Raw genomic sequence first — 57671 nt, forward strand, 5'->3', positions numbered from 1 at the left:
AGNGCCAGAGCCAGAGCCAGAGCCAGAGCCAGAGCCAGAGCCAGAGCCAGAGCCAGAGCCAGAGCCAGAGCCAGAGCCAGAGCCAGAGCCAGAGCCAGAGCCAGAGCCAGAGCCAGAGCCAGAGCCAGAGCCAGAGCCCGGATTTACTCCGAACAATCCGGGGCGCTTCGTACCCCTGCCTGAGTTGAAGGCACGTTCGGCATGGACCATACAGTTGGTGGCCGGGAACCTTGAGCAAACAGCTCTGAATGTCCTGCGGCAGTACCCGCAACTGGGTGATGCTGTCTACACCAAGGGTGAGCGGCAGGGTGAGCCGTGGTTTATGGTATTCTATGGCGAGTACGCGACTAAAGCTGCGGCGAAAGAAGCGGTAGCGAGCCTTCCAGAATCGTTGCGGAAACGGTCGCCGTGGGTCAGGACGACTGACGGGCTGTAGCAGCGCCTGGCACTGCGTCTACGGGCGGTCATAAGAACCCGTGAACTGGGAAAGCCGGCCATTGTTCCCCAAAATAACTCCGCTCTCATTTGAGTACGTATTTCTACGTGTGTAAAATGATCAGCCCCCATTTTCAGTGTCGAAGGGTGGTTGTTTAGCTGTGCGCTGACTAACTCTTTGATTGAAAAGCATTTCTACGCGAGAGAACGCTTATGATGACAGGTTTGTATCATCCCGACGAATTCAGGGACAACTGTGGCTTCGGTCTGATTGCCCACATGAAAGGCGAGACCAGTCACAAGTTGTTGCAAACTGCCATCGAGTCGCTGACCTGCATGACCCACCGAGGTGGTATCGCTGCAGACGGAAAAACCGGCGATGGTTGTGGCCTACTGATCCAGAGCCCGGACACCTTCCTGAAAAAGGCCGCCAAGGCTGCCTTCGGCAAAGAGCCCGGCGATTTGTTTGCCGTTGGTCAGGTATTTCTTAACCCGGATGAAGCCAAGGCCGCTGCCGGCCGGGCCGCCATTGAAAAGCGCCTGACCGAGCAGGGACTGGAAATCATGGGTTGGCGTGAGGTGCCGGTTGATGACAGCTGTCTCGGCCCCATGGCGCTCGATTGCCTGCCGCGCATTGAACAGGTGTTTGTGGTTCCTGGTGGCAAGGCAGAGAAAGAATTTGCCATCAGCCTGTTCGTGGGTCGTCGTCACGCCGAGCGCGACATGGTCGATGATTCCGAGTTCTACATCTGCAGCCTCTCGCACCGGACACTGGCCTACAAGGGCCTGATGATGCCGGCGGACCTGGCGAATTTTTACAAGGACCTGGGCGATCCGGATCTGGAAACCGCCATCTGCGTCTTCCATCAGCGTTTTTCCACCAACACCATGCCGCGTTGGCCGCTGGCACAGCCTTTCCGTTACCTGGCTCACAATGGTGAGATCAATACCATTGACGGCAACCGTAACTGGGCCATCGCCCGCGCCGCCAAATTCAGCTCGCCGGACCTGCCGGATCTCCAGACACTGCAGCCTCTGGTCAATCTGACCGGTTCTGACTCCTCCAGCATGGATAACATGCTCGAGGTGCTGCTGGCCGGTGGTGTCGATCTGTTCCGGGCCGTGCGGATGATGATCCCGCCCGCGTGGCAGAACGTTGATAGCATGGATTCCGAGCTCCGTGCCTTCTACGAATACAACTCTATGCACATGGAGCCGTGGGACGGCCCCGCCGGGCTCGTAATGTCCGATGGCCGTTATGCGGTCTGTATGCTGGACCGAAATGGTCTGCGCCCGGCACGGTGGGTTATCACCAAGGATGATTTCATCACCTTGGCCTCCGAGATCGGCACCTATGACTACCAGCCCGACGACGTCGTGGCCAAGGGCCGGGTCGGTCCAGGTCAGATGCTGGCAATCGATACCGAATCTGGCGAAGTTCTGCACACCAAGGACATTGACCAGCGTCTGAAGTCCGCCCAGCCCTACAAGCGCTGGTTGCGTGAGAAGGCCCTGCGGGTAGAAACCACCCTGAATCAGGACACGCCCGAATTTAAACTGATGGACGCCGATGAACTTCTGGTGCATCAGAAGATGTTTATGGTGTCGTTCGAGGAGCGTGACCAGGTTTTGCGGCCATTGGCCGAAAACGCTCAGGAAGCCGTAGGCTCCATGGGTGACGATACTCCGATGGCGGTGCTTTCCAGCAAAGTTCGACACGTTGCCGATTACTTCCGCCAGAAGTTCGCTCAGGTCACCAACCCCGCGATTGACCCGCTGCGCGAGTCCATCGTTATGTCTCTGGAAACCTGCATTGGCGCCGAGCGGAACGTGTTCGAGGAATCCGCTGAACATGCCGACCGGATTATCCTGACCACGCCGGTGCTGTCGCCAGCGAAGTTCCTCAAGATCACCAATAACGATCGCCCCGGTTTCGAAGTTGCCCGGATCTCCATGAGCTACCGCCCCGAGCAGGGCCTGGAACAGGCGATTCGTCAGGTGTGCGATGAAGCCGAGCAGGCAGTGCGCGATGGCAAGGTAATCCTGGTCCTGTCCGACAAAGACCTGAAAGAAGGGGAGCTGCCAGTTAGCGCCCTGATGGCCACCGGCGCCGTACACCACCATCTGGTGGCAAAAGGTCTGCGTTGTGATTCCAACATCCTGGTGGAAACTGGCTGGGCCCGTGACCCGCACCACTTCGCCGTACTGTTTGGCTTCGGCGCGACCGCGGTCTATCCGTACCTGGCCTACCAGGTGCTGAACGACCTGATTCGTACTGGTGAAGTTCTGATGGACCCCATCGAGGCCAAGAACAACTACCGGAAGGGCATCAACAAGGGGCTGCTGAAAATCCTCTCGAAGATGGGCATTTCAACCATGACCTCCTACCGGGGCGCCCAGTTGTTTGAGGCGATCGGGCTGGCGGATGATGTGGTTGATCTGTGCTTCAAGGGCGTGCCCAGTCGGATTCAGGGCGCAAGCTTCTTTGATTTCCAGCAGGATCAGGAGCAGCTGGCGGGAATCGCCTGGAAGCCGCGTAAGCCGATCTCCCAGGGCGGTTTGCTGAAGTACGTGCACGGCCAGGAATACCATGCCTTCAATCCGGATGTGGTAGGTAAGCTCCAGGAAGCGGTCATCAGTGGCGATTACGGTCACTACAAGGAATACGCCGGTCTGGTCAACGAGCGCCCGGTGTCGACGCTTCGGGACCTGCTGGGCTTCCGTAAGGATATTCAGGCCATCGATCTGTCAGAAGTCGAGCCGGTTGATAATATCTTCCCGCGCTTCGATTCAGCGGCCATGTCACTGGGTGCCTTGTCGCCCGAGGCGCACGAAGCGCTGGCCGTTGCCATGAACACTCTGGGTGGTCGTTCCAACTCCGGTGAGGGTGGTGAGGATCCCGCGCGCTACGGCACCAACAAACGCTCGAAAATCAAGCAGGTTGCGTCCGGTCGCTTTGGCGTGACTGCGGAATACCTGCGCAGTGCTGATGTCATGCAGATCAAGGTGGCCCAGGGTGCCAAGCCCGGTGAGGGCGGTCAGTTGCCCGGCGGTAAGGTCAATGACCTGATTGCCCGTCTGCGTTACTCGGTACCCGGCGTGACCCTGATTTCACCGCCGCCACACCACGATATCTACTCTATCGAGGATCTGGCCCAGCTGATTTTCGACCTCAAGCAGGTTAATCCGCAGGCGCTGGTGTCGGTCAAACTGGTCTCTGAGCCGGGTGTCGGCACCATCGCAGCCGGAGTGGCCAAAGCTTATGCCGACCTGATCACCGTGTCTGGTTACGATGGTGGCACCGCGGCCAGTCCGTTGACGTCTATCCGCTATGCCGGGTCCCCCTGGGAGCTTGGTCTGACCGAGACTCAGCAGGCCCTGCGTGCCAACGATCTGCGCGGCAAAATTCGCCTGCAAACCGATGGTGGCATCAAGACGGGTCTGGACGTAGTGAAAGGCGCCATTCTGGGTGCGGAAAGCTTCGGCTTCGGCACCACGCCGATGGTTGCCCTGGGCTGTAAATATCTGCGGATCTGCCACCTGAACAACTGCGCGACCGGTGTCGCCACCCAGAACGATCATCTGCGCGAGGAGCACTTCAAGGGCACCGTGGAGATGGCCATGAATTTCTTCCGCTTTGTCGCCGAAGAAACCCGCGAATGGATGGCCAAGCTGGGTGTTCGCAGTCTGGAAGAGCTGGTGGGTCGGGTCGATCTGCTGGAGCGTCTGCCGGGTAATACCGAGCGCCAGAAAAAGCTCGACCTGACGCGTCTGCTATCCAACGACCACATTCCTGCCGACAAGCCGCAAACCTGTCAGGTCGAGCGCAACCACCCGTTCGATCAGGGTACCCTGGCTGAGCAGATGGTTCAGGACATTGCCTCGTCCATCGCCAACAAGTCCGGCGGTGCCTGGTCCTACCGGGTGACCAACTGCGATCGCTCCATTGGTGCTCGCCTGTCCGGTGAAATTGCCGGTCAGCACGGCAACCAGGGTATGGTCGATGCGCCCATTACGCTGGACCTGACCGGTACTGCTGGCCAGAGCTTTGGTGTCTGGAACGTCGGTGGTCTGAACCTGATCCTCGAAGGCGATGCCAACGACTACGTGGGCAAGGGCATGACCGGCGGCAAACTGGTCGTGAAGCCGCCCCGGGGCAGCACCTTCAAGACCCAGGAAACGTCCATCGTTGGTAACACCTGCCTGTATGGCGCGACCGGAGGCAAGTTGTTTGCCGCTGGCACCGCCGGTGAGCGATTTGCGGTCCGGAACTCCGGTGCCCACGCCGTGGTAGAAGGCGCAGGCGACCACTGCTGTGAATACATGACTGGCGGTCTGGTCACCGTGCTGGGCGGAACTGGCCATAACTTTGGCGCCGGTATGACCGGTGGTTTCGCCTACGTGCTGGATCAGAACAACACCTTCGTGGATAAGTACAATCATGAACTCGTCGAGATCCAGCGGATTTCGAGTGAAGACATGGAGTCTTACCGCAACCACTTGCGTGGCGTGATCCGGGAGCACATCTCGGAGACCGGCAGCGTGTGGGCGGAGCACATTCTTGAGAATTTCGACGACTACATCGGCCGATTCTGGCTGGTTAAGCCCAAGGCTGCCAACCTCCGTAGCCTGCTGGCCAGCACCCGGGCACGTCCGGAATAAACCGACCGGGTCGAAGAGGGTTATGGGGCTGCCATCGCCGGCGCCCCAGTCGAAATTGAGCTGATGAGAGCACCATGATGAAAGAAAGACTGAGTAACGACTTCCAGTTTGTCGAAGTAGGGCGGATTGACCCGAAGAAGGTACCGGCCAAAAAGCGAAAGAAAGAATTTGGCGAAATTTACCACCCGTTCACCGCAGACAATGCTTCCAACCAGGCGCATCGCTGCCTGGAGTGTGGCAACCCCTACTGCGAGTGGAAGTGCCCAGTTCACAACTACATTCCGAACTGGCTGAAGCTGGTGTCCGAAGGCAACATCATGCGCGCAGTGGAGTTGTGTCACCACACCAACTCCCTGCCCGAAGTCTGTGGCCGGGTTTGCCCGCAGGACCGTCTGTGCGAGGGCGCCTGCACCCTGAACGATGGCTACGGCGCGGTTACCATCGGTTCGGTTGAGAAGTACATTACCGACACCGCTTTTGCCCTGGGCTGGAAGCCGGACATGTCGGCGGTCAAATGGACGGATAAGAAAGTGGCAGTTATTGGTGCCGGCCCTGCCGGGCTGGGCTGTGCCGACGTACTGGTGCGCAATGGCGTGAAGCCGGTGGTTTTCGACATCTACCCGGAAATCGGTGGCCTGCTGACCTTCGGGATTCCCGAGTTCAAGCTGGAAAAGTCGGTCATGACCCGTCGCCGCAAGGTCTTTGAGGAAATGGGCGTCGAGTTTCGTCTGTCTACCGAAGTGGGCAAGGACGTCATGCTGCAGGACATCATCGATGAGTACGACGCCGTGTTCATGGGCATGGGCACCTACACCTACATGAAAGGCGGCTTCCCCGGTGAGAACCTGCCGGGCGTTTACGATGCGCTGCCGTTCCTGGTTTCAAACGTTAATCGCCGCCTTGGTTTTGAGAAGGACGCTTCTGAATTCATTGATATGAAGGGCAAGCGTGTTGTGGTTCTGGGTGGTGGTGACACTGCGATGGACTGTAACCGTACCTCCATTCGCCAGCAGGCCGAGAGCGTGACCTGTGCCTACCGTCGGGACGAGGCCAACATGCCGGGCTCACGGCGTGAGGTGGCGAACGCGAAGGAAGAGGGTGTGAAGTTCCTGTTCAACCGTCAGCCGATAGCCATCATTGGTGAAGATCAGGTTGAAGGCGTGAAGGTCGTTTCCACCCAACTGGGCGAGCCCGATGAAAACGGACGTCGTCGTCCGGAAGTGGTGCCTGGCAGTGAGGAAGTGATCCCTGCGGACGCGGTTCTGGTTGCCTTTGGTTTCCGGCCGAGCCCGGCTGACTGGTTTGATGAGCTGAAGGTAAACACTGATGACTCCGGTCGCGTTTCTGCGCCTGAGCAATCCGAGTTTGCTTTCCAGACCAGCAACGAAAAGATCTTTGCCGGGGGCGATATGGTCCGGGGTTCTGATCTGGTCGTAACGGCTATCTGGGAAGGCCGTCAGGCGGCGGAAGGTATCATGGATTACCTGGATATCTGAGTGTCGGCTTGATCCCGATCGGAAGGGCGGCTTACTAAGGGTATGCCGCCCTTTTTTATTGTGGCGAACTGGGTATCATTGCTCCCCATTCGATACGACCATTTACAGACTGAGAATGCTGGATAATCTATGACCGAGCTGAAAAATGATCGCTTCCTGCGCGCCCTCATGCGCCAGCCAGTTGACCGCACCCCTGTATGGATGATGCGCCAGGCCGGGCGTTACCTGCCGGAGTATCGGGCCACCCGTGCCAAGGCCGGCGACTTTCTCAGTCTGTGCAAGAATACGCCGCTTGCCTGTGAGGTAACCCTGCAACCGCTGGAGCGTTTCCCGCTCGATGCGGCGATTCTGTTCTCCGACATCCTCACCATTCCCGATGCACTGGGGCTGGGGCTCTACTTCGAGACCGGTGAAGGGCCGAAATTCAAGCACACCATTCGCTCCGAGGCCGATGTCGCCGCGCTGCCAACGTTGAAGGCGGAAGTGGATCTGGACTATGTCATGAACGCTGTGTCCACAATTCGAAGCGCGCTCAATGGCGGTGTGCCGCTGATCGGTTTCTCAGGCAGCCCGTGGACTCTGGCCACCTACATGATTGAGGGCAGCTCCTCCAAGGATTTCCGGGAAGCCAAGAAGCTGATGTACGGTCAGCCCGAGGTGATGCACCGTCTGCTGGATCATCTGGCCAACTCGGTCATTGATTACCTCAATGGCCAGATTCGCGCCGGTGCGCAGGTCGTGCAAATCTTTGATACCTGGGGCGGTGTGCTCAGCAGCTGGGCGTACGAGGAATTCTCGTTGCGCTACATGCGGAAAATCGTCGACGGCCTGATTCGTGAGCAGGAGGGGCGTCATGTTCCGGTGATTCTGTTCACCAAGAACGGCGGCCAGTGGCTTGAATCCATAGCGGATACCGGCGCCGATGCCGTTGGCCTGGACTGGACCACGGATATTGGTAACGCCCGTGCTCGCATTGGCGATCGGGTAACACTGCAGGGCAATATGGACCCAGCCATGCTCTACGCGCCGCCGGCCCGTATCCGCGAGGAAGTGGCGGACATTCTGCGTCGCTTCGGCACTGGCACCGGCCACGTGTTCAACCTTGGCCATGGCATTACCCCAGATGTGGATCCTGAGAACGCCAAGGCATTCATTGAGGCAGTTGTTGAGCTCAGCCCTGAGTACCATCGTTGATCACCTAGCCTTCGAGGATAGGTGTAAAAGCCGTTGAGGCGTCGGTTCCAAAAACCGCTACGAGCACGTCCATGTGCGCTTGTTTCCGGCCATCCTTGGCCTCCAACATTTTTGGAACCGACGCCTCAACGGCTTCCCCAAACTATCAGCTAGCGCCCCCCAAAAGCCCCGGAATAGTTGGATGGGGTCCCCTTCCAGGTCTATAGTCAGATGAAACAAGACCAACGGAAGGAGCCTATCTTGGCCACGCAAGCCCCCGAAAAGCGTCGATTTCACCGCATAGAGTTTGACGCTCCTTGTGAGCTACATTGCCTGGACAGCAATTGGCCGACAGAGGTCTTGGATGTCTGTCTAAAAGGTGTGTTGGTAAAGCGGCCGGAGGGGTGGGATGTGCCGCTTAGGCAGCCGTGCGAAGTAACCATCCACCTGAACGATCACGAGGTGGCCATTGTCATGGCGGTTGAGTTGCGGCATACGGAGGAGCACCGTTTAGGCTTCAAGTGCCAATACATCGATCTGGACAGCGCTGCCCATCTAAAGCGTCTGGTTGAGCTTAATCTGGGTGATCAGGCGTTGCTTGAGCGAGAGTTCGCCCACCTAATTGATTAATCCGAAAGGATAGGTTGAGGGCTCTTTCGAGCTAGGCAGGAACGGGTGGCTTCTCTATTTCCAAAAATGTTGTAGGCCAGGGATGGCCGGAAACAAGCGCACATGGATGTGCTCGTAGCGGTTTTTGGAAATAGAGAAGCCGCTCGGTCCGTTAACTCAAAAGCCTAGAGGTCTTCCAGAGCAGACAAAGCATCACTAAGCTTGGTAACCGGAATAACCTTCATGCCCTCAATGTCCTTGCGAGGTGCATTGGCCTTCGGAACCAGTGCTCGGGTAAAGCCGTGTTTGGCCGCTTCGTAAATCCGCTCTTGGCCGCTGGGTACTGGCCGAATCTCACCAGATAGCCCCACCTCTCCGAAGATCACTAGATCCTGGGGCAGTGCGCGGTCCCGGAAAGAGGACACGATAGCGGCTAGCAATGCCAAGTCGGCACTGGTCTCGGCCACCTTGACGCCGCCAACCACATTCACGAAGACATCCTGATCCGACACATGCATGCCGCCGTGGCGATGCAGAACCGCCAGCAGCATCGCCAGCCGGTTCTGGTCAAGGCCTACCGCAACCCGGCGCGGGTAGCCACCCTGAGCCATATCAACCAGGGCCTGGATTTCCACCAGCATCGGGCGGGTGCCTTCCCAGACCACCATCACCACACTGCCGGGCGCTGCTTCCTCACCGCGGTTCAGGAAAATGGCGCTGGGATTCTTCACTTCCTTGAGGCCCTGTTCCAGCATCGCGAAGACGCCCAGCTCATTAACCGCGCCAAAGCGGTTCTTGATACCCCGCAGGGTGCGGTAACGGCTGTCGCTGGAGCCTTCCAGCAGGATGGAGCAGTCAATCATGTGCTCAAGAACTTTCGGCCCCGCAAGGCTGCCGTCCTTGGTCACGTGGCCAACCAGAAACAGGATGGTGCCGGTTTGCTTGGCGAACCGGGTCAGGTAGGCGGCGCTTTCCCGAACCTGAGATACCGAGCCCGGCGCGGACTCAATATCCGCCATGTGCATAACCTGAATACTGTCGACCACCAGAATTCTGGGCTTCTCGGATTCGGCGACCTGCATGAGTCGCTCGACGCTGGTCTCGGAGAGCATCTTCAGGTCTTTGGTGGGCAGCCCCAGGCGTTTGGCACGCATGGCAACCTGTTGCAGGGATTCCTCGCCGGTCACATACAGCGCTGAGACGCTGGCCGCGAGATGGCAGACCGCCTGTAAAAGCAGGGTGCTTTTTCCGGCGCCAGGATGCCCGCCCATCAACACCGCAGAGCCCTCAACCAGCCCGCCTCCGAGTACACGGTCGAACTCCTGCATGCCGGTGCTGATCCGGGGTTGCTCGGCCAGGCTGACGTCGTCGAGGCTTTGGATTTCCGACAGGCTGCCGGCAAACCCTTCGAAGCGGGCACCGCGTGCGCCACTTTTGCTGGCGCTAACGCCGCGAACTTCACTGACGGTGTTCCAAGCCTGGCAGGCCGTGCACTGGCCCTGCCATTTGGAATAGTCTGCACCGCACTCGGTGCAGACATAGGCGGTCTTCGTCTTTGCCATCAGGCCAGCTTCTTGTATTTCATACGCTGGGGCACCATGGCTGAGTCGCCCTTGCGCTTCTTGTGGTCCTCATCGTACTCGCTGAAGTTACCTTCGAAGTACACCACCTCGCCATCGTCCTCGAATGCCAGGATGTGTGTGGCTACCCGGTCAAGGAACCAGCGGTCGTGCGAGATAACCAGTGCGGCACCCGGGAAATTCAGCAGAGCCTCTTCCAGCGCCCGCAGGGTTTCCACGTCCAGGTCGTTGGTCGGTTCGTCCAGCATCAGGACGTTGCCGCCCTGTTTCAGCAGCTTGGCCAGGTGCAGTCGGTTACGTTCACCACCGGACAAGTCGGCAACGCGCTTCTGCTGGTCGCTGCCCTTAAAGTTGAAGCGGCCCACGTAAGCGCGGGACGGTGTTTCGTAGTTGCCCACCTTGATGATGTCGTTACCATCGGAGAGCTCTTCCCACACGGTTTTGCTGCCGTCCAGGTCGCGCATCTGGTCGACGTACGCCAGTTCCACGGTTTCACCCACCACGATGTCACCGGCATCGGGCTTGTCGTAGCCGCCGATCATCTTGAACAGGGTGGATTTACCAGCACCGTTGCCACCGATGATGCCAACAATGGCGCCCGGCGGTACGCTGAAGGACACGTCTTCGTACAGCAGGCGATCATCGAAGGACTTGCTGATGCCGTCTACCTCGATCACCTTGTTGCCCAGGCGTGGTCCGGGCGGGATGTAAAGCTCGTTGGTTTCGTTACGCTTCTGGAATTCCTGGGAGCTCATCTCCTCAAAGCGGGCCAGACGGGCCTTGCTCTTGGACTGACGGCCCTTGGCATTGCTGCGAACCCATTCCAGTTCCTGCTTGACCGCTTTCTGGTGCGAAGCTTCCTGCTTGGATTCCATCTCCAGGCGCTTCTCCTTGTTCTCCAGCCATTGGCTGTAGTTGCCTTCAAACGGAATACCTTGGCCACGGTCCAGTTCCAAGATCCAGCCGGCAACGTTGTCCAGGAAGTAACGGTCGTGGGTAATGGCAACCACGGTGCCTTCGTAGTCATGCAGGAAGCGTTCAAGCCAGGCTACCGACTCGGCGTCCAGGTGGTTGGTGGGCTCGTCCAGTAGCAGCATGTCCGGGCCGGACAGCAGCAAGCGGCAAAGTGCGACACGGCGGCGCTCACCACCGGAAAGCAGTTTTACTTTCTGATCCCAGGCTGGCAGGCGCAGGGCGTCAGCTGCCACTTCCATCTTGCGCTCAATGTCGTGGCCGTCGGTGGCCTGGATGTAGGCTTCCAGCTCACCCTGCCTCTTGGCCAGGGCATCGAAATCGGCATCGGGTTCGGCGTAGGCGGCGTATACCTTATCGAGTTCGGCCAGAGCGTCGTGCACGCCGGAAACTGATTCGTCGACGATTTCCTTGACGGTTTTCTCGTCATCCAGCTCAGGTTCCTGGGGCAGGTAACCAACCTGGATGCCAGGCTGTGGTCGGGCTTCGCCGATGTAATCCTGGTCTACGCCCGCCATAATCCGCAGGAGGGTGGACTTACCGGCGCCGTTCAAACCGAGCACGCCGATCTTGGCGCCAGGGAAGAAGCTCAGGGAAATGTCTTTGAGGATTTCGCGCTTGGGCGGGACCACTTTGCCCACGCGGTTCATGGAGTATACGTATTGGGCCATAACAGGGTAGGTCCTCTGTTGTAATCGGAGGTAAATAAAAGGAACTCGCAGATAAGCCACGTAAGGTAGCGAAACCGGAAAACGATAGCAATTGAGGGGAAATCGCAGATTGCGGCGTGCCGGTTTCTGCGGAGGGCCTGTGAGGCCCATAAAAGATGATTTTTTACCCATTTGTAAGATAGAATAGCGGCCCAATTTTTCAGGGAGCCTGCGGAGATTTCCAAAGCTCTCCGGGCCAGTCAAGCACACAGGGGCAGCGCATCCATGTTTAATCGTGAAATGAAAATAGCCGGCTTTGATGACGAACTCTGGAACGCCATGCAGGCGGAAGAGAAGCGTCAGGAAGCTCACATTGAGCTGATTGCATCCGAAAACTACACCAGCCCCCGAGTGATGGAGGCCCAAGGCAGTCTGCTGACGAACAAGTACGCGGAAGGCTACCCGGGCAAGCGTTACTACGGTGGCTGTGAGTTCGTCGACATCGCCGAAGATCTGGCCATCGAGCGCGCCAAAGAGCTGTTCGGTGCCGCTTACGCCAACGTACAGCCGCACTCCGGTTCCCAGGCCAACTCTGCCGTGTTCATGGCGCTGTTGAAGCCGGGCGATACCGTTCTGGGCATGAGCCTGGCCCACGGTGGTCACCTGACCCACGGCGCCAGCGTCAACTTTTCTGGCAAGATCTACAACGCCGTCCAGTATGGCCTCAACCCGGAAACCGGCCTGATCGATTACGACGAAGTGGAAGCGCTGGCCGTAGAGCACAAGCCGAAGATGATCATTGCCGGCTTCTCCGCGTACTCCCAGGAGCTGGATTTTGCCCGTTTCCGTGCCATCGCCGATAAAGTGGGTGCTTACCTGTTCGTCGATATGGCGCACGTGGCTGGCCTGGTCGCCGCAGGCGTATACCCGGACCCGGTGCCCCACGCACATGTCGTTGCCACGACTACCCACAAGACTCTGCGCGGTCCTCGTGGCGGCCTGATCCTGGCCTGCGACGACGCTGACCTGCAGAAGAAGCTGAATTCCGCTGTCTTCCCGGGCGGCCAGGGTGGCCCGCTGATGCACGTGATTGCCGCCAAGGCGATCTGCTTCAAAGAGGCCATGAGCGACGAGTTCAAGAGCTACCAGAAGCAAGTGGTCAAGAACGCCAGCGCCATGGCCCAAGTGTTTGTTGAGCGCGGATACGATGTGGTTTCCGGTGGCACCAAGAACCACCTGTTCCTGGTCAGCCTGATCAAGCAGGACATCACCGGTAAAGACGCGGACGCCGCCCTGGGCCGTGCTCACATCACCGTCAACAAGAACGCGGTCCCCAACGACCCGCGTTCACCGTTCGTCACTTCCGGTCTGCGTATCGGCACACCGGCCATTACCACCCGTGGATTCGGCGAGTCTGAGTCCCGGGATCTGGCCGGCTGGATTTGTGACATCCTCGATAACCTCGAAGACGACGCCGTGAACGACCGCGTACGCGAGCAGGTTGCTGCTCTGTGTGCCCGTTTCCCGGTCTACGGCTAAACTACAGGCAAGACCCGCCGGCTCCGTCCGCGTATTAACGCGACCGGAGCCGGCTCCTTTCCGGAGTCTTTGATTATGCATTGTCCCTTTTGTGGTGAAGCAGATACCAAGGTGATCGACTCGCGCCTGGTGGCCGAGGGCGATCAGGTGCGTCGCCGCAGGGAGTGCTTGTCCTGCCACGAACGTTTTACCACCTTCGAAAGTGCCGAACTGGTCATGCCCCGCGTGGTCAAGCAGGACGGGATTCGTCAGCCCTTCGATGAGGAAAAGCTGCGGTCCGGCATCATGAAGGCACTCGAAAAGCGGCCGGTGAGCATCGAGCAGATTGATGCGGCGTTGAACCGCATCAAGTACCGGCTTCGCGCTACCGGTGAGCGAGAGGTCAAGTCGATGCAGTTGGGTGAGGAAGTGATGACCGAACTCCGGCAGCTGGACAAGGTAGCTTACGTGCGGTTTGCCTCGGTTTATCGCAGCTTCCAGGACATCAACGAGTTCAAGGAAGAGATCGAGCGGTTGTCGGCGACCAATGGCGAGAATGCGGTAGATGTGGCCAAGGCGCTGGCCGACAACCAATCCTCGAAAGGAAATGTATGATCGACGTCCGTGACCGGACCATGATGGCGCGGGCGGTCCAGCTTGCCTGGCGCGGCCGCTATTCAACGCATCCGAATCCGCGGGTGGGTTGTGTTATTGCCCGGGGCGATGAAATTCTGGGTGAAGGCTGGCACGAACGCGCCGGTGAGGCCCATGCCGAGATTCGGGCGCTCAGTCAGGCCGGTCCGTCTGCCCGAGGGGCAACGGCCTATGTCACGCTTGAGCCGTGCAGTCACTTTGGCCGGACGCCGCCGTGCGCGCGGGCATTGATTGATGCCGGTGTGGCGCATGTGGTTGCGGCAACCAAAGATCCGAACCCGTCGGTGTCCGGGCGTGGTCTGGAACTGCTGCGCGAGTCGGGTATTCAGGTTACTGAGGGTGTGCTGGCGCACGAGGCGGCACGCCTGAATCCGGGCTTCATGAAGCGCATGAACACGGGCCGCCCCTGGGTGCGCTTGAAGATGGCTGCCAGCCTGGATGGTCGAACCGCGATGGCATCGGGTGAGAGCCAATGGATTACCGGCGCCGAGGCGCGTCAGGACGTCCAGCGTCTGCGCGCTATGAGTGACGCCATCGTTACCGGTGTCGGCACGGTGCTGGCAGACGATCCATCGCTCACCGTCCGCCGGGAAGAGCTGGGAGATATTGGCGATGCCACCGAGCCATCCCGGCAGCCGCTACGAGTCATCGCGGATCGGGACGCGCGTACCCCGGCCTCGGCGACCATCCTGAAGGGCGGCAACGTACAGGTGTTCTGTGCTTCGTCCACCCTGGCGACCGCGCCGGCGCAGGATTTGGCAGCCCTGGGAATCAGCATCAACGGGGTTGCCTGGAAAGATAACGGCATCGACGTGGCAGAGTTGCTGGATTCCCTGGGTGAGCTGGGTATCAACGAACTGCTGGTGGAAGCCGGGCCAACACTCGCGGGCACCTTCATCAGCGAAGGCCTGGTCGACGAACTCTGGCTATACCAGGCGCCGGTGTTTCTGGGCAGCACCGGGCGTCCGACTGCGCATCTGCCACTGGAATCAATGGCAGACAAAGTGCAGTGGAAAGTGCTTGATCGACGTCAGGTGGGTGAGGATCAGCGACTGATCCTGGCGCGCCAGTAATCATTAAATTCACGGTGTCCCGGCAACCCGAGGCTGCCGGCAAACCGCAAGGGTGCAAAACTGTATGGCACTGAACAGCATTGAAGAAATCATCGAAGATATCCGTCAGGGCAAGATGGTCATCCTGATGGATGATGAGGATCGCGAAAACGAAGGCGATCTGGTGATGGCGGCTGAACACTGTTCCGCCGAAGCCATCAATTTCATGGCGCGTTTTGGTCGTGGCCTGATCTGCATGCCCATGACCCGAGATCGCTGTGAACAGCTGGGCCTGCCGTTAATGGTGCATCAGAATGCCTCTGGTTTTGGCACCAAGTTCACGCTGTCGATTGAAGCGAAAGAAGGGGTGACCACCGGTATTTCCGCGGCCGATCGCGCCCGCACGGTTCAGGCCGCAGTGGCCCGGGATGCCAAGGCCTCGGATCTGGTCCAGCCGGGTCATATTTTCCCGCTGATGGCCGATCCCGGTGGCGTACTCAGCCGCGCCGGGCATACCGAGGCGTCCTGCGACCTGGCCGCATTGGCCGGATCGGAGCCGGCTGGTGTCATCTGCGAGATCATGAACGACGATGGCTCCATGGCCCGTCGGGAAGATCTTGAGCGGTTTGCCGAGGAGCACGATCTGAAGATTGGCACCATTGCCGATCTGATCCACTACCGCACCATGAATGAGCGCACCATCGAGTGCGTGGAAGAGAACACACTGGACACCGAGTACGGCAAGTTCAACCTGCGCACCTACCGCGACAACATCCAGGGTGCTACTCACCTGGCTATGGTTATGGGTGATATCCGCGCTGAAGAGCCGGTCCATGTGCGTGTGCACATTACCGACACCCTGCGCGATCTGCTCGGTGCCCGCCGCAAGGATTCTCGCAGCTGGCCGTTGCACCACGCCCTGGAGAAAGTGGCCGCCGAGGGCCGGGGCGTCGTCGTATTGCTGAACAGTGCTGAGGACAGCTACAACCTGGAAGACCGTATCCACGAGTTCTTTGATGAAGGGCAAGGCTCTGCGGGCAAGGGCAGTTCCGGTGTTTATTTCACCGTGGGTACCGGTTCCCAGATTCTGCGGGACATCGGCGTTGGTAAAATGCGCCTGTTAAGCCCGCCCATCAAGTTCTCCGCCATTTCCGGATTCGATCTGGAAGTGGTTGAATACGTTCCCTATACCCCTAATTGATTAACCCGGTCATGACCAGCGCGTCGTGACCTGTGAAGGAGCCATGCATGGCAGATATCAAAGTAATTGAAGGTGATTTTACCGAGTGCAGCGGACGGTACGCGCTGGTCGTTGGCCGATTTAACGGCTTCGTAGTTGAAAGCCTGGTGGACGGAGCGGTGGATACCCTGCGTCGCCACGGCATTTCAGACGATGACATTACCATTATCCGTGTGCCGGGCGCGTACGAGATGCCGCTGGCGGTAAAACGCGTTGCCGAGACCTCCAACTACGACGCAATCATTGCTCTGGGCGCTGTGATTCGTGGTGGTACGCCTCACTTCGAGTACGTCGCCGGTGAAGCCTCCAGTGGTCTGGGCGCAGTCAGCCTGGAAACCGACGTACCGGTTACCTTTGGTGTGCTGACCGTGGATTCTATCGAGCAGGCTATCGAACGTTCTGGCACCAAAGCCGGTAACAAGGGCGCGGAAGCGGCCATTACCGCGCTGGAAATGGTCAGCCTGTTCAAGAAGCTGGGTGAGTAATGAGCGCAATTGACGATAACACCCCACAGCCAGCCCCGAGCGGCCAGCCCAAAGCCGGCGATCGTCGCCGCGCCCGGGCCCTGGCTCTGCAGGGACTGTACCAGCGCCACTTCAGCAAGAGCTCGATTTCGGACATTGAGGCCGAGTTCATGGTTGATAACGACATGGCCAAGGTCGATCTGCTGTATTTTCGCGACCTGTTGCGGGGCGTGCACCGGGAGCAGGCCGATCTGGACCAGCTATTGGAGCCGTACCTGGATCGCCCGCTGCAGGAAGTGGATGCCATTGAACTGGCCATCGTTCGCCTTGGCGCCTACGAGTTGAAGCATCGCCTGGATGTGCCGTACAAGGTGGTGATCAACGAAGGCATTGAAATGGCAAAGCGCTTCGGCGGTACGGAAGGCCATAAGTTCGTCAACAGTGTTCTGGACAAGCTCAGCCGTCGCTTGCGTCTGGCAGAGACACGTCCCCGCTAGGGCATGGGCGAGTTTGAGCTGATTCAAAAGCATTTCCTGCCCCTGGCTTGCTCCGTGTCCAACGATGCGTTGGTGCTGGGGCCAGGAGATGACTGTGCGATTCAGCGTATTCCCACCGGCCGTGATCTGGTGTTCTCCATCGATACCATGGTGGAGGGCATCCACTTCCCCGAATCCTATCCTCCCGAATACCTTGGTTGGCGGGCCCTCGCCGCAGCTGCCAGCGACCTGGCCGCTATGGGCGCTGAGCCGGCCTGCTTTACCCTGGCGCTGACGCTGCCGGAGGCTGACGATCACTGGCTTACAGGCTTTGCTCGTGGACTTGCCGATGCCAGCCACACTTTTCGACTGGCCCTGGCAGGTGGCGATACCACTCGCGGGCCATTGTCATTGAGTGTTCAGGTTCATGGGACTGTGGCAGAAGGTCGTGGCTTGAGACGTTCCGGAGCCAGGCCAGGGGATTTGATTTGTGTGTCCGGCACATTGGGCGACGCGGGCGCGGCTCTGGACTACCTTGAGGAAACGCAGCCCACCGACAACATGGCTCAGGTGCTTGAGCGTTACCACCATCCGCACCCGCGCCTGGAACTCGGTGAGTCGTTAATCGGGCTGGCAACTTCCGCCATTGATATATCCGATGGTTTGATGGCTGATCTGGGGCACATTCTGGAGGCCTCTGGGGCCGGTGCCACCATCGATCCGGCCTTGATCCCGCTGTCGCCTGCGCTGTCCGGGCTGAAGGGCGCACGCGCGGTAGACTACGCTTTAAACGCCGGAGACGATTACGAGCTCTGCGTTACCATCCCCGAGATACTCTGGCAGGGCGCGTCGGACGCAATTCGCAACCAGATGACGGTTATCGGCACCGTGAATCAGGATGCCGGGTTGCATATCAAGGATAGCCCCGGCCTGACCGACAGACCGGGTGCAGGTTTCGACCATTTCAGGAGCAAGGCATGAGTCAGGACGATTTTCCCGAACCGGATTTGCCGCAGGCGTTGTTGCCGCCGGGCTTTTTGAAGAATCCGGTGCACCTCCTGGCGTTTGGTTTTGGCAGCGGGGCGGCGGCGAGGGCGCCGGGAACCTGGGGCAGTCTGGCCGCTATTCCCTTGTGGTACACCTTCGCGTGGCTGCCAGGGCCGGTTTACTGGGGTATCGTTCTGGTAGCCTTCCTGATTGGTATCTGGCTGTGTGGCCAAACCGCGCGGGACCTGAAGGTTCATGATCACGGTGGCATAGTCTGGGACGAGTTCGTGGGCATGTGGATCGCCCTGGGCCTTTTCCCGGAACAGATAGTCGGGGTTTTGCTGGCATTCACCCTGTTCAGGCTGTTTGATGTCTTGAAGCCGTGGCCGATTAACTGGCTGGACGATCGTCTGCCGGGGGGGCTGGGGATCATGGTGGATGACGTGGTGGCAGGGCTGATGGCGATGCTGTCCATGCTCGCCATTGATCGATGGTTGTTGCCGGTCATTGTCTGAGCCGGCGTTGGCCCTGAGGGGCAGTTCAGTGCAGCTGTTGCTCCTCTGGTAGCAGTCTTACGACGTGCAGAAATCGGCGCAGCCCGGTTTCCGCGCGCTCTCTCGATGCGAAAGGACCACTGTCGAAGCCTTCCCGAGTGGTGAAGTACCATTTGCTGCCGACGCAGAAGAACCGGCTACTTCTAAAGGGAACGGGCCCGGCTTCTCCCGATCTGATTTGGGTATCCATAACGTCTCCTGTGCCCGCTGCCGACTGATTTGCATCGTTCGCAGCGTTTCTTTGGCCAATCTGTATAAAATTAATCCAATTCCGCCGGAATTCAACACTTTTTTACAATTCCACGTTATCGGTTGCTATAAAGATCGGCATAATCGCCAACGGTTCCGGCGTGGCTGATCGGGCGGGATGGCTTGCCCTGGCTGGGCGCACTCGTCAGAATGCCATCAAACGGGTGCTAACCTCAGGACCTTTTCCCTTCACATCAAGGAGATTTCATGGGTATCACGCAAGCTTCATCGTTTCAGCCGAAGTTTGGTCGTTCAATCAAGCGCGTTTCGCGTTCACTGGTGGCGAGTGTTCTGGTGGTCGCGCTGGCCGGCTGTTCGACGTCTATGACGCGGGTAGAGACTTGGGAAGGGGAGCCGGAAGAAGCAAGCCAGGCTTCTACGCTGAAGGCGCCCGGCGCGATTAAGGTAACCCAGGTTAACGGCCGTAATATGAGCAGCTTCCTGATGGACGATCTGGCGCTGGACTACGCCCTGTTGCCCGGTGAGAACGAAGTGGTGTTCACGCACAAGACTATCTGGGCAAAGTCCGGTGTGGTTGAGAATGGCGAATCAAAGGTGCATGTGTACCTGAGTGAACCCCAAGTTGTCCGTTTCAACGCCAATCAGGACGAGGTGTATCGCTTTAGTTTCCCTGAGCCGGAATCGCGCGCCGAGGCCGAGCAAATGGCGGAGACGTTTATGGCCACGGTAGTCAACGAAGAGGGTCAGGCGGTAGCGACCTCTCAGGTATGGGCGCCTGAGCCTGCCTCTGACCGCACACCTATTCCCGCAAGCCGTGCGGTCGATTCAGCCGATGAGAATGCGCTGGAGAGACTCAAGGCGGTTTGGGCAACGGCCACCGAAGACGAGAAGAAAGCTTTCCTGCGCTGGGCCTTTGAATAACGACCCATAGCAAGGCGCCGGCCTGCCCTGGGGTGGGCCGGTAGCCTCCTCAGGCGCGAAAGCGGTGCAGCGCCTTTTTCAGAACACCTTCCAGTGCGGTCAGCACATCGTCGGTCAAGGTGTGGTGTGACGACGTCGAGCCCCCTTCCGAGTCTTCCTCCGGTTCCAGTGAGTTCGCTGCTGTCTCGATAGCGGCCAGGCTTTCCTCAACATAGCCGGCCAGGGAGACGCCATCGGCGACCACATCCGGGCACAGTGTAAAATTCAACGTGAGACTGCCCTGGTAGCTGACGGCGACGATCACCAGTCCCATGCTGTCGAACAGTGGCGCCGTGTTGTATTGCTGGACCAGTCTTGCGCCCTGCAGGTACAGCGGAACCTGGGGGCCCGGAACATTGGTGATCGGGAGATTGAATGCCGGCTGGTAGCGTTGCGCAATCTGCAGCTCTGAGTACAACCGGGCGGACAACGCCAGCATGGTCGAGGGCAGCAGTTCGGTCAGTCGATCGGCCGCAATGGCTTCCCGGTAGGGTTCCGAGGCGACCGCATTCCAGTGAATCCGGCGTATCCGCAAGGCCGGGTCCGGCTCACAGGTGGACAAGTCCAGAAGCATCGCCGACATCTGGTTGCCGGTAGCCCTGCGCAGGCTGTTGGAGCGCACCGAAATTGGGGTCATGGCGATCAGCGATTTCCGGGTGTCGGCCTTGTGATCAACGCTGTACCGGCGAAGGGTTTCGGCACACAGCCCCAAAACCACATCATTGAGCGTGACGTCCCCCAGTGTGGCTTTGATCGCTTTGAGCCGGGCCAGGTCGACATTGGCAGAGACGATTTGCCGATTGGCTGTGATCTGTCGGTTGAACGGGCTGTGTGGCGCGGAGAACAGCGGGAAGGGCACGGGCAGCTTGCGCAACTGCTTCTGGATCAGGCCCCGTGCGGTGGCCTGGGCGGCATTAACGGCCAGGGCGGTAAATTGCACCGGTGTTCTCAGGATGTTGGCGCCGGCCTGGAGCATGACGCGTTCTTCTGACGGGGCAGGGCGCGGGTGCCAGGGGCGTGGAGCATGGATCGGACGGGGTTCCGGGGTATATTCCAGAAGATTACTCAGGATGTCCTCGCCGCTGAAAGCGTCGATGGCCGCATGGTGCAGCCGCACGATGAGTGCAAACCCCTGACTGTCGGCATCGTCGTCGTCCAACCGGAAGCCGTCCACAAAGGTAATATGCCATAGTGGTCGGTCCCGTTTCAGGGGCTCTTCCAGAATCTTCGACGCCAGAGTTATCAACGTATCCCTTTGGCCATGCTCCCCCAGATTGACGTAGGCCAGGTGGCGCTCAATGCTGAAATCAGGATCGTCAATCCAGTAAGGGCGGCCCAGGCGAATGGGGATTTCCTTTAAGCGCTGGCGGAAGACCGGGACCACATGCAGCCGGCTTCGGAGGTAAGCAACAAAAGTGCTGAACGCCAGGGGCGTTTTCTGCTCGCTGGCGTCGAACAGATAGATGCCCCCAATGTGCATGGGCGTGGTCTCTGATTCCAGGTACAGGAACGAGGCATCCAGTTCCGACAACTGCCGCATCAATAAACTCCCTTGGCGCTAAAGTTCGCTTAGTATACGCGAACAGCGAGTTTTCCTGTTGGCTCTGCCGCCAGAAACCGGACTCTACCTCGGCCACGTTATCTTGCCCCGATTCAGTTAGCGAGCCATTCCTTGAGAGAGGCATCGGTGGTCAGTCGATCCCAGAACCACATCAGTGCCTTGCCCTGATCGTCCGCATGCCGGGCTGCATGCAGCATGATTGGGGCCCTGGGCTCGTGCACCTCCTTGGTGATGAGGCTTCCTCGCGCGAGTTGCTCACGAATGCGGGGTAGCGGCAGCCATCCGACCCCAAGGCCGGATTCCTGGATAGCGATTTTCTGGTCGATATTGGCAACAGTCAGTGTGCGTTGGCGCCGAAAAATGCCGGCATGACCGGGTGGGAGGGAGCGCGAGGTATCCGCTGCCACCGCCGCCGGGTATTGGGTGATATCGTCTTCCGTCAGGGCGTCGCTGGTTTCCGCCAACGGGTGGTCGGGGGCGACTGCAAATACGAAGGGTATGGTACCCAGGGCTTGGGTGGTGAAATTGCCGGCGGGTTTGCTGGATTGGTCGGCGCCGAGGATGAGGTCGACGCGGCGGTCTTGCAGGGCATCCCAGGAGCCGGCAAAAACCTCTTCGACAATCTGCACATCAACCGGCACGCCCAGCGCGTAGAACTCGCGAACCGCCGGAAACAGGCACGATGCCGGCAACAGCGAGTTGAAGCCGATGCGCAGGCGCGTTTCCCAGCCCTGGGCGACCTGTTTGGTGGTATGGGCAAGATTCTCCGCCGCCTCCAAAAGCGTGCGGCCTTCCTCGAGCAGGTAACGACCGGCCGGTGTCAGGCTGGCACGGTGTCCGCTGCGGTCGAAAATGGCAACGTTGAGGTCTTCTTCCAACTTTTGCACGGTGTAGCTGATGGCCGAGGGTACCCGGAACAGTTCATTGGCGGCGCCGGCAAAACTGCCTTTGCGGTCAATGGCGTCAAGGACTTTCAGGGCGTCAATGGTGATGGCTGTGTGCATGTTCGAAATATCTGAAGTTGTTGGCCAGAAATGCTTGTTTGAGAGGGTAGCAGGGTACTCGTTATTCTTCCCGTTAAATGTGGATGGGCCCGTTGCCGATTAATTGCGAACGGGCGGTCACAATCAGAAATTTTAACGGGAGTGTACAGATGGGCCTTCTTGTAGACGGCAAATGGCACGACAAGTGGTACGACACCGATAAGACTGGAGGCAAATTCGAGCGAGAAGCCGCGCGCTTCCGTAACTGGGTCACCGCAGACGGAACACCGGGAGCCCAGGGTGAAGGTGGCTTTCAGGCCGAGTCCGGTCGCTACCATTTGTATGTGTCCATGGCCTGTCCCTGGGCTCACCGGACCCTGATTTTTCGGAAGCTGAAGGGGCTGGAGCCGCACATCGCGGTGTCCGTCGTGCACCCGGACATGGTGGAGAACGGCTGGGAATTCCGACCGGACGATGAGGCGCATCAGGATGACCTGTATAACTACCGGTTCATGCATCAGCTCTACACCCGGGCTGCGCCCAGCTATTCTGGCCGGGTGACGGTGCCGGTGCTTTGGGATGCCCAGAAGCAGACCATTGTCAGTAATGAGTCGGCGGACATCATCAGAATGCTGAATTCTGCTTTCGACGGCCTGGATGGGGTCAAGGCGGAGCTGGACTTCTATCCGGCTGAGCTTGTTTCAGGCATTGAGGCCGTCAATGAGCGGATTTATCACACCGTTAACAATGGGGTGTATAAGGCTGGCTTTGCGACTGCGCAAGATAAATACGAAGAGGCTTATGCTGAGCTGTTCCGGTCGCTGGATTGGCTGGAGGACCGGTTGTCGACCCAGCGCTATCTGGTCGGGCACCAGCTGACCGAAGCCGATTGGCGGTTGTTCACGACCTTGATTCGGTTTGATGCGGTTTACTTCAGTCACTTTAAATGCAATCGCCAGCGGATTGCCGACTTCCCGGCTTTGTCAGCCTACGTGCGGGATCTGTATCAGGTGCCCGGTGTGGCTGAAACCGTGGATCTGGACCAAATCAAGCGCCATTACTACGTTAGCCAGCGCACCATTAACCCGACCCAGGTGGTTCCGGTCGGGCCCGAGGTCGAGCTGGATGCTCCTCATGGCCGGGAAGCGCTTAGCTAACCCGGGCCACAGCTACTTCGGTAAGCAGGGTGAGTGCGGTCTTATGGCTGGACTCCCCAAGTCCGGACAGGCATTCGGCGGCCTGCGCTGCCTCGGCCCGGGCTCGCGCCATGGTGTATTCCAGGGCGCCAGAGCTTTCGACAACGGTAACAATTTGGGACAGATCGTCCAGACCACCTTTGCGAATGGCGTGACGAATGAGCTGGCGCTCTTCGTCACTGCCGTTGGCCATGGCATGGATCAGTGGCAGCGTAGCTTTGCCTTCCGCCAGGTCGTCGCCGACATTCTTACCCATGGTTTCGGCATCGCCCCGGTAATCCAGTACGTCGTCCACCAGTTGGAATGCCAGGCCCAGGTGTTTGCCGTAGTCCTGCAGCGCCTTCTCCTGCGGTTCGCTAGCGCCGGCCAGCAGGGCGCCGGAGTGGGATGCGGCTTCAAACAGCATGGCGGTCTTGTTGTGAATGACCTTCATGTACTGCTCTTCCGTCAGATCCGGATTCTTGACGTTCATCAGCTGCATCACTTCGCCTTCGGCAATTACGGCGGTGGCGTGTGAAAGCACATTCATGATCGGCAGGCTTTCCAGCTCCACCATCATCTCGAACGCTCGGGCGTAAAGGAAATCCCCTACCAGAACGCTGGGAGCGTTGCCCCAGCGGGCATTGGCAGTGCTTCGGCCCCGGCGCATGTCTGAGGTGTCGACAACGTCGTCATGGAGCAGGGTGGCGGTGTGCAGGAATTCGATCACTGCGGCCAGCTTCAGGTGGTTATTGCCGTTGTAGCCGGCGGCCTGGCTGGAAAGCAGCACCAACAGGGGGCGCAGGCGCTTGCCACCGCTCTCAATAATGTACTGGGCAATTTTTTCCACCAAGGGAACGTCTGATGACAGCCGCTGGATGATCAGGTCGTTGACGCGGCTGAAGTCGTCGGCCACGGTGTCGTAAATGCGCTGGGCTGTCATGCGGCTTGTTGATCCCTTCTTCTATTTGATGGCTGCTGTTTGATGAAAGCGGTCAGTGATATTTAGGGCAGGTCGCGGCAATGCTAGGTATTGCTGCCTACAGTGTCAACTTGGCTTGTATTGCGCGGCACCTTTTCGTACAATCACGCGCCCAACTCATCCCAACCTGCGCTCCCTGCTATAGGGTTGCCAAAGAGCTTCCCTTAGAACCAGGTGGATAAGAGCAGGGATGGGTCAATCGCGGAGAAGGTTAATGTACGCAGTTATTGTTAGCGGTGGTAAACAGCACCGTGTAAAAGAAGGCGAAACTCTGAAGCTGGAAAAGCTGGAAGTTGAAACCGGTGGCAACGTTGAGTTCGATCGCGTTCTGCTGGTTTCCGACGGCGATAAGGTTCAGGTAGGTGCGCCGGTTGTAGATGGCGCCAAAGTGACTGCCGAAGTGGTCAGCCACGGTCGTCACGACAAGGTTCAGATCATCAAGTTCCGTCGTCGGAAGCATTCCATGAAGCGTCAGGGCCACCGTCAGTGGTTTACTGAAGTCAAGATCACGGGTATCAAGGGCTGAGGCTCTCGAATTACCCCTTAGAGAAGGAGGCTGGTAATGGCTCACAAAAAAGCAGCAGGTAGTACCCGTAACGGTCGCGATTCCGAGTCGAAACGACTTGGTGTGAAGCGCTATGGCGGCGAAAATGTATCTGCAGGCAGCATCATCGTTCGTCAGCGCGGAACCCGTTTCCACGCTGGTAACAATGTAGGCATTGGCAAGGACCATACCCTGTTCGCGAAAGCGGAAGGTCAGGTGAAGTTCGAGGTCAAAGGCCCGCAGAGCCGTAAGTTCGTGAGCATCGTTCCTGCTGCGTAAGCAGCGGCGATCCGGTTCTGTCGAACCTTAGGTGGCCCTGATATCATCAGATATCAGAGTTGCCAGGAGCCCCGCAAAGCTTCCTAGAGGCTGCGGGGCTTTTTAGTTTATGCGCGAAGCGCAAAGGGTTTATCAATGAAATTCGTAGACGAAGCCACCATCATCGTTGAGGCTGGAAAAGGCGGACATGGTTGCCTCAGTTTTCGGCGCGAGAAATACGTGCCAAAGGGCGGTCCCGACGGCGGCGACGGTGGTGACGGTGGCTCCGTGTATCTGGAGGCCGAAAGTGCCTTGAATACGCTGATCGACTATCGGTTCCAGCGTAAGCACAAGGCTCAGAATGGCCAGCCTGGTTCGGGCCGGAATTGTACAGGCAACAAGGGTGAAGACCTGGTGTTGCCGGTGCCGGTGGGAACCACCGTGGTGGATATGGATACCCATGAGGTGTTGGGTGATCTGACCCGTCCCGGCGAGCGTCTGAAAGTGGCTCAGGCCGGCTTTCATGGCCTTGGCAACACTCGGTTTAAGTCCTCGGTGAACCGGGCGCCCCGGCAGACTACGAAGGGGTCTGAAGGTGAGCTGCGAAATCTCCGTCTTGAGCTGAAAGTGCTGGCGGACGTTGGTCTTCTTGGTATGCCCAATGCCGGCAAGTCGACGTTTATTCGTTCGGTCTCGGCGGCGCGGCCCAAAGTGGCCGACTATCCGTTTACCACACTGGTACCCAATCTTGGTGTGGTCAGTGTGCAGGCGCATCAGAGTTTTGTGATCGCCGATATTCCCGGCTTGATTGAAGGTGCGGCAGAGGGTGCTGGCCTTGGCATCCGTTTCCTCAAGCACCTGGTTCGCACCCGGTTGCTCTTGCATCTGGTGGACGTGGCTCCTTATGACGGTTCATCACCGGTCGAGGCGGTGCGTGCGATCGAGCACGAGCTTGAGAAGTTCAGTGAAACCCTGGCTGAGCGTGAGCGCTGGCTGGTGCTGAACAAGGTGGATATGGTCGCCGAGGAAGATCGCGATGCCCACTGTCAGGCCATCGTCGATGAGCTGGGCTGGAAGGGCCCGGTGTTCTGGATCTCCGCGCTCAGCGGTGAAGGTACCAAGCCGTTGACCCAGGCCGTTATGCGCTGGATAGAGCAGCAGGCCGAGGAAGAGACTCAGAATCCTGAGGTGGCCGAGCGCGAAGCTGCTCGCCAGCGTCGGATGGACGAGGAGGCCCGTGTTCGGATCGAAGCGGAGCGCCAGGCGCGTCGTGCGGCCCGTCAGGACGACGACGATGACGACGACTTCGATGACGATGATTACGACGTCGAAGTGGTCTACGCCCCCGAGTAAACGAAGAGAGTCGCACGGATCATGAGTGAGCGCACCCATCTGCGTCGGGCCAAGCGCCTGGTCATCAAAATCGGAAGTGCCCTGCTGACCAACGACGGTAAAGGCCTGGATGTGGCCTCGTTGGGGTTGTGGGTCGATCAGATTGCCGGTTTGATTGAAGAGGGTGTGGAGGTTGTGATCGTGTCCTCCGGTTCCGTGGCCGAGGGCATGAGCCGGCTCGGCTGGAAAGCGCGGCCGCAACACCTGCATGAGCTCCAGGCTGCCGCTGCTGTGGGGCAGATGGGGTTGGTGCAAACCTGGGAAGCGCAGTTCCGGCGCCATGGTTTGCACGCCGCACAGATTTTGCTGACCCACGACGACCTCTCCGATCGCAAGCGCTACCTGAACGGTCGCAGCACCTTGCGGGCGCTTCTGGACCTTGGGGTGGTGCCGATCGTGAATGAAAACGACACGGTGGTCACCGACGAGATCCGGTTTGGCGACAACGATACCCTCGGTGCCCTGGTTGCTAACCTGATTGAGGCCGATGGCCTGATCATCCTGACTGATCAGCTGGGCTTGTTCGATAAAGACCCGCGCAAGCACGCTGATGCCTCGCTGGTAGCTGAGAGCAAGGCCGGTGATCCTGCGCTTGATGCCATGGCTGGCGGTGGTGCCGGTGCGCTCGGGCGTGGTGGCATGCTGACCAAGGTTCGTGCTGCCCGGTTGGCGGCCCGTTCCGGTGCGTTTACCGTGATTGTCGGAGGGCGGATTGAAGGCGTGATTACCCGCCTGCGTCAGGGCGATGTCGTTGGCACGCTGCTGCTGCCAGAGCAGGGAAGGGTCGCGGCTCGCAAGCAGTGGCTGGCGAGTCATCTGCAGACTCGCGGCAAGCTGAGTCTGGACGATGGTGCGGTCAAGGTTGTTTGTCTGGGTGGTCGAAGTCTGCTGCCGGTCGGTGTTCGTGAGGTCGTTGGTCTGTTTCGTCGGGGCGAGATGGTGTCTTGCGTCGATTCGTCGGGCAAAGAGGTTGCCCGTGGTCTGGTGAATTACGATGCGGATGAGGCCAGGGCGATCGCCGGGCGCTCCAGTGATCAGATTGCCGAGGTGCTGGGGTATGTCTCAGGTGACGAGATGATTCATCGGGATAATCTGGTGCTCGTTTAAAACCCCGATTGCAGGCATAAAAAAACCGGCCAATTGGCCGGTTTTTTATTTCTGAAGAGAATTCCGCTTACGCGCCCTTCAGAGACTTGATCTTGGCACTCAGGCGGCTCTTATGACGAGCGACTTTGCTTTTAGCAAAGATGCCTTTGTTGACCATGCTGTCCAGAATCGGCTGAGCCTGCTTGAAGGCAGCCTGAGCTTCTTCGTAGTTGCCGGACTCAATCTTGGTCTGGATCTTTTTCATGTAGGTACGAGCCATAGAACGCAGGCTTGCGTTGTGCTTGCGGTTCTTCTCGTTCTGACGTGCGCGCTTTTTGGCTTGCGGGGTATTTGCCACCGTAAAACTCCTGAAAATCTCAAATTCGTTGCTGAATGATTCGTTACATCGCGGGCGCGCCAAAACCAGCGCGTCGAAATAAATGACGCGGAACTATGCCGCTGAAACCCTGAAATGTCAAGACCATTGGTCATTTCATCGCCCGGTCATCCCCCGGCACGAGAGGCCTGTGCTAAACTCGCCGCTCATTGGGTGAGGGTGTCCGGGCCGAGCTAGTAGTTTCCGAGACGCCTTGCCGTATCGCCATCTAACGTCAGATCAGTACCTGCATGTCATCGGAACCCGAAACCAAAACCAAGCAAAAAAGCCTGCCAAAGGCCCCGGGGCTGCTCCGATCCTCCGGGCTTGTCGGTACCATGACCATGCTGTCGCGGGTGTTGGGCCTGGTCCGGGACATGGTCATCGCCCGCTATTTCGGCGCGGGTGCCGGTGCGGACGCGTTCTTTGTGGCGTTCAAGATTCCTAACTTCCTCCGCCGTCTGTTTGCTGAAGGCGCCTTTTCCCAGGCGTTTGTGCCGGTGCTCTCCTCCTATCGGGAAAATCAGCCGGTGTCGGAGGTCAAACGGCTGGTGGATGCGGTGGCGGGTTCACTGGGGCTGATTCTGTTGGCGGTTACTCTGGTGGCCATGCTAGGGGCGCCAGTGTTGACCGCCGTGTTTGCCCCCGGCTTCCTTGAGGATGAGATAAAGTTTGCCCTGGCCAGCGACATGCTGCGGATTACCTTTCCGTATCTTTTGCTGATCTCGTTGACGGCGTTTGCTGGGGGCATACTGAACAGCTACGACCGATTTGCAGTGCCTGCTTTTACCCCGGTTCTGCTGAATCTGGCGATGATTGGTGCCGCTATTTACTTGGCGCCGCTCATGGCCGAGCCGGTTATGGCATTGGCCTGGGGCGTGCTTATTGCGGGGGCGCTGCAGCTGTTTTTCCAGTTACCGTTCCTGATGCGCCTGGGTCTGTTACCGCGCCCCCGGATCGACTACAAGCACGAAGGGGTTGGTCGTATCCTCAGATTGATGGCGCCGGCGCTATTCGGTGTGTCAGTGAGCCAGATCAACCTGCTACTGGATACGGTGCTGGCGTCCTTTCTACAGACCGGTAGCGTTTCCTGGTTGTACTACTCGGATCGGCTGTCGGAACTTCCTCTCGGGGTGTTTGGCATTGCCATTGCCACCGTCATCCTGCCAAGCCTGTCCCGGAAACACGCGGCTGAGTCTGCCGATCAGTTTGCGGCCACCCTTGACTGGGCTGTGCGAGCAGTCCTGTTGATTGGTCTGCCGGCCGCGGTGGCGCTGGCGCTGCTGGCGGAACCTTTAATTGCCACGCTGTTTCACTATGGTGAAGTGACCGATCGCGACGTGTTGATGTCGGCTCAAAGTCTGCGTGCCTATTCCGCCGGCCTGCTGGCATTCATGCTGATCAAAGTGCTGGCGCCGGGGTTTTTTGCCCGGCAGGACACCAAAACCCCGGTCAAGATTGGTGTGATCGCCATGGTTGCCAATATGGCCTTCAATCTCATGCTGGTCATCCCGCTGGCACATGCCGGTCTTGCGCTGGCGACTTCCTTGTCGGCTTGGTTGAATGGATACCTGCTCTGGCGCGGGTTGCGCAATCAGGGTGCCTGGCGCAGCCAGCCCGGGTGGGGGCGTTTCCTGCTCCAGATTGTCAGTGCCAACCTGGCGCTGGCGGCAAGCATTGTCTGGCTCAAGGCGCCCGTGAGCGATTGGCTGGCGGCCGGTGGCTTCCAGCGAGCTTCTGATATGGCGGTGCTGGTTGGTGTTGGCGTTGCGGTTTACTTCCTGATGCTGGCGCTGACCGGGGTGAGGGTAAGACATTTCCGGCAGAGGTAAGGTATAATCGCGCGTTTTCTCACCAGTGATCCCCGGTCCGGCAAAACCACGCGTGTTTGCCCTGGATGATACGGGGAGCTGAAAGCCAGCTGGTAATTGAAGGTTCGCATTGCATGCGTCTGATCCGAGGCCTGACCAACCTGACTCTGCTGTCCCGGCGGGAGGATTCTCCCCTTGTTGGTGGCTGTGTCGCGACCATTGGAAATTTCGACGGGGTGCACATTGGGCACCGGACCATCCTGGAGCAGGTCAAAGAGAAAGCCGCCAGCCTGGGGCTGCCGTCGGTGGTCATGGTGTTCGAGCCCCAGCCCCGAGAGTTTTTTCAGGGCAAAGAGGCGCCTCCTCGGCTGATGTCGTTCCGGCAGAAATTTGAGGCCCTGACCGCAGCAGGTATTGATTACGTGCTGTGCCTGCATTTCAACGGCCGATTCCGCCGTTTGACCAGCCGGGAATTCATTGACGCGGTTTTGGTCAATGGCCTGGGCGTGCGCCATCTGGTGGTGGGTGATGACTTCCGGTTTGGCTGTGACCGCACCGGTGATTTCATGCTGCTGCGGGAGGCCGGAGAGAGCCAGGGCTTCACGGTGGAGAATACCCGCACCGTGACCATCGACGGTGAGCGGGTGAGCAGCACCCGGATTCGCGACCGGCTGTCCCTGAACAAATTGGCCGAAGCAGAGACGCTCCTGGGCCGCGCCTACCGGATCACCGGTCGCGTGGTCTACGGACGTCAACTCGGGCGCGAAATCGGGGCACCAACGGCCAATATTCTGCTTAAGCGCATGGCGCCCCTGAAGGGTGTTTACGTCGTCAGCACGACGCTTGATGACGGTTCGACCTACGATGGCGTCGCCAATATCGGCCTGAGGCCAACGGTGGATGGCAAACAGCCGGCGCTGGAAGTGCACCTGTTTGACTTTGCTGGCACACTCTACGGTCGCCAAATCGACGTTGTGTTTCGTGAGGCCCTGCGCGAGGAGATCAAATTCGGCTCCGTGGACGCGCTGAAAGAGCAGATCGCCAACGACTTTGACGATGCCCGGGACTGGTTGTCCAGAAACGGATCCTGTCGGACAGCGCATTGAAAACCGGCGGCTTCGGCCCACACATTTAGTGATTACTGACCCAAACTGACCAAAAGAGCACGCACACAGACCATGAGCGACTATAAGCATACCCTGAATCTGCCGGAAACCGCCTTTCCTATGCGCGGCAACCTGGCCAAGCGCGAGCCGGAGATGCTCAAACGCTGGCAGGATCTGGATGTCTACGGCAACCTGCGCAAGCAGCGCGAAGGGCGGGAAAAGTTCGTTCTTCATGATGGCCCTCCATACGCCAACGGCAGCATTCACATTGGTCATGCGGTCAACAAGATTCTGAAAGACATGATCGTGAAGTCTCAGGGCTTCATGGGTTATGACGCCCCCTATGTGCCGGGCTGGGACTGCCATGGTTTGCCAATCGAACATAAGGTCGAGCAGGAGATCGGCAAGGCCGGCGTGAAAGTGGATTACAAAACCTTCCGCCAGGCCTGTCGTGACTATGCGGCCAAACAGATTGAAGGCCAGAAGGCTGATTTCATCCGCCTGGGTGTCATGGGGGAGTGGGACAAGCCCTACCTGACCATGGATCCAAAGGTGGAGGCGGGCATTGTTCGTGCCCTCGGCAAGATTGTTGCCAAGGGCCACCTGGTACGCGGTTACAAGCCGGTCTACTGGAGTGTGGTGGGTCAGTCCGCACTGGCAGAGGCCGAGGTTGAATACCAGGACAAGACGTCCACACAGATCGATGTGCGTTTCACCGCCGTCGATCAAGGTAAGGCTCTGGCTCCGTTTGGCACGGACAGCGGCGAGGGTGATGTCTCTGTGGTGATCTGGACCACCACGCCCTGGACCATTCCCGCCAACCAGGCCGTATCTCTCAATGCTGAGCTTCAGTATGCACTGGTCCAGGCCGATCTTGGCCAGGGGCAGGAGCGTCTGATCCTTTCCGCCGATATGGTCGAGGGCGTGATGAGTCGCTGGGAAGTTGCGCAGTACGAGGTACTGGGCACCTGTACTGGTTCCGAACTCGAGCACCTGGCGCTGCAGCATCCGTTCTACGACAAGCACGTCCCGGTCATCCTGGGTGACCATGTGTCTACCGAAGCCGGTACCGGTGCGGTGCACACCGCGCCCGACCACGGTATGGAAGACTTTGAAGTGGGTAAGGCCTATAACATCGGCACCATCAACCTGGTTCAGGCCGACGGGACCTATACCAGTGCCGCTGGCGAACTGGCGGGCGTGCACGTTTACAAAGCCGATGAACCGGTTTGCGCCGCCCTGACGCGCGAAGGCAAGCTGGTGCGCTCCGAGAAGTTCCGGCACAGCTACCCGCACTGCTGGCGTACCAAGACACCGCTGATCTACCGCGCCACGCCGCAGTGGTTTATCAGTATGGAGCAGCAGAATCTTCGGGCCGATGCGCTGGAAGCGATCAAGGGCGTGCGCTGGGTGCCGTCCTGGGGTCAGAACCGTATTGAAGCCATGTTCCAGCAATCCCCGGACTGGTGTATCTCGCGCCAGCGTACCTGGGGCGTGCCGATCACCCTGTTTATCCATAAGGAAACCCAGGAGCTGCACCCGGATACCCAGGCACTGATCGAAAAGGTGGCCAAACACATCGAAGTGGATGGCATCGATGCCTGGTACGACCTCGAAACCAAGTCTCTGCTGGGTGACGACGCCGACCAGTATGACAAGGTCACTGACACCTTGGACGTCTGGTTTGATTCCGGAGTTACCCACGATTCCGTGCTGCGAGTGCGGGACGAGCTGGGTCAGTTCCCGGCGGACATCTACCTGGAAGGTTCGGATCAGCATCGCGGCTGGTTCCAGTCGTCCCTGAAAACCTCCATCGCCATGAACGGCGTGGCGCCGTATCGCCAGGTGCTGACCCACGGGTTCACCGTGGACGGTAAGGGACACAAGATGTCCAAGTCGCTGGGTAACGTAATCGCGCCTCAGGAGGTGATGAACGAGCTGGGTGCCGATATCCTGCGCTTGTGGGTGGCTGCGACCGATTACAGCGGTGAGATGACGGTGTCCAAGGATATCCTGCGTCAGACTGCTGATGGCTATCGCCGGATTCGCAACACCTCACGTTTCCTGCTCAGCAATCTCAGTGGCTTCGATCCGGAACAGCACACCGTTGCGCCGGAAGACATGATTGCCCTTGACCGTTGGATGGTGGATCGGGCCTTGCGGCTCCAGAACGAGCTCCAGGAGGATTACCAGAACTATGCCTTCCTGCGCATCTACCAGAAGGTTTACAACTTCTGTGAGTCGACCCTGGGTGGTTTCTATCTGGATATCATCAAGGATCGCCAGTACACCACACCGGCAGACAGCCTGGCACGACGCTCCTGCCAGACCGCGCTCTATCACGTAGCCGAGGCGCTGGTGCGCTGGATTGCGCCGATCCTGAGCTTCACCGCCGACGAAATCTGGCAGCACCTGCCGGGTAAGCGTGGCGATACGGTGTTCTATGAGACCTGGTACGACGGTCTGACCGAACTGCCGGAAACCGCTGAACTGGGCCGTGAATACTGGCGCGAAATCTTCAGCGTGAAAGAGGCGGTCAACAAGTGCCTCGAAGACGCCCGTGCCCGTGGTGAAATAAAGGGCTCGTTGAGTGCGGAAGTGACGCTGTTCTGCGAAGGCGATCTGGCCGCTAATCTGAAGCACCTTGGCGAAGAACTGCGCTTTGTCCTGATTACTTCTGAGGCCACCGTGAAGCCGGCTTCAGAAGCTGGCGAAGCCGAGCTAACGGCCTATGAGGGGCTGCGGGTGGCGGTAGCACCGGCCGCGCACGCTAAGTGTGAGCGCTGCTGGCACCACCGTGAAGACGTCGGTTCCAATACCCAATACACCGATCTCTGTGGTCGCTGTGTGACCAACCTGGAAGGGCCAGGCGAAGCCCGCGCGTTCGCCTGATGGACTCTGTGATGGCGGAAACAGATACCGGCTCAAAAATGAAATGGCTGTGGCTGGCGGTGCTGGTGATAGTGCTCGATCTGGGCACCAAAGCCCTGGCCACCGCCATGCTGACCTATGGCGATCCGGTGCCGGTTGTGCCGATGTTCAATCTCACATTGCTGCACAACACCGGCGCGGCCTTCAGCTTCCTGGCGCAGGCTGCTGGCTGGCAGCGCTGGTTCTTTGTGGGCTTGGCGCTGGTGGTGAGTTGTGTGCTGGTGATCTGGTTGAGAAAACTCCAGCAACATGAAACCTGGACCGCCATTGCCATCGTACTGATCCTTGGCGGCGCCCTCGGCAATGTCTATGACCGTGTGGTTCATGGCTATGTTGTCGATTTCCTGCATTTTTACTGGCAGGACTGGCATTTCCCCGCCTTCAACCTGGCGGACACGGCGATTACCGTCGGTGCCGCCATGATGATCATCGATACGTTTCGCTCGCCTGCCAGCTCTGGCGGCGATGCCGACAGGAGTGACTAACGCTCATGAAAGAATTACCCGTAGACAAGGGAACCCGCGTCAAACTGCACTTTGCATTGAAGTTCCCGGACGGAGAAGTGATTGATTCCACTTTCGAAAAAGAGCCGGCCACGCTGGAAATCGGCGATGACAATCTGCCGGAAAATTTCGAAACTTACTTGATGGGGATGAAGGCAGGGGAGCGCGCTAATTACGAAGTGCCGCCCGAGAAGGCCTTTGGACAGCACAACCCGAACAACCTGCAAACCTTCAAGCGCCACGAGTTCAGCGCCGACATGGTGCTCGAGCCTGGCGTGATGATTTCCTTCGCGGACGCTCGTCAGAGCGAGTTGCCGGGGGTGGTGAGTCGCGTCGAGGGTGACGAAGTCGAAGTGGACTTCAACCATCCGCTGGCGGGGCGTACACTGACCTTTGAAGTTGAAATCATCGACGTCGAACCGGCGAAACCGACGCACTGACGTCGGCACGGCTCACTCTTTACCAGCGGGAACCCAGCATGCAGATCCGACTCGCCAATCCTCGTGGCTTTTGCGCCGGCGTGGACCGCGCCATCGAAATCGTCAATCGTGCCCTTGATGTGTTCGGCGCACCCATTTACGTGCGCCACGAAGTGGTCCACAACAAATTCGTGGTGGATAACCTGCGTAATCGCGGTGCCGTCTTCGTAGACGAGCTGGATGAGGTGCCGGACGACAAGCTGGTGATTTTCAGCGCCCACGGAGTGTCCCAGGCGGTTCAGAACGAAGCGGCTCGCCGCGGCCTGAAGGTGTTCGATGCCACCTGTCCGCTGGTGACCAAGGTGCACATGGAGGTCATGCGCTATAGCCGGGACGGCCGCGAGTGCATCCTGATAGGCCACCATGGCCACCCGGAAGTGGAGGGCACCATGGGGCAGTACGATCACAGCAACGGCGGTGATATCTACCTGGTGGAAGACGAGGCCGACGTCGCCAAGCTGGAGGTCAAAGACGCCAGCCGTCTGTCTTACGTGACCCAGACCACGCTTTCCATGGATGACACCGCACGGGTGATCGATTCCCTGCGCGCCAAGTTTCCGCAGATTGAAGGTCCGCGCAAGGACGACATCTGCTACGCCACCCAGAACCGGCAGGATGCGGTGAAGCAGCTAGCGGGGGATTGTGATCTCATGCTGGTGGTTGGCTCACCGAACAGCTCCAACTCCAACCGCTTGCGCGAGCTGGCGGAGCGTATGGGTACGCCGGCTTATCTGATTGACGAGGCGGGCCAGATCGACCCTCGGTGGTTGGAAGGCAAAACTTCAGTGGGCGTTACGGCTGGGGCCTCTGCGCCGGAGGTTCTGGTGAATGATGTGATCAGTCGATTGCGTGAGCTTGGCGGCAACGTACCCCAGGAAATTGCGGGGCGTGAAGAGAATATTGTGTTCTCCATGCCTAAAGAATTAAGAATCGATGCGGTAGACGTTTCCTAAGTTAGGGCACCGATTTCGGTGCCCTTTTTGGTTACGTACCCCCCCCCCTACATCTTTGGCTCTGAGCCATAGTTAGACCGCCCATCAATCATTTCTTGCCGTTTGTCGTAACCATCTCGCTTCTCGAATTTTATCGCCATACTCTTCAAGAATGCCGAAATAGGGAATTTCTATGTCTGACGTTCAGCGATCGGGTGGTTTCACCCTCCTTGAATTAATAATCACAATTGTTGTGTTGGCAATAGTGGCTGCTTATGCGGTTCCGTCTTTTCAGCAAACCGTCATGAACAATCGGCTGGCTTCTCAGATCAACGAGGCTTCAAGTTTGATCAGCTACGCACGGGGCGAGGCGGCAAAGCTTCAGAATGGTGTAGTTACGGTTTGTGCGAGTGCTGACAGCGCAAGCTGCAGCGGGGCAGGCACATGGGAGACCGGTTGGGTCGTATTTAGAGACGTCGATGCGGACCGAACAATTGATGCCGGCGTGGATCAGTTGCTGAAGGTCAGTGGGCCATTAGCGGGAGACAACACTTTTCGGATAAGGGGACTGACCAGCAACGGAGGCAATTTCATCCAATTCGCAAGTAACGGCTTCCCGGTTCCTCCTGCGGGCAGCTCTGCTGCGGGAACAATCATGATTTGCGATTCGAGGGGGGCTGATTGGGCACGTGCGATTGTGGTGGGTGTTGCCGGTCAGGTCCGGTTGGCAAGAAATACGGATGGAACGGCTCCATTGAATGGAAATGACACGAACGGTGATGGAAACGATGATGACATCACATGCCCCTGAGAGGCGTTGGACGAATGCATAGACCCATACATCTACAACGAAAAGGGGGCTTGATCAATAGCTCCGGCCGGGATCAGCGTGGCTTCACCTTGATCGAGATTTTGGTCACTCTGTTTATCCTCGCAATTGGTCTACTTGGCTTGGCTGGCTTGTTGGTCGAGGGAATGCGCAATAACCAGGGAGCATACCTGAGGACTCAAGCAAGCATACTGGCCTATGACATTGCTGATCGAATGAGAGCCAATCGCGACGAGGCAGTGGGTGGCTCCTACTCGGGCTTTACAACTGAAGGAGCGAGCACAGATCTGCCTGCCTGCGCTACAGAGGCAGGAGGCTGTAGCTCTGCTCAACAGGCAGACCTCGATAAAGCGGAGTGGGCTCGACAGATTCAGAGTTTCGGTAGCGACATGGCAATGTTGCCAGGCGGCGTTGGAACCATTCAATTCGATGGCGCCACTGGTACCTTTACCGTCTCAATCCAGTGGGATGAGATCGAACGTGAGGGTGATGCGGGTGAGCAGATTGCCGGTGATAGCGTTTATGCGCTTCGGTTCTCGTTATGAGGTGTTCGATGATAGGAATCAAGAAATCCATCATGCATAGATATCATGCGCCTCAGGCTGGCCTGTCTTTGGTCGAGTTGATGATTGCGTTGGCGCTTAGTGCGTCTTTGATATTGGGCATTTTTACTGTCTATCTGGATTCGAACCAAACATCGCGCATGAGCTCCTCTCTTGCCCGTATACAAGAAGGCGGCCGAATTGCCACTGAAATCATGGCAAGAGATATGAGGATGGTCGGTTTTCAAGGCTGTGCTGATCCAGATGACGTGACCATGAATATTATTGCCGACAATCCTCCTACCAATGACTTTTTTGCGACCAACTTGCGAGGGTGGGAGGTAACCGCGGCTAACTGGGCGGACGGAACCGAGTTTGATGGGACTCCTATCGAGGCCAATGCACTTATTGGTAGTGATGTTGTCGCTGTTCAGCGCGGAGAAACCGTCGATCTTGAGGTGACTGGGAATATGTCAGCCACCAACGCCAACATTCAAGTCAGTGGAACCGACACAGACAGGTTTAGTCAGAATGGCATCGTGCTCATTTCCGATTGCGAAAGTGCGGATTTGTTTAGGATTTCGAGTAACCCGAGTTCGGGTACTTGGGCCCATGCCCAAAACGTTAATTCCAGCAACCGCCTGAGTCAGGCTTACAACGAATCAGCCCGCGTCTTCCAGTTTAACTCTTCTGTCTACTTTGTTGCGGATACCGGCCGCGACGATGCTCAAGGTAACGATATCAGGGCCCTGTATCGGGCCAACAATACCTTGGCCAACGCTGGAGCGCCGGTATTTCAAATCGATGAACTGGTAGAAGGGGTGGAGAGTCTTCAAATCGAATATGGAGAGTTATTAGCTACCAACAATATTCGCTACCGGACGGCGGACAACGTTGGGAATATGGCTAATGTGGTTGCCATACGCCTGGGTATGTTGCTGAGTGACGCTGATGCGGTAAGAGATGATGCAGACCTGGCGGATTATGCACTGCCGGGTGAGGTTGTTGAGGCGGTAACTGGCGCGGGCGCTGGTGCTGTAACACATCCAGAGGACAACCGTTTGCGGCGGTCGTTCACATCGACCGTGATGCTTAGGAATCGGGATTAAGTGCCGTTTCAGAGAGGTGAATTGATAATGAATCAGATCCAATTTCCGAGTCTAGCCCATCGACAGCGGGGCGCTGTCTTGATCGTTAGCCTCATCATACTGCTGGTTCTGACACTGGTCGGCATTGCTGGGATGAATACCTCGGTGCTCCAAGAAAGAATGGCCGTGAACGCTCAGAACTCGAATCGTGCGTTTCAGGCGGCAGAGAGCTCGGTAAGAGCATTGGCTGACGAATTATACGCCGACGACCTGACGCTGTTGAGGGAGTCGATGAAAGATGCCAATGATAAAAGTAGCGTGAAAACGTTCACTGCGGATGCGGCCAACGGAATCACTGCGACCTACCAGGCCGAATACCTGGGAGAAGTAATCATCACCAGTGGCAGCTCCATGGATGCAAATGAAAGCTCGACGCTTTTGAAAGGGTTTCGTTACGAACTGCGCGGTACTGCAACTATGGACGGAACCGGTGCGGCATCTACCGTTTTTACAGGTATAGAGTATTACTGAGAGTCAGTTAAGTGCTGGCTGAGGAGGCGAGAATGGTTAAGTTAGTGCGATTAATTCCAATCATATTGGGTTTCTGGGGTTTGGCCATGACGGCTCAATCAGACGAGTCAGGTGCCCGTGTAATTGACAGCCCGATCAATGGGTTCGAAGCGTCAACAATAGAGTTGGTAACGAATTCATCTGCGGAAGTGGTTCAGGTTGTAACCGAGGGGTGTGAATTATGTGCATCGCCCCGTTTCCTCCCCGCTCGGGATTTTCGCGTCCGAGTTGGCCGAGAAGAGGTTAGTGCTAACAGCTACCGTCACTACTCTGGAAAGCCCGGAACCGTTATGGTCGATTCACGCAACGGATTCGCCACCTCAGTCATGTTCTACGCGCAGGATGAGGAGAACGCCGAATGAACTCTTCACTACGGAAATTAAGCTGCTCATTGCTTTCGATGGTTTTTAGCCTGGCGACTTTCCATGCCGCGGCCGACGATACCGAGATCTTTTTCACTGACACAGGCGGCGTAGTGCAGCCCAACATCCTCTTTATACTGGATAAGTCGGGCAGCATGGGGACGGAGGTAAGCGATGATGAGTCCCGCTTGGAGGTCATGCAGGACGTCATGAGCGACCTCTTGGACACCATGGAGGATGTTAACGTTGGCGCGATGTATTTCGGCGGCAACGAGGGCGGCTATTTTTTGTCGGCTGTCAAAGACATAGACTCAGTGCGATCGTCGCTCAAAACCAGCATCAATAACCTCGAAGCTGGGGGCAATACGCCACTTGCTGAAACCACCTTTGAGGCCATGAAGTACTTCCAAGGAGGCTCTAAGTTCATTCGCGACTCCAATGTCGACGGGGTCATGAGCGGCAGCAGATATAACAGCCCCATCGAGTACGAATGCCAGCCAAGCAACATTGTTTTGTTAACGGACGGCCAGCCAACCAGGGACACGAACCACAACGAAACTATTGAGGAGACTGTCGGAGCTTGCACAGGGAACTGTCTTGATGAGATTTCCCTTCATATGTTCAACAACGACATGAGTTCGGAGCAGCGAGGCCCTCAGGCGATTCGGACGTATACGGTGGGATTCGCAACGGACCAGACGTTATTGTCGAATACCGCCGAAAATGGGGGCGGCAAATACCTGCTGGCGAACGATGCTGATTCACTTAAAGAAGCGTTTAAGAACATCTACACAGATATCCTCGCGACCTCGGCTACCTACTCGGCTCCGGGTATTGCGGTGAACACCTTTGACCGCTTGAATCACCTTGATGCTCTGTACTTCTCGTTGTTCCAGCCCGCTAATGGCCCTCGTTGGTCGGGCAATCTAAAGCGCTACAAATTGGCTATTCAGGAGAATGAATCCACTGGTATCAAAGAAGCGGTGGTCGTAGATGCCGCTGGCAGAGCCGCGGTGGATCCTGACACTGGTTTCTTCAAAGAAGGAGCGCAAAGTTGGTGGGGTGGCATCCAGGATGGTCGAGATGTAACCGCCAGTGGCGTCTCCTCTCAACACGAGGATGCTAATGCGGATCGAAAGGTTTTCTCAAATCTGAGCGCTAATAAGGCTGACTTAACTCACGTCTCCAATGCCTTGGTGACCTCCAACAATGGAATCACCAAAGCGATGCTTGGCGATGCGAGTATGAGTGACGCCGCCCGGGAGGCCTTGATTAACTGGACTCGCGGCATGGATCTTACCGACGGCGACACTGACGGTTCAAGGTCGGACTCGCGTAAGTTCCTGGCGGACCCCTTACATTCCGTACCCCACCTGATTGTCTATGGTGGCAGCGAAGAATCGCCCAACACCTCCGTTTTCTTTGGGGATAACCAGGGGTTCATACATGGCATTGATGGAGAAACGGGAGCTACCCACTTCTCCTTCATGCCCAAAGACCTGCTTGTTAACCAGAGCACACTCCAGGCTAACGCTGCGGGAGGGGAAAAGGTATATGGTATAGACGGAGCGGTGGTCAGTTGGGTGAAGGACGACAACCTCGATGGCAATATTGTTGCTGGTGATGGTGATTTTGCCTACATCTACACCGGCATGCGTCGCGGTGGCTCCAATTACTATGCCCTGAATGTCACCGATCCAGACTCTCCGCAATTCCAGTGGTCCATTCAGGGAGGTAGCGGTGATTTTGCTGAGCTTGGACAAACCTGGTCCAAGCCTGTCAAAACCAAAGTCGTTCTGGAAAAAACGGTCCGGGAAGTCCTGATCTTCGGGGGCGGGTATGACGTGGATCAGGATAACGCAACGACACGCACCGTAGACGATATCGGTCGAGCCCTCTATATGGTCGATGCAAGTACTGGAGAGCGCCTTTGGTGGGCTGGCCCTGCCAACAGCGGCGCTGACTTGGAAGTGGCGGATTTGAAGTACAGTATTCCGTCAGCACCGAAGGTTTTGGACATCACTGGTGACGGTTTTGCGAACCAGATATACGTGGGCGACATGGGTGGCCAGATCTTCCGGTTCGACATCACTAACGATGCAAACACCAGAGTTCGCGCCTCGGGTCTGGTAACCGGGGGGCGCATTGCAGAGTTTGCTTCAAATGGCAGTGCTGCAAATGCACGCCGTTTTTTCCACGCACCTGATTTGTTTGGTATCAAGTTTGGTGGTGCCCGCAATCTTGGTTTGGTAATCGGCTCTGGGTATCAGGCCCACCCACTGAATGACGACATCGAAGATCGTATCTATATGATTCGGATTCCAGAGGTAACTCAGCCGCCTCTTGATGATCAAGGCAATGTCTTATACACCGCGATGGGTGAATCCGACCTTTACGACGCCACTGAAAATCTCGTGCAACAGGGAACAGCCGAGGAACAAAATGAGGCGGCAGCAGCTATTGGAACCAAAAATGGGTGGTACATACGCTTAACCAATGACGGTGAAAAGGTTCTGTCGACCAGTCAAACGATTAATGGTGAAACGTTTATCACAACGTATGAGCCGACGCCGAGCACGAACGTTTGTGTGCCAGCAGCAGGTAAGTCCCGGCTTTATCACATCAATGTTCTGAACGCGGCGGCAGTTTACAACTATGACGGTATTGGAAAAGATACTGAATTGACGCGTCCTGACCGGGTCGTTGCTTTGAGCACGATTGGTTTGCCGCCCGATCCTCAGCGTATGCGCGTTGACGATACTGACGTAGTTTGTGTCGGGGCTGAGTGTAAGACCGTTAACTCCCTGAAGGGCGTCGTTGAAACCTACTGGTACGAGGATTAATGCTTTGATGGGAAGAAATGGAACGTCGGCAGGCTTTACTCTCATCGAGTTGATGATCGTTGTTGCAATTATCGGAATCATTGCAGCTATAGCCTATCCGAATTATACCGACTATGTGGATCGAGCCCGGCGTTCAGATGCGACCGGCGCTTTGATGGGGCTATCGGCGGCAATGGAAAGGCATTACGCGGCGAACAGTTCCTACGAAGGCGCCGGGGCTGGAGGCGCTGATACTGGTGCCCCCTCCATTTACCCAGATGAAGCGCCGCTGGATGGTAATCAAAAATATTATGACCTAACTATCCAGGCAGCGGATGGGGATTCCTTCACTTTGCGCGCTACCCCAAAGGGTGTGCAGGCGAGTGATGGTATCTTGGAGTTGGATTCCACTGGTGTACGGCGATGGGATCAGGACAACAGTGGTGGGTTTTCTGCCGCAGAAAATACTTGGGAAAGTTAAATTAGTTGTTGTTATGACGCCAGGCCTAGCGGGCCTGGCGTTTTTTGTTTGGCTAAGGGCTACAGGTGATCATTGGTCCCCACGGCAGCTTGATAATCCGATCCTCATCGTTGTCATGCTCTACCCTGAACCGCCCACCTTTGTTGATAGCCATGTAGCTCATTCGTGTTCCTTCTGTTCTGCTGGGGCATAAAATTAAACTCCCCGTTGCTCCGTGTATCATTCCGTTGGGATTGAACTGAAAATACCCCTTACCACCGGTTCTAGACGTCGTATTGAAAAGGGCGCTCTTCAGGGCAACTTTCCGCAAGATCCGGTTGTCGTCGGGTTGCTTGTCATTGTTTGAATCAAAGAATACTGAAATGGGCCTTTGCCAATCATCAACGCACCTGTTCTGCGTGGATAGTGGGCACACGGTGACTAATCTTCGGTGACTTGCTGCAGACCATCGAGCGAAGGAAAAGAGGGTGTGGTACTCATTGATTAAGGTCCGTTGGGCAGAGTTTTCTGTCCATCTTTGCCAGCTTGGGGTAGCAATACCCAAAATGATGGCGAGAATGGCAGTGGTTATGATCAGTTCAGGCAGGGTAAAACCGCCAAGAGAGTCTTTGACTTTTTCCATGACATCCTTGTCTTTATGGCCGTTATCGTAGGTATCCCACTTCCTGTGGGACTGAAGCGCTACAATAAGAAACCAGTGCCCTTATTTCCGTGTCCTGCTCCCCATCCAAGCCATTGACTTACTCCATTCCCAATTTTTTCAACCGATATCTCAACGCCCGAAAGCTTATTCCCAACCGCTTCGCTGCCGCCGTCTTGTTCCAGCGAGTAGCCTCCAGCGCTTTCTCAATCGTCTGTCGTTCAATCGTTTCAAGATAGCCTTCCAGATCAATCTCGCCTTCCGGCACCGAAACGCTGCCGTCGCCCACTAATCCAGGATCGTTATTCGAGCTCTGGGTAGAGGGCTGAGCGCCATTGCCAAGGTGCAGGTCGTTTGCATCGATGGCATCGCCGTCACACAAAGTGAACGCTCGCTCCAGGATGTTCTCAAGTTCCCGCACGTTGCCTGGAAAGTCATAGCCCTGAAGGTGGTGCAACGCCGCCTTGGTCAGACTGGCGGGACTGCACTCGTACTCCCGAGCAATCCGCTCCAGGATGTGGCTGGAAAGCAGGGCAATGTCATCGGCTCGATCCCGAAGCGGCGGGACTACCAGTTCAATAACGTTGATTCGGTAATACAGGTCCTGGCGGAAGCTACCTTCTTGCACCAGGTCTGGCAGGTTTTTGTGGGTAGCACTCAGTACCCGGATATCCACCGCTACCTCTTTGGTGTCACCTACGGGTCTGACCGCCTTTTCCTGTATTGCACGGAGCAGCTTGACCTGCATCGCCAAGGGAAGGTCTGCAACTTCGTCCAGGAATAGAGTGCCCCCGTTGGCGGACCGGAACAGACCGTCCTTGTTTTCGATGGCGCCAGTAAAACTACCCTTCTTGTGCCCAAAAAACTCACTCTCCATCAGCTCTGATGGAATCGCACCACAGTTGACCGCGATAAAGGGGCCCTCACGCCGCGGCCCCTGCAGATGAATCATTCGGGCGACCAGCTCTTTACCGCTGCCGGATTCACCGCTGATGAATACGGGCGCCTGGCTTCGGGCCAGCTTGCGGGTTTGGTTGCGCAATTTCTTGATCTGGGGCGAGTTGCCTAGCAGCAAACCGGGTTCGTCGTCGCCGTCGTTCTGTTCGCGTTTGGGCTGAGATAGTCGCAGGGCGCTGTTTACCAGTTCCCGCAGACGGGGAAGTTCCACCGGCTTGGAGACGAAGTCGAACGCGCCGGCTTTCAGGGACTGAATGGCCGTATCCATATTGCCGTAAGCGGTAATGACCGCAACCGGGGTGGCGGGCGCGTGCTGCTGAATCCACTGCACCAGTTCAATGCCATTTCCGTCTGGAAGGTTCATGTCCGTAAGGCACAGGTGAAAGTTGTGCTCATCCAGCAGTTTTCGCGCGCTGGTCAGGTCCGAAGCGGTCTGTGCCTTGATACCCATGCGGGTCAGGGTGATTTCCAGCAGATCCCGAATGTCTGGTTCGTCGTCAACAATCAGCGCGGTGTGAGTGGTCATCGTCGTGTGTCGTTTCCCTGTTGTTGTGCAGGCGCGCATTATCCGCAGGCGCCGTATTAAATCAGCCGCCCGGGGTGCGCAAAAGTGATGCGAAAGCAGCAGCCGGGCTGATTGTCGTCCACCAGTGACAGGTGGGCCTGATTAGCCTCGCACAGTTCCCGGGCCAGATAAAGGCCGAGGCCGGTGCCGCTTTTGTCGGTGGTAAAGAACGGCTCAAAAACCGATCCCTGGTATTCCTGCGATATGCCCGGGCCGGAGTCACGCACATCCAGATAGGCTCGTTCACCATCGACGGTCGCGCCTGCGCGAATTTCGATCCGGCGTTGGCCGGTCTGTTGCTGACTGTAGCGCAGGCCGTTGTCGCACAGGTTAACCAGCACCTGTTCGATTTGGCTTTTGTCGAAACGGGCGGGCGGTACGTTGGGCGCGAGACTCAGGTCAATAATTGAGCCGGCTGATTCTTCCTGGGTTTGCAGGTAATCCGCTTTGAACTCTGTCAGCCAGTCGGAAACGTCAATTAAATCGGCATTGGCGGTGCGCCGACGTGACAGGTCCAGGACATTTTCCACGATGCCATTCACGCGCCGCGAATGGCGCCGGATGATGTCAAGCATCTGCAGGTCGCCCTGATCCAGATATGGCGATTCTTCCATCAGCTGCGCGGCATGGCTAATCGCGCCCAGAGGGTTGCGGATTTCGTGGGCAATACCTGCGGTTAAGCGCCCCAGGGAAGCCAGCTTCATTTGCTGGGCCTGCTGGGTGATCTTGCTCATGTCTTCAATGAACACCAGGATCTGGTCGCCCCGCTCCTGGTCGAGCTGGGTGAAGTTGACCTGCAGGATAGGCGAGGTCTGGAATGGCCGGAATGGCTCGATGCGGCGGGTCGGGTCCCTAAGCCAGGACTCAAGGCCCAGTTTTAATGCCTGAGGGAGCGCGCGTGCCCCCTCCGTTTGTGCCGCCCTGTCAGCGGAGGGCTCGCCAAACAGCAGTTCTTCAGCCGCGGCGTTTGCCAGCCGGATCTGGCCGGACCGGTCCAGCAACAAGATCCCTGTTCGCATGCGCTGGATGATCTGCTGGTTGATCTGTTCAAGTTCCGCAAGGCTCTGGGCGCGGCTACTGGCAAGTGCTTCGCTGCTACGCATACGCTTGGAAATGGATTGCAGCACAAAGGCCGCTGCGAAATAGAGAATGCCCAGTGAGCCGGCTCGAACAATGTCATCCGCGGGGGCCTCCAGTGCCAGTACCGCCCACCCGGAAATGCCGAGCGAGCAGATGGCCGCCAGCGCTGCGTAGAAAAAACCCATGCGGGTGGGAACCAGGATGTTGCCTGCCGCCACCGAGACGATCACCAGGTTGGCCAGCCCGTTGGTGATCCCTGTGCTGGTCAACAACAGCCAGTGCATGACCAGAACATCGAGCAGGATCGACAGGGTGATGTGGCGTCGGCTGGGCTGAAACCCTGCCATGATCAGCAGGGCGACGAAGGCATTCAGCCCGAAATAGCCAGCCACTCCCGCCTGATAGTAATCCAGAAATCGGAAGCGGGAATCCAGATTGACCGGATCGACGAACAACAACCCCAGCAGGATCAGGCTGACGACCAGGCGGTAATGATTGTAGATGCGGAACAGCTTCTGCTGTTGCTGATCGGACGGGGAAACTGGGCCGAGCTCAGCTGTTGATTGTTGTGTTGCTGCCATGATTTACCGGAATCCGCTGGTGGTCGGAAGAAATCCTCGCGCTTGCGGGGTTATAATAGCCTTTTCGTGGCAATGAGTTACAGGAGCCGATTTATGTCCGTTTCCGGGAGTGTATCTTCCCCTCAATTTTCCCCCAAGAAACTCCGGGTGGTTATGGCGCAGCTGGATTTTCTGGTGGGTGATATCCCCGGAAACACGGACCTGATCATCGAGGCCACTCAGCGTGCCGCCAGTGAGCACGAGGCGGATATTGTGGTGTTTCCGGAGCTGTGTTTGACCGGGTACCCGCCCGAGGATCTGTTGCTTCGGCCCAGTCTAGAGGTGCGGGTGTTTGAGGCGCTGGAGCGCCTGCAGAATGAGAATCTGGCACCGGCCATTGTTATCGGGGCGCCGCTGCGTGAAGGAACGCTGCTTTACAACGCCGCAGTGGTGATTGATGGAGGCAAAATAACCGGTCGCTATTTCAAACGCTTTCCGCCCAATTACCAGGTGTTTGATGAGAAGCGCTACTTCGCCGAAGGCCGGGATGTGGTCACCCTGGATATTCGTGGCGTCCCGGTGGGCATCACGGTCTGTGAGGACATCTGGAAAGATGGCCCGGTGGAAGAGGCAGCCGCCGCCGGTGCCAAACTGATCCTGAACCTGAACGCGTCGCCCTACGACATCGACAAGCAGGCGCGTCGCAAGGCCCTGTTGGAGCGCAAATCTCGGGAAAATCGGGTCAGCATCGTGTACGTGAATCTGGTTGGCGGCCAGGATGAGCTGGTGTTCGATGGTGGCTCCATGGTGTTCGACCACTCCGGCCAGATCACCTGCGAAGCACCCCAGTTCAGCAACGGCTTGTTCCCGGTCGATTTCCTGTGTGAGCACCATTGCCAGCCAGTGTCCCAGCCGTTGCCGGCCGAGCCTTCTCTAGAGGCCAATGTCTACAGTGCACTGGTGACCGGTGTTCGGGACTACGTGAACAAGAACGGTTTCCGCTCGGTGGTGCTCGGACTGTCCGGCGGTATCGATTCCGCGGTGACTCTGGCCGTGGCTGTCGATGCCCTGGGTAAGGATCGGGTTCGGGCGGTGATGATGCCGTTCCGCTACACCTCCAGCATGAGCCTGGAGGATGCCGAAGCCGAGGCGGTGGCGCTCGGGGTGCAGTATGACGTGTTCTCCATCGAGCCCATGTACGACGCGTTCATGGCTGGGCTGGCCGGGCCGTTTGAAGGTACAAGCCCGGACACCACCGAGGAGAATCTGCAGGCGCGTTTGCGGGGCGTTCTGCTGATGTCGTTGTCCAACAAGTTTGGCTCACTGGTTTTGACCACCGGCAACAAGAGTGAAATGGCAGTCGGGTATTCCACGCTCTATGGGGACATGGCTGGCGGCTTCGATGTGCTGAAGGACGTACCCAAGACCCTGGTGTTCCGGTTGGCGACCTATCGCAACACCGTGTCACCGGTGATTCCGGAGCGGGTCATTACCCGTCCGCCATCGGCGGAACTGGCGCCGGACCAGAAAGATGAAGACAGCCTGCCCGGTTACGATGTACTCGACCAGATCCTGAACCTCTACGTCGAGAGGGATTTCAGCGCCGACGCCATTGTCGCCGAAGGGTTTGAGCGCGCCGATGTGGACCGGGTAATCCGGTTGGTGGATATCAACGAGTACAAGCGTCGGCAGGCGCCGATTGGTGTGCGGATCACTGAGCGGGGCTTTGGCAAGGATCGCCGCTATCCCATCACCAATGGATGGAAAAGCGGCAAGTGAGGCAGGGGCGGGCGGCGAGGTTACTCGTCGCCCATCAGGCCGAAGGTGATAACGCTGGTCAGTGACCGGTCTTCCCGTTTCAGAACGTCAGCCACGAACTCACCGTCTTCGTTGAACGCCTCGCTGTCAGGGAAGTTGGTCTTCAACAGGGCAATGGCATCCCGCGCACCTTTCTTCAGATCCAGGAAGCGGAAAGTCTCTGCCAGAATGATCAGGGCCTCTTCAACCACCGGTGACGTCGGGTAATTTTCAACCACGTAGCGTGCCCGGTTGTTGGCAGCGATGTAGGCTTCACGTTTGATGTAGTAACGGGCTGCGTGCAGTTCCAGTGCCGCCATTCTGTTCCGGATGGCAATCATCCGCTGGCGGGCATCGGCCACGTACTCGCTGTCCGGGTAACGGTTCAGCAGTTCTGAAAAGTCCCGAAAGGCCTGGGTTTGCTCGCCAGGATCCCGCGCAGAGACATCGACCGGGAAGTAGCGGGCCGCCAGGCCAAGGTCGAGGTTGTAAGAGGCCAGCCCGCGCATGAACAAGGCATAATCGGCGTGCTCGCTCTGCGGGTTCAGGCGGAGGAAGCGGTCGGCCGCGGCTCGGGCACCTTCCAGATCAAGATTCTGGAAGCGGGCGTAGATCAGGTCCAGCTGAGCCTGCTCGGCATAGCGCCCGAACGGATAATAGGTTTCCAGTGCGTCGAGATTTTCCTCGGCTTCGTTGAAATTGCCCGAGTTCATGGCCTCCCGGGCATTCTCGTAATAGGTCTCTTCCGGCAGTACTTCTTCCTGCTTGTTGGAGGCGCAGGCACTGACCAAAACCATCAGAGTGGTCAGTAGCAATAAACGGACAACTGATCTCATGCCGGATTCCCGTATAATGTCGATAAGTTCAAAAGAGCCGCCATTGTAGCGGGGAAGAAGCCGCGTGTGCAGACTGTGCTTCTTTCTTTGAAAAAATGTTTGAAAGATTGTTTAAAAATTTTCTGTAAAACGTAACACACACCGGCCCTGGGGGCTTAATGTCATCTGATAATCGAATTACCGCCAGTTTTCTGGTTCCGCCAGAGCTGAGTGACCGGCGTTTGGATCAGGCCGCGGCTGACCTGATGCCCGAGCATTCCCGTTCGCGATTGCAAAACTGGATCAAGAGTGGCGCGCTGACCGTTAATGGTGAGAAACGCAGGCCGCGGGATAAGGTCATGCTTGATGACCGCCTGGAGCTGGATGCCGAGCCCGAGGCCCAGGTGAGCTGGCAGGCCGAGGAAATCACGCTGGATATCGTCTACGAAGACGAACACCTTCTGGTGATCAACAAGCCGGCTGGCCTGGTGGTGCACCCGGCCGCGGGCCACGCCGATGGCACCCTGGTGAATGCGCTGCTTAACTACGCACCGGAAGTGGAGAACCTGCCCCGGGCCGGAATCGTGCACCGTCTGGACAAAGATACGTCGGGGGTCATGGTGGCGGCGCGCAGTCTGGTTGCCCACACCTCCCTGGTGGACCAGTTGCAGACCCGGACCATGGGTCGAGAATACGATGCCGTGGTGGTTGGTACCCTGACCGGCGGGGCAACTGTGGACGCACCGATTAGCCGTCATCCCCGTGAGCGCAAGAAAATGGCGGTGGTTCCCAGTGGCAAGTCTGCCGTGACGCACTATCGGCTGGTTGAGCGGTTTGCCGCGCACACGCACATTCGTTGCAAGCTGGAGAGTGGCCGTACTCATCAGATTCGGGTTCACATGGCCCATGTGAAGCATCCCCTGGTGGGCGATCCAATGTACGGCGGTCGCCTGCGCTTGCCCAAAGGCACTACCGAAGAGCTTCGGCAAGCTCTTGCGGCTTTCAACCGGCAAGCCTTGCACGCCCGTCAGCTCACCCTTGAACACCCTGAAACTGGAGAGACTATGTCCTGGGAGGTACCCGTGCCCGAGGACATGGTGGAGTTGATGACGGCGCTGCGAAAGCATGTCCACGATCTGGAAAACCATGACTTCTGAGCTGGACCTGATCCGGCCCGACTGGCCTGCGCCTGATCGGGTTCGGGCGGCCAGTACCACCCGGCTCGGCGGTGTCAGCCAGCCGCCGTGGCATTCGCTGAACCTCGGAATTCATGTGCAGGACGATTCGCAACACGTCACCGTGAATCGAAGTCGGCTGGCCGGCGAATTGGCACTTGAGCAGGGTGCCTTTGGCTGGTTGTCCCAGGTGCATGGCACAGACCTTGTGACCTTGCCGGTTGATGGCATTCCGGAGGCGGATGCCTCCACCACGACCCAGGCTGGGCAGGTGTGCGCCATCTTGACCGCCGACTGCTTGCCCGTGTTGCTCTGTGACCGAGCCGGTACGCAGGTGGCGGCTGCCCATGCCGGATGGCGTGGTCTTTGTGCCGGCATTCTGGAGCAGGTCATTGCCAGTTTCGCTGCGCCGGCAGCAGACATAATTGCCTGGCTGGGTCCGGCCATTGGCCCAAGACAGTTCGAGGTGGGGCCAGAGGTCCGGGACGCGTTTATGGTGACCGACGCTCGTGCCGCCGAGGCTTTTTCAGCATCCGGTGCCCGCCCTGGGCATTTCATGGCTGATATTTATTGCCTGGCCCGGCAACGGCTTGAAAAGGCGGGTGTCACTGCTGTTTACGGCGGCGATCTATGCACCGCCTCCGATCCCCAACGATTCTACTCCTACCGCCGAGACGGCCAGACCGGTCGTATGGCAACCCTGATCTGGCTCGAGCCCTGAAAACCCGTGGCCGTGTGGGATGATCCCGGTCAACTTCCTGATGGCTTCATGACCTAGCCGCTTGAAGTCCCCGCGCTTGCCCCTACATTTAACTCAAAGCAGTGCGGAAGTTGGCCCAGCCCAGAGCTCGGCCGACATCCCGGACCTACGAATCGGGGAACAGAACCTATGAGAATCGATAAGCTGACCAGTCGGTTGCAGACCGCCCTTGCGGATGCTCAATCGCTTGCGGTGGGCAAGGATCACAACTTTATTGAACCGGTGCACCTGATGCAGGCACTTCTGGATCAGGACGGCAGTGCCATTCAGCCGCTGCTGAAGCAGGCCGGGGCAGAGCCCGGGCGCATCCGCCAGGCCATTGCCCGTGAGCTTGAGCATCTGCCGGAAGTTCAGGGCTCGGCCGGGGATGTCTCCATGTCCAACGACATGGGGCGTCTGTTCAACATTGCGGACAAGCTTGCCCAAAAGCGCAAGGACCAGTTCATTTCCAGCGAACTGATGCTGCTGGCGGCCCTGGAGGATCGCGGTACGCTGGGGCGAGTGCTGCGCGAGCAGGGCGTCGACAAGGCCGCTTTGGAAAAGGCTATTGACGAGGCCCGCGGCGGCGACGCGGTGAACGACGCTGGCGCCGAGGAGAACAGGCAGGCGCTGTCAAAGTACACCATTGACCTGACCGAACGTGCCGAGGAGGGCAAGCTGGATCCGGTGATTGGCCGGGACGACGAGATTCGTCGCACTATTCAAGTGCTGCAGCGCCGGCGCAAGAACAACCCGGTGCTGATTGGTGAGCCCGGTGTTGGTAAGACCGCTATTGTAGAAGGCCTGGCCCAGCGCATCGTCAACGGTGAAGTACCCGACGGCCTGAAAGACAAAAAGGTGCTGTCTTTGGATATGGGCTCCCTGATTGCCGGTGCCAAGTTCCGGGGTGAGTTTGAGGAACGCCTGAAGGCGGTTCTGAATGAGCTGTCCAAACAGGAAGGGCAGATCATCCTGTTTATTGATGAGATTCACACCATGGTAGGCGCCGGCAAGGCCGAGGGCTCTATGGACGCCGGCAATATGCTGAAGCCGGCGCTGGCCCGAGGTGAGCTGCACTGTGTCGGTGCCACCACCCTCGATGAATACCGAGAGAATATCGAGAAGGATGCCGCGCTTGAACGCCGGTTCCAGAAAGTGCTGGTCAGTGAGCCCAACGAGGAAGATACCATTGCCATCCTGCGGGGGCTGAAGGAGCGCTATGAGGTGCACCATGGGGTAGAGGTGACCGACGCCGCCATCATTGCCGCTGCCAAGCTGTCCCATCGGTATATCGCCGATCGGCAGCTGCCGGACAAGGCGATCGATCTCGTTGATGAGGCGGCCAGCCAGATTCGCATGGAAATGGACTCCAAGCCCGAACCCCTGGATCGCCTCGAGCGACGTCTGATCCAGCTTAAGATCGAGCGGGAAGCGCTGAAAAAGGAAACCGACCCGGCCTCCAAGAAGCGGCTGGAAGAATTGTCCGGTGTGATCACCAGTGTCGAGCGCGAATACGCTGATCTGGAAGAAGTCTGGAATACCGAGAAGGCGGCCTTGCACGGCTCCCAGAAGATCAAGAGTCGGCTGGAGCAGGCTCGGATTGATCTCGAAAACGCCCGCCGGGCTGGCGATCTGGGCAAGATGTCGGAGCTGCAGTATGGCCAGATTCCGGAGCTGGAACGTCAGCTGGATATGGCCAGCCAGGCCGAAATGATGGAGATGAAGCTGCTCCGCAACCGGGTTACCGAGGAGGAGATTGCCGAGATCGTCTCTAAGTGGACCGGCATTCCGGTGTCGAAGATGCTGGAAGGCGAGCGCGACAAGCTGATGCGCATGGAGGAGGCGCTGCACGATCGGGTCATTGGCCAGGACGAGGCAGTGGAAGCCGTATCCAACGCCGTGCGCCGCTCCCGAGCAGGTTTGTCCGACCCCAACCGACCGAACGGTTCGTTCCTGTTTTTAGGTCCCACCGGAGTGGGCAAGACCGAGTTGTGCAAGTCGCTGGCGTCGTTCCTGTTCGATACCGAGGAGGCCATGGTCCGCATCGACATGTCGGAGTTCATGGAGAAGCACTCCGTCGCCCGGCTGATCGGTGCTCCTCCGGGCTATGTCGGCTATGAGGAAGGTGGCTATCTGACCGAGGCCGTGCGTCGCAGGCCTTATTCGGTCCTGCTGCTGGATGAGGTGGAAAAGGCCCACCCGGACGTCTTCAACATCCTGTTGCAGGTGTTGGAGGATGGCCGTCTGACCGATGGTCAGGGCCGCACGGTGGACTTCCGGAACACCGTCATCGTGATGACCTCAAACCTCGGCTCGGACATCATTCAGCAGAAAGCCGGTGAAGAAAATTATGAATCCATGAAGGCGGCCGTGATGGAGGTGGTAGGCACCCATTTCCGGCCCGAATTCATTAACCGGGTCGACGAAGTGGTGGTGTTCCATCCGCTGGCAGAGAATCAGATCCAGGGCATTGCCAAGATTCAGATCGAAGCGCTTGGCAAGCGCCTGAAGGATCAGGAGATGAGGCTGGAGCTGGACGATGCCGCGATGGAGTTGCTGGCGGAGGTTGGCTACGATCCGGTCTACGGTGCGCGGCCCTTGAAGCGTGCCATCCAGCGGATGATCGAGAACCCACTGGCACAGAAACTTCTGCGCGGAGATTTCGTGCCCGGGGATACTATCCTGGCCACGGTTCAGGATCACGAGCTGGTGTTTGCGAAGGCCTAAGCAGGGTGGGGGGGACGAATCGATGTTGATTCGGCCCCCATTTATTTTCTGAAGTCAGCAGTCTGTTAGCCTTCTTCAGGCCCGCAGTTCTCGGCGACGATCTCTTCAAATTGAACACGCTTCTCCGCGATCTCTTCTTGCGTTAAATACCGTTGCTCACCGTTTTCCTCAATCCGGATACGAGCATTTCTGGCCATTACGTCCAGATTGGCTTGGGCGGTCGAACAGTTGGCTGCGCGCTGTTTTTGACGGGCCTCCTCGGCGGCAGATTCACGTCGCTGCTCCGCTGCTTCCTGTTCGCGTTCTTCCAACGCATTGACCCGTTCTGTTGGGCTCGGACGGTTGGCGGATGCCGGTGAGGCGCTTCCTGACCGCACATTCACCTTTTCCGATTGCGCGCCGGTCGGCTGGCGGTCACCAAAGTGAGTCACTCCGTTCTCGTCAGTCCATTTGTACACAGAAGCGCCCATCGAGACACTTGGTAATACTGCCAGTAACAAGCTCAGCGTCAGGATATTCTTATTCATGAGTCCACTCATCATAGGTTTACTGCACCCGGTGCAGATCAAAAATCTGTGTGCCCGGATTTGTCTCGGTGTTAGTACGTATTCAAGGACATCATGCCACCGGTGTCAGTATTTTTCTTCCGTTTGGTTCAAAACTTCGCAAGACAATATCGCCCGGCGTCTTTTTCGAGGTGCGATCGGGGTGCGATGGAGGGACAATAAAGGCGTGACGGCTATTGACAGGGAGTTTCCCGCTGTCAGAATTACCGATTGCCTGAGGACTGGGGTCAATACGGCAGGCAATCCCGAGCGAGTAACCCCCGTTAATCACCACACTGAACGCACCGCGCTGTCGTCGCGGGATGGTTGTTGCTTACTTGCAACCCGTTGATTGGCCGTTCTCCGCAACCCTCAGGAGGGCGGCTGGCCATGAGACAACCTCTTATTAAGGTGTGGAGGAGCAGCCGGTTCCGCTTTCACAAGAAGCAGGGAAACCGTGAATCCAGGCAACCGGGTGTACCCCGGCTCATTCACTCGTAGGAAGAGGGTAGAAAATCGTGGAGTTATTGTCTGGCGCCGACATGCTCATTCGTTCCTTGCAAGATGAAGGGATCGAGTACGTTTACGGCTATCCGGGTGGTGCAGCCCTTCATATATATGACGCGCTGTTCAGGCAGGACAAGGTCAAACATATTCTGGTCAGGCATGAGCAGGCTGCGGTCCATATGGCCGACGGCTACGCCCGTGCGACCGGAAAACCAGGTACCGTCCTGGTGACCTCGGGTCCTGGAGCCACCAACACTATTACCGGCATTGCCACCGCCTTTATGGATTCCATTCCCATGGTGGTGCTGTGCGGTCAGGTTGCGTCCACACTGATTGGCGAGGATGCCTTCCAGGAAACCGACATGATCGGTGTTTCCCGCCCGGTGGTTAAACACAACCTCAGCGTGCGTCACCCGGAAGAAATTCCCGAGGTGATCCGCAAGGCCTATTATATTGCCGCCACAGGTCGCCCCGGCCCGGTTGTGGTTGATATCCCCAAGGATATGACCACACCGAACGAGCGTTACGAGTATTCGTACCCCAAAAAGGTCAAGCTGCGCTCCTACAACCCGGCCATTCGCGGCCACGCCGGTCAGATCAAGAAAGCGGTCGACATGATGCTGGCGGCCCGCCGCCCGATCATCTATGCCGGTGGCGGTGTCATTCTGGGTAAGGCCTCTGAGCAGCTGACCGAATTGGTTCGCACTCTTGGTTACCCGATCACCAACACGCTCATGGGTATCGGCTGTTATCCGGCCAGCGACAAGCAGCACCTTGGCTGGCTGGGCATGCATGGCACTTACGAAGCCAACATGGCGATGCACCACTCGGACCTGATTCTCTGTGTCGGGGCGCGGTTTGACGACCGGGTCACCAATGCCACCGAGAAGTTCTGTCCGGGCGCCCGCATCATTCACATCGATATTGACCCGGCGTCCATCTCCAAAACGGTGGATGCTGACGTTCCCATCGTGGGGCCGGTTGATGCGGTGCTGAAAGAAATGCAGGCGCTGGTGAAAGAAAGCAAGGAAAAGCCGGACGCGGATGCGATTGCTGCCTGGTGGAAGCAGATCGACGAGTGGCGGGCCTTCCACGGCATGCGCTACGAAACCAGTGACGATGTGATCAAGCCCCAAGAAGTCATCGAGATGCTGTGCAGGCTCACCAACGGTGAAGCCTTCGTGACCTCCGATGTGGGGCAGCACCAGATGTTTGCGGCTCAGTACTACAAGTTCGACAAACCCAATCGCTGGATCAACTCCGGTGGCCTGGGCACCATGGGCTTTGGATTGCCCGCGGCGATGGGCGTTAAATTGACGCACCCGGACGATGAAGTGCTGTGCATCACTGGTGAAGGCAGTATCCAGATGAATATTCAGGAGCTGTCCACCTGTAAGCAGTACAACCTCCCGGTGAAGATCATCAACCTCAACAACCAGGCCCTGGGCATGGTCAAGCAGTGGCAGGACATGAACTATGAGTCCCGTCACTCGCAGTCCTACATGGAGTCGCTGCCGGACTTTACCAAGCTGGCAGAGGCGTATGGCCATAAGGGCGTGGTGATCGACAAGAAAGCCGATCTGGAAACCAAGCTGAAAGAAGTGTTGGCGATGAAAGACGAGTTGGTGTTTGTCGACATCTACGTTGATCGCTTTGAGCACGTCTATCCGATGCAAGTAGCCCGCGGTTCCATGAAGGACATGTGGCTCAGCAAAACGGAGAGGGTGTAATCATGCGTCGAATCATTTCTGTTTTGCTTGAAAACGAACCGGGTGCATTGTCCCGTGTTGTTGGCCTGTTCTCCCAGCGGAACTACAACATCGAAACGCTGACCGTGGCGCCGACCGAAGACGAGACTCTGTCCCGTCTGACCGTGACCACCACCGGGTCGGATAAGGTCATCGAGCAGATCACCAAGCAGCTCAACAAGCTGATTGAAGTGGTCAAGCTGGTGGACCTGACTGAAGGCTCCCACATCGAGCGCGAACTGATGTTGGTCAAGCTGAAGGCCACCGGTTCCCAGCGGGCTGAGATCAAGCGTACCGTGGACATCTTTCGGGGCCAGATTGTTGACGTCACCAGTTCGGTTTATACCGTTCAGCTGGCGGGTGACAGCGAGAAGCTCGACGGATTTATCCAGGCGGTTGGCACCTCCGGTGTCCTCGAAGTGGTGCGTACCGGTGTTTCGGGCATTGCCCGCGGCGAAAAGGTTCTCAGCCTGTAACGGCTATTGATACGAATTGAACATCATGGCCTGATAGGGCCATTACAAATAACAGAGGTTTTGTCATGCAGGTTTACTACGATAAGGATTGCGATCTTTCCATCATTCAGGGCAAGAAAGTTGCCGTCATCGGTTTCGGCTCCCAGGGCCACGCTCACGCGTGCAACCTGAAAGAATCCGGCGTTGACGTCACCGTTGGCTTGCGCCCGGGTTCGTCTTCCATTGCCAAGGCTGAGGCCTATGGCCTGAAGACCAGCGACGTGCCTTCCGCCGTTGCTGCCGCTGACGTGGTCATGGTCCTGACCCCGGACGAGTTCCAGTCCCAGCTGTACAAGGCCGAGATCGAGCCGAACCTGAAGCAGGGCGCCACACTGGCCTTCGCTCACGGTTTTGCCATCCACTACAACCAGATCGTTCCGCGTAAAGACCTGGACGTCATCATGGTTGCTCCGAAGGCTCCGGGCCACACCGTGCGCACCGAGTTCGCCAACGGTGGTGGTATTCCTGACCTGATCGCCATCTTCCAGGACGCTTCCGGCACCGCCAAGAACGTTGCCCTGTCCTACGCCAGCGGCATCGGTGGCGGTCGTACCGGTATCATCGAAACCACCTTCAAGGACGAAACTGAAACCGATCTGTTCGGTGAGCAGGCCGTGCTGTGTGGTGGTGCTGTTGAACTGGTCAAGGCCGGTTTCGAGACCCTGACCGAAGCGGGCTACGCGCCGGAAATGGCGTACTTCGAGTGCCTGCACGAGCTGAAGCTGATTGTTGACCTGATGTACGAAGGCGGCATCGCCAACATGAACTACTCCATCTCCAACAACGCAGAGTATGG

At 57.8% G+C, this 57671-nt stretch carries 50 protein-coding genes (1 of these 50 cut by a window edge); 38 read left to right on the top strand and 12 right to left on the bottom strand.

Annotated elements, in window-relative coordinates; all coding sequences use genetic code 11:
- Positions 1-217: 217 nt before the first annotated feature.
- From FGO67_RS17390 to FGO67_RS16620, 5 genes are all read left to right on the top strand, one after another.
- Positions 218-436: an SPOR domain-containing protein gene (locus FGO67_RS17390; protein ID WP_476738615.1), complete on the top strand. Its 219-nt coding sequence runs from the start codon at positions 218-220 to the stop codon at positions 434-436.
- Positions 437-648: 212 nt separating this feature from the next.
- Positions 649-5097 (top strand): glutamate synthase large subunit, encoded by a 4449-nt coding sequence (gene gltB / locus FGO67_RS16605; RefSeq protein WP_203301772.1) that lies wholly within the window; start codon positions 649-651, stop codon positions 5095-5097.
- 77 nt (positions 5098-5174) lie between these two features.
- Positions 5175-6593: an FAD-dependent oxidoreductase gene (locus tag FGO67_RS16610; RefSeq protein WP_203301813.1), complete on the top strand. Its 1419-nt coding sequence runs from the start codon at positions 5175-5177 to the stop codon at positions 6591-6593.
- 129 nt (positions 6594-6722) lie between these two features.
- Positions 6723-7787 carry a uroporphyrinogen decarboxylase gene (hemE, locus tag FGO67_RS16615; protein ID WP_203301773.1) on the top strand — a complete coding sequence of 355 codons (1065 nt, stop codon included), beginning with the start codon at positions 6723-6725 and terminating at the stop codon, positions 7785-7787.
- 240 nt (positions 7788-8027) lie between these two features.
- On the top strand, positions 8028-8396 hold the full coding sequence (locus FGO67_RS16620) for a PilZ domain-containing protein (protein ID WP_203301774.1): 369 nt from the start codon (positions 8028-8030) through the stop codon (positions 8394-8396).
- A 164-nt stretch (positions 8397-8560) separates the two neighbouring features.
- Here the strand turns inward: FGO67_RS16620 and radA are convergent, their stop codons facing one another.
- Together radA and ettA are read right to left on the bottom strand one after the other, a co-directional pair.
- Positions 8561-9937: a DNA repair protein RadA gene (gene radA / locus FGO67_RS16625; protein ID WP_041341613.1), complete on the bottom strand. Its 1377-nt coding sequence runs from the start codon at positions 9935-9937 to the stop codon at positions 8561-8563.
- Positions 9937-11598: an energy-dependent translational throttle protein EttA gene (gene ettA, locus FGO67_RS16630; RefSeq protein WP_203301775.1), complete on the bottom strand. Its 1662-nt coding sequence runs from the start codon at positions 11596-11598 to the stop codon at positions 9937-9939. The genes radA and ettA overlap by 1 nt, the downstream gene beginning before the upstream one ends.
- Positions 11599-11862: 264 nt before the next feature.
- Between ettA and glyA the strand changes: the two genes are divergently transcribed.
- From glyA to FGO67_RS16670, 8 genes are all read left to right on the top strand, one after another.
- The gene (glyA, locus tag FGO67_RS16635) at positions 11863-13116 is read left to right on the top strand and encodes a serine hydroxymethyltransferase (RefSeq protein WP_041341616.1); all 1254 of its coding nucleotides are present in this window, start codon (positions 11863-11865) and stop codon (positions 13114-13116) included.
- A gap of 75 nt (positions 13117-13191) precedes the next feature.
- Complete coding sequence (nrdR, locus tag FGO67_RS16640) at positions 13192-13710, top strand: transcriptional regulator NrdR (protein WP_041341619.1); 519 nt, start codon at positions 13192-13194, stop codon at positions 13708-13710.
- A complete protein-coding gene (ribD, locus tag FGO67_RS16645; protein WP_203301776.1) occupies positions 13707-14822 on the top strand; it encodes a bifunctional diaminohydroxyphosphoribosylaminopyrimidine deaminase/5-amino-6-(5-phosphoribosylamino)uracil reductase RibD in 1116 nt (371 codons plus the stop codon). The genes nrdR and ribD overlap by 4 nt, the downstream gene beginning before the upstream one ends.
- 64 nt (positions 14823-14886) lie before the next feature.
- On the top strand, positions 14887-16002 hold the full coding sequence (gene ribBA, locus FGO67_RS16650; protein ID WP_041341624.1) for a bifunctional 3,4-dihydroxy-2-butanone-4-phosphate synthase/GTP cyclohydrolase II: 1116 nt from the start codon (positions 14887-14889) through the stop codon (positions 16000-16002).
- A gap of 47 nt (positions 16003-16049) precedes the next feature.
- On the top strand, positions 16050-16526 hold the full coding sequence (ribH, locus tag FGO67_RS16655; protein ID WP_203301777.1) for a 6,7-dimethyl-8-ribityllumazine synthase: 477 nt from the start codon (positions 16050-16052) through the stop codon (positions 16524-16526).
- The gene (nusB, locus tag FGO67_RS16660; protein WP_203301778.1) at positions 16526-17002 is read left to right on the top strand and encodes a transcription antitermination factor NusB; all 477 of its coding nucleotides are present in this window, start codon (positions 16526-16528) and stop codon (positions 17000-17002) included. The genes ribH and nusB overlap by 1 nt, the downstream gene beginning before the upstream one ends.
- Before the next feature lie 3 nt (positions 17003-17005).
- Positions 17006-17962 (top strand): thiamine-phosphate kinase, encoded by a 957-nt coding sequence (gene thiL / locus FGO67_RS16665; RefSeq protein WP_203301779.1) that lies wholly within the window; start codon positions 17006-17008, stop codon positions 17960-17962.
- Entirely contained in the window at positions 17959-18483 is a 525-nt protein-coding gene (locus FGO67_RS16670) for a phosphatidylglycerophosphatase A family protein (RefSeq protein WP_203301780.1), read from the top strand. The genes thiL and FGO67_RS16670 overlap by 4 nt, the downstream gene beginning before the upstream one ends.
- A 25-nt stretch (positions 18484-18508) precedes the next feature.
- On the opposite strand, the gene FGO67_RS16675 is transcribed toward FGO67_RS16670, so the two are convergent.
- Positions 18509-18712 (bottom strand): DUF6316 family protein, encoded by a 204-nt coding sequence (locus FGO67_RS16675; protein ID WP_041341637.1) that lies wholly within the window; start codon positions 18710-18712, stop codon positions 18509-18511.
- Positions 18713-18978: 266 nt separating this feature from the next.
- On the opposite strand from FGO67_RS16675, the gene FGO67_RS16680 reads away from it, so the two are divergent.
- A complete protein-coding gene (locus tag FGO67_RS16680; RefSeq protein ID WP_203301781.1) occupies positions 18979-19653 on the top strand; it encodes a DUF2057 family protein in 675 nt (224 codons plus the stop codon).
- A gap of 49 nt (positions 19654-19702) precedes the next feature.
- On the opposite strand, the gene FGO67_RS16685 is transcribed toward FGO67_RS16680, so the two are convergent.
- Together FGO67_RS16685 and FGO67_RS16690 are read right to left on the bottom strand one after the other, a co-directional pair.
- The gene (locus tag FGO67_RS16685; RefSeq protein WP_203301782.1) at positions 19703-21232 is read right to left on the bottom strand and encodes a WS/DGAT/MGAT family O-acyltransferase; all 1530 of its coding nucleotides are present in this window, start codon (positions 21230-21232) and stop codon (positions 19703-19705) included.
- A gap of 113 nt (positions 21233-21345) precedes the next feature.
- The gene (locus FGO67_RS16690; protein WP_203301783.1) at positions 21346-22257 is read right to left on the bottom strand and encodes a LysR substrate-binding domain-containing protein; all 912 of its coding nucleotides are present in this window, start codon (positions 22255-22257) and stop codon (positions 21346-21348) included.
- Between the two features lie 149 nt (positions 22258-22406).
- Between FGO67_RS16690 and FGO67_RS16695 the strand changes: the two genes are divergently transcribed.
- On the top strand, positions 22407-23393 hold the full coding sequence (locus FGO67_RS16695) for a glutathione S-transferase family protein (RefSeq protein ID WP_203301784.1): 987 nt from the start codon (positions 22407-22409) through the stop codon (positions 23391-23393).
- On the opposite strand, the gene ispB is transcribed toward FGO67_RS16695, so the two are convergent.
- The gene (gene ispB, locus FGO67_RS16700; protein ID WP_203301785.1) at positions 23386-24354 is read right to left on the bottom strand and encodes an octaprenyl diphosphate synthase; all 969 of its coding nucleotides are present in this window, start codon (positions 24352-24354) and stop codon (positions 23386-23388) included. The two genes, FGO67_RS16695 and ispB, sit on opposite strands and share 8 nt — an antisense overlap.
- 253 nt (positions 24355-24607) lie before the next feature.
- On the opposite strand from ispB, the gene rplU reads away from it, so the two are divergent.
- The 4 genes from rplU to proB all read left to right on the top strand — a co-directional run bounded on the left by rplU (position 24608) and on the right by proB (position 27694).
- Positions 24608-24919 carry a 50S ribosomal protein L21 gene (rplU, locus tag FGO67_RS16705; RefSeq protein ID WP_041341647.1) on the top strand — a complete coding sequence of 104 codons (312 nt, stop codon included), beginning with the start codon at positions 24608-24610 and terminating at the stop codon, positions 24917-24919.
- Between the two features lie 36 nt (positions 24920-24955).
- Entirely contained in the window at positions 24956-25216 is a 261-nt protein-coding gene (gene rpmA / locus FGO67_RS16710; RefSeq protein ID WP_041341649.1) for a 50S ribosomal protein L27, read from the top strand.
- Positions 25217-25351: 135 nt separating this feature from the next.
- Positions 25352-26548: an Obg family GTPase CgtA gene (gene cgtA, locus FGO67_RS16715; RefSeq protein ID WP_203301786.1), complete on the top strand. Its 1197-nt coding sequence runs from the start codon at positions 25352-25354 to the stop codon at positions 26546-26548.
- A 21-nt stretch (positions 26549-26569) separates the two neighbouring features.
- A complete protein-coding gene (proB, locus tag FGO67_RS16720; protein ID WP_203301787.1) occupies positions 26570-27694 on the top strand; it encodes a glutamate 5-kinase in 1125 nt (374 codons plus the stop codon).
- A gap of 67 nt (positions 27695-27761) precedes the next feature.
- On the opposite strand, the gene rpsT is transcribed toward proB, so the two are convergent.
- Positions 27762-28031 (bottom strand): 30S ribosomal protein S20, encoded by a 270-nt coding sequence (gene rpsT / locus FGO67_RS16725; protein WP_203301788.1) that lies wholly within the window; start codon positions 28029-28031, stop codon positions 27762-27764.
- Between the two features lie 269 nt (positions 28032-28300).
- On the opposite strand from rpsT, the gene murJ reads away from it, so the two are divergent.
- The 12 genes from murJ (at position 28301) to FGO67_RS16785 (ending at position 42505) form a co-directional block, all read left to right on the top strand.
- Positions 28301-29881, top strand: coding sequence for a murein biosynthesis integral membrane protein MurJ (gene murJ, locus FGO67_RS16730; protein ID WP_203301789.1), 1581 nt, complete (start codon positions 28301-28303; stop codon positions 29879-29881).
- A 113-nt stretch (positions 29882-29994) separates the two neighbouring features.
- Positions 29995-30966, top strand: a complete 972-nt coding sequence (gene ribF, locus FGO67_RS16735; RefSeq protein WP_203301790.1) for a bifunctional riboflavin kinase/FAD synthetase — start codon at positions 29995-29997, stop codon at positions 30964-30966.
- Between the two features lie 72 nt (positions 30967-31038).
- Positions 31039-33858 (top strand): isoleucine--tRNA ligase, encoded by a 2820-nt coding sequence (gene ileS, locus FGO67_RS16740; RefSeq protein WP_203301791.1) that lies wholly within the window; start codon positions 31039-31041, stop codon positions 33856-33858.
- Positions 33858-34382, top strand: a complete 525-nt coding sequence (lspA, locus tag FGO67_RS16745; RefSeq protein ID WP_203301792.1) for a signal peptidase II — start codon at positions 33858-33860, stop codon at positions 34380-34382. The genes ileS and lspA overlap by 1 nt, the downstream gene beginning before the upstream one ends.
- Positions 34383-34387: 5 nt before the next feature.
- A complete protein-coding gene (fkpB, locus tag FGO67_RS16750) occupies positions 34388-34840 on the top strand; it encodes an FKBP-type peptidyl-prolyl cis-trans isomerase (protein ID WP_203301793.1) in 453 nt (150 codons plus the stop codon).
- A gap of 38 nt (positions 34841-34878) precedes the next feature.
- Positions 34879-35832 (top strand): 4-hydroxy-3-methylbut-2-enyl diphosphate reductase, encoded by a 954-nt coding sequence (gene ispH, locus FGO67_RS16755; RefSeq protein ID WP_203301794.1) that lies wholly within the window; start codon positions 34879-34881, stop codon positions 35830-35832.
- Between the two features lie 172 nt (positions 35833-36004).
- The gene (locus tag FGO67_RS16760; RefSeq protein ID WP_203301795.1) at positions 36005-36622 is read left to right on the top strand and encodes a GspH/FimT family pseudopilin; all 618 of its coding nucleotides are present in this window, start codon (positions 36005-36007) and stop codon (positions 36620-36622) included.
- 50 nt (positions 36623-36672) lie between these two features.
- Entirely contained in the window at positions 36673-37185 is a 513-nt protein-coding gene (gene pilV / locus FGO67_RS16765; protein ID WP_238942541.1) for a type IV pilus modification protein PilV, read from the top strand.
- An 8-nt stretch (positions 37186-37193) separates the two neighbouring features.
- The gene (locus FGO67_RS16770) at positions 37194-38291 is read left to right on the top strand and encodes a PilW family protein (RefSeq protein WP_203301797.1); all 1098 of its coding nucleotides are present in this window, start codon (positions 37194-37196) and stop codon (positions 38289-38291) included.
- A gap of 27 nt (positions 38292-38318) precedes the next feature.
- The gene (locus FGO67_RS16775; RefSeq protein WP_203301798.1) at positions 38319-38801 is read left to right on the top strand and encodes a pilus assembly PilX family protein; all 483 of its coding nucleotides are present in this window, start codon (positions 38319-38321) and stop codon (positions 38799-38801) included.
- Between the two features lie 397 nt (positions 38802-39198).
- A complete protein-coding gene (locus tag FGO67_RS16780) occupies positions 39199-42045 on the top strand; it encodes a PilC/PilY family type IV pilus protein (protein WP_203301799.1) in 2847 nt (948 codons plus the stop codon).
- A 7-nt stretch (positions 42046-42052) separates the two neighbouring features.
- Positions 42053-42505: a type IV pilin protein gene (locus FGO67_RS16785; RefSeq protein WP_203301814.1), complete on the top strand. Its 453-nt coding sequence runs from the start codon at positions 42053-42055 to the stop codon at positions 42503-42505.
- A gap of 52 nt (positions 42506-42557) precedes the next feature.
- Here the strand turns inward: FGO67_RS16785 and FGO67_RS16790 are convergent, their stop codons facing one another.
- From FGO67_RS16790 to FGO67_RS16800, 3 genes are all read right to left on the bottom strand, one after another.
- Complete coding sequence (locus FGO67_RS16790; protein WP_203301815.1) at positions 42558-43127, bottom strand: GspH/FimT family pseudopilin; 570 nt, start codon at positions 43125-43127, stop codon at positions 42558-42560.
- A 118-nt stretch (positions 43128-43245) separates the two neighbouring features.
- Positions 43246-44628, bottom strand: a complete 1383-nt coding sequence (locus tag FGO67_RS16795) for a sigma-54-dependent transcriptional regulator (RefSeq protein ID WP_203301800.1) — start codon at positions 44626-44628, stop codon at positions 43246-43248.
- Positions 44629-44684: 56 nt separating this feature from the next.
- On the bottom strand, positions 44685-46328 hold the full coding sequence (locus FGO67_RS16800) for a sensor histidine kinase (RefSeq protein WP_203301801.1): 1644 nt from the start codon (positions 46326-46328) through the stop codon (positions 44685-44687).
- Between the two features lie 93 nt (positions 46329-46421).
- Between FGO67_RS16800 and FGO67_RS16805 the strand changes: the two genes are divergently transcribed.
- Positions 46422-48086 (top strand): NAD+ synthase, encoded by a 1665-nt coding sequence (locus FGO67_RS16805; RefSeq protein ID WP_203301802.1) that lies wholly within the window; start codon positions 46422-46424, stop codon positions 48084-48086.
- Positions 48087-48106: 20 nt separating this feature from the next.
- On the opposite strand, the gene FGO67_RS16810 is transcribed toward FGO67_RS16805, so the two are convergent.
- A complete protein-coding gene (locus FGO67_RS16810; RefSeq protein ID WP_203301803.1) occupies positions 48107-48940 on the bottom strand; it encodes an outer membrane protein assembly factor BamD in 834 nt (277 codons plus the stop codon).
- A 158-nt stretch (positions 48941-49098) separates the two neighbouring features.
- On the opposite strand from FGO67_RS16810, the gene rluD reads away from it, so the two are divergent.
- The 3 genes from rluD (at position 49099) to clpB (ending at position 53560) form a co-directional block, all read left to right on the top strand.
- Positions 49099-50076 carry a 23S rRNA pseudouridine(1911/1915/1917) synthase RluD gene (gene rluD / locus FGO67_RS16815; RefSeq protein WP_203301804.1) on the top strand — a complete coding sequence of 326 codons (978 nt, stop codon included), beginning with the start codon at positions 49099-49101 and terminating at the stop codon, positions 50074-50076.
- On the top strand, positions 50066-50815 hold the full coding sequence (gene pgeF / locus FGO67_RS16820; RefSeq protein WP_203301805.1) for a peptidoglycan editing factor PgeF: 750 nt from the start codon (positions 50066-50068) through the stop codon (positions 50813-50815). Before rluD ends, pgeF begins: the two co-directional genes overlap by 11 nt.
- Positions 50816-50983: 168 nt before the next feature.
- Positions 50984-53560 (top strand): ATP-dependent chaperone ClpB, encoded by a 2577-nt coding sequence (clpB, locus tag FGO67_RS16825; RefSeq protein ID WP_203301806.1) that lies wholly within the window; start codon positions 50984-50986, stop codon positions 53558-53560.
- Between the two features lie 65 nt (positions 53561-53625).
- Here clpB and FGO67_RS16830 read toward each other — a convergent pair whose 3' ends face one another.
- Positions 53626-54087 (bottom strand): DUF4124 domain-containing protein, encoded by a 462-nt coding sequence (locus tag FGO67_RS16830; protein WP_203301807.1) that lies wholly within the window; start codon positions 54085-54087, stop codon positions 53626-53628.
- A 536-nt stretch (positions 54088-54623) separates the two neighbouring features.
- Here FGO67_RS16830 and FGO67_RS16835 point away from each other — a divergent pair.
- The 3 genes from FGO67_RS16835 to ilvC form a co-directional block, all read left to right on the top strand.
- Positions 54624-56342: an acetolactate synthase 3 large subunit gene (locus tag FGO67_RS16835; RefSeq protein ID WP_203301808.1), complete on the top strand. Its 1719-nt coding sequence runs from the start codon at positions 54624-54626 to the stop codon at positions 56340-56342.
- Positions 56343-56344: 2 nt separating this feature from the next.
- On the top strand, positions 56345-56836 hold the full coding sequence (gene ilvN / locus FGO67_RS16840) for an acetolactate synthase small subunit (protein ID WP_070970156.1): 492 nt from the start codon (positions 56345-56347) through the stop codon (positions 56834-56836).
- Positions 56837-56901: 65 nt separating this feature from the next.
- Positions 56902-57671, top strand: partial view of a ketol-acid reductoisomerase gene (gene ilvC, locus FGO67_RS16845; protein ID WP_203301809.1) — the 5' portion only. Its footprint extends 247 nt past the window's final position; 770 of the gene's 1017 nt are visible here — the first part of the coding sequence; it begins with the start codon at positions 56902-56904; the stop codon falls past the right edge of the window.

The organism is Marinobacter sediminum (genome assembly GCF_016820575.1).
In the GTDB taxonomy this organism is placed as follows: Bacteria; Pseudomonadota; Gammaproteobacteria; order Pseudomonadales; family Oleiphilaceae; genus Marinobacter; species Marinobacter sediminum.

Coding starts and splice junctions, on each gene's coding strand:
- ileS (WP_203301791.1), top strand. CDS start 31,039: ATGAGCGACTATAAGCATACCCTGAATCTGCCGGAAACCGCCTTTCCT.
- ribBA (WP_041341624.1), top strand. CDS start 14,887: ATGGCACTGAACAGCATTGAAGAAATCATCGAAGATATCCGTCAGGGC.
- cgtA (WP_203301786.1), top strand. CDS start 25,352: ATGAAATTCGTAGACGAAGCCACCATCATCGTTGAGGCTGGAAAAGGC.
- ilvN (WP_070970156.1), top strand. CDS start 56,345: ATGCGTCGAATCATTTCTGTTTTGCTTGAAAACGAACCGGGTGCATTG.
- rpmA (WP_041341649.1), top strand. CDS start 24,956: ATGGCTCACAAAAAAGCAGCAGGTAGTACCCGTAACGGTCGCGATTCC.
- clpB (WP_203301806.1), top strand. CDS start 50,984: ATGAGAATCGATAAGCTGACCAGTCGGTTGCAGACCGCCCTTGCGGAT.
- ribF (WP_203301790.1), top strand. CDS start 29,995: ATGCGTCTGATCCGAGGCCTGACCAACCTGACTCTGCTGTCCCGGCGG.
- proB (WP_203301787.1), top strand. CDS start 26,570: ATGAGTGAGCGCACCCATCTGCGTCGGGCCAAGCGCCTGGTCATCAAA.
- FGO67_RS16680 (WP_203301781.1), top strand. CDS start 18,979: ATGGGTATCACGCAAGCTTCATCGTTTCAGCCGAAGTTTGGTCGTTCA.
- gltB (WP_203301772.1), top strand. CDS start 649: ATGATGACAGGTTTGTATCATCCCGACGAATTCAGGGACAACTGTGGC.
- FGO67_RS16780 (WP_203301799.1), top strand. CDS start 39,199: ATGAACTCTTCACTACGGAAATTAAGCTGCTCATTGCTTTCGATGGTT.
- rplU (WP_041341647.1), top strand. CDS start 24,608: ATGTACGCAGTTATTGTTAGCGGTGGTAAACAGCACCGTGTAAAAGAA.
- FGO67_RS16675 (WP_041341637.1), bottom strand. CDS start 18,712: ATGGATACCCAAATCAGATCGGGAGAAGCCGGGCCCGTTCCCTTTAGA.
- FGO67_RS16810 (WP_203301803.1), bottom strand. CDS start 48,940: ATGAGATCAGTTGTCCGTTTATTGCTACTGACCACTCTGATGGTTTTG.
- FGO67_RS16785 (WP_203301814.1), top strand. CDS start 42,053: ATGGGAAGAAATGGAACGTCGGCAGGCTTTACTCTCATCGAGTTGATG.
- FGO67_RS16830 (WP_203301807.1), bottom strand. CDS start 54,087: ATGAATAAGAATATCCTGACGCTGAGCTTGTTACTGGCAGTATTACCA.
- glyA (WP_041341616.1), top strand. CDS start 11,863: ATGTTTAATCGTGAAATGAAAATAGCCGGCTTTGATGACGAACTCTGG.
- radA (WP_041341613.1), bottom strand. CDS start 9,937: ATGGCAAAGACGAAGACCGCCTATGTCTGCACCGAGTGCGGTGCAGAC.
- FGO67_RS16610 (WP_203301813.1), top strand. CDS start 5,175: ATGAAAGAAAGACTGAGTAACGACTTCCAGTTTGTCGAAGTAGGGCGG.
- FGO67_RS16760 (WP_203301795.1), top strand. CDS start 36,005: ATGTCTGACGTTCAGCGATCGGGTGGTTTCACCCTCCTTGAATTAATA.
- thiL (WP_203301779.1), top strand. CDS start 17,006: ATGGGCGAGTTTGAGCTGATTCAAAAGCATTTCCTGCCCCTGGCTTGC.
- nusB (WP_203301778.1), top strand. CDS start 16,526: ATGAGCGCAATTGACGATAACACCCCACAGCCAGCCCCGAGCGGCCAG.
- FGO67_RS16790 (WP_203301815.1), bottom strand. CDS start 43,127: ATGGAAAAAGTCAAAGACTCTCTTGGCGGTTTTACCCTGCCTGAACTG.
- ettA (WP_203301775.1), bottom strand. CDS start 11,598: ATGGCCCAATACGTATACTCCATGAACCGCGTGGGCAAAGTGGTCCCG.
- fkpB (WP_203301793.1), top strand. CDS start 34,388: ATGAAAGAATTACCCGTAGACAAGGGAACCCGCGTCAAACTGCACTTT.
- hemE (WP_203301773.1), top strand. CDS start 6,723: ATGACCGAGCTGAAAAATGATCGCTTCCTGCGCGCCCTCATGCGCCAG.
- FGO67_RS16685 (WP_203301782.1), bottom strand. CDS start 21,232: ATGCGGCAGTTGTCGGAACTGGATGCCTCGTTCCTGTACCTGGAATCA.
- FGO67_RS16775 (WP_203301798.1), top strand. CDS start 38,319: ATGAATCAGATCCAATTTCCGAGTCTAGCCCATCGACAGCGGGGCGCT.
- ispB (WP_203301785.1), bottom strand. CDS start 24,354: ATGACAGCCCAGCGCATTTACGACACCGTGGCCGACGACTTCAGCCGC.
- rluD (WP_203301804.1), top strand. CDS start 49,099: ATGTCATCTGATAATCGAATTACCGCCAGTTTTCTGGTTCCGCCAGAG.
- murJ (WP_203301789.1), top strand. CDS start 28,301: ATGTCATCGGAACCCGAAACCAAAACCAAGCAAAAAAGCCTGCCAAAG.
- FGO67_RS16795 (WP_203301800.1), bottom strand. CDS start 44,628: ATGACCACTCACACCGCGCTGATTGTTGACGACGAACCAGACATTCGG.
- FGO67_RS16670 (WP_203301780.1), top strand. CDS start 17,959: ATGAGTCAGGACGATTTTCCCGAACCGGATTTGCCGCAGGCGTTGTTG.
- FGO67_RS16800 (WP_203301801.1), bottom strand. CDS start 46,328: ATGGCAGCAACACAACAATCAACAGCTGAGCTCGGCCCAGTTTCCCCG.
- ribD (WP_203301776.1), top strand. CDS start 13,707: ATGATCGACGTCCGTGACCGGACCATGATGGCGCGGGCGGTCCAGCTT.
- FGO67_RS16690 (WP_203301783.1), bottom strand. CDS start 22,257: ATGCACACAGCCATCACCATTGACGCCCTGAAAGTCCTTGACGCCATT.
- ribH (WP_203301777.1), top strand. CDS start 16,050: ATGGCAGATATCAAAGTAATTGAAGGTGATTTTACCGAGTGCAGCGGA.
- FGO67_RS16770 (WP_203301797.1), top strand. CDS start 37,194: ATGATAGGAATCAAGAAATCCATCATGCATAGATATCATGCGCCTCAG.
- pgeF (WP_203301805.1), top strand. CDS start 50,066: ATGACTTCTGAGCTGGACCTGATCCGGCCCGACTGGCCTGCGCCTGAT.
- lspA (WP_203301792.1), top strand. CDS start 33,858: ATGGACTCTGTGATGGCGGAAACAGATACCGGCTCAAAAATGAAATGG.
- ispH (WP_203301794.1), top strand. CDS start 34,879: ATGCAGATCCGACTCGCCAATCCTCGTGGCTTTTGCGCCGGCGTGGAC.
- FGO67_RS16805 (WP_203301802.1), top strand. CDS start 46,422: ATGTCCGTTTCCGGGAGTGTATCTTCCCCTCAATTTTCCCCCAAGAAA.
- FGO67_RS16695 (WP_203301784.1), top strand. CDS start 22,407: ATGGGCCTTCTTGTAGACGGCAAATGGCACGACAAGTGGTACGACACC.
- nrdR (WP_041341619.1), top strand. CDS start 13,192: ATGCATTGTCCCTTTTGTGGTGAAGCAGATACCAAGGTGATCGACTCG.